At 63.9% G+C, this 54,383-nt stretch carries 60 protein-coding genes and 1 tRNA gene (2 of these 61 running past the window's edge); 41 read left to right on the top strand and 20 right to left on the bottom strand.

The genetic code is table 11. The features are described 5' to 3' along the window. Nucleotides 1–83, top strand: partial view of a hypothetical protein gene (locus NKI41_RS08215; RefSeq protein ID WP_352474772.1) — the final stretch only. The gene continues 232 nt to the left of window position 1, outside the view; 83 of the gene's 315 nt are visible here — the last part of the coding sequence; its start codon lies beyond the left edge, outside the window; its stop codon occupies nt 81–83. Nucleotides 84–189: 106 nt separating this feature from the next. Here NKI41_RS08215 and NKI41_RS08210 read toward each other — a convergent pair whose 3' ends face one another. The 5 genes from NKI41_RS08210 to NKI41_RS08190 all read right to left on the bottom strand — a co-directional run bounded on the left by NKI41_RS08210 (nt 190) and on the right by NKI41_RS08190 (nt 3,295). Beyond that, entirely contained in the window at nt 190–423 is a 234-nt protein-coding gene (locus NKI41_RS08210; RefSeq protein WP_352474765.1) for a hypothetical protein, read from the bottom strand. A 38-nt stretch (nt 424–461) separates the two neighbouring features. After that, nucleotides 462–671 carry a hypothetical protein gene (locus NKI41_RS08205; RefSeq protein WP_352474763.1) on the bottom strand — a complete coding sequence of 70 codons (210 nt, stop codon included), beginning with the start codon at nt 669–671 and terminating at the stop codon, nt 462–464. A 226-nt stretch (nt 672–897) separates the two neighbouring features. Beyond that, complete coding sequence (locus NKI41_RS08200) at nt 898–1,887, bottom strand: DUF2332 domain-containing protein (RefSeq protein WP_352682361.1); 990 nt, start codon at nt 1,885–1,887, stop codon at nt 898–900. A gap of 247 nt (nt 1,888–2,134) precedes the next feature. After that, nucleotides 2,135–2,211 (bottom strand) — tRNA-Arg (locus NKI41_RS08195). A 163-nt stretch (nt 2,212–2,374) separates the two neighbouring features. Further along, a complete protein-coding gene (locus NKI41_RS08190; RefSeq protein WP_352682358.1) occupies nt 2,375–3,295 on the bottom strand; it encodes a zinc-binding dehydrogenase in 921 nt (306 codons plus the stop codon). 198 nt (nt 3,296–3,493) lie between these two features. Here NKI41_RS08190 and NKI41_RS08185 point away from each other — a divergent pair, with 198 nt between their 5' ends. Continuing rightward, entirely contained in the window at nt 3,494–4,300 is an 807-nt protein-coding gene (locus NKI41_RS08185) for an AraC family transcriptional regulator (protein ID WP_352682355.1), read from the top strand. A 33-nt stretch (nt 4,301–4,333) separates the two neighbouring features. On the opposite strand, the gene NKI41_RS08180 is transcribed toward NKI41_RS08185, so the two are convergent. Beyond that, on the bottom strand, nt 4,334–5,224 hold the full coding sequence (locus tag NKI41_RS08180; RefSeq protein WP_352682353.1) for a D-alanyl-D-alanine carboxypeptidase family protein: 891 nt from the start codon (nt 5,222–5,224) through the stop codon (nt 4,334–4,336). 237 nt (nt 5,225–5,461) lie between these two features. Between NKI41_RS08180 and NKI41_RS08175 the strand changes: the two genes are divergently transcribed. From NKI41_RS08175 to NKI41_RS08160, 4 genes are all read left to right on the top strand, one after another. Continuing rightward, on the top strand, nt 5,462–6,568 hold the full coding sequence (locus tag NKI41_RS08175) for a hypothetical protein (RefSeq protein WP_352682351.1): 1,107 nt from the start codon (nt 5,462–5,464) through the stop codon (nt 6,566–6,568). A gap of 76 nt (nt 6,569–6,644) precedes the next feature. Next, nucleotides 6,645–7,265 carry a nucleoside triphosphate hydrolase gene (locus NKI41_RS08170; RefSeq protein WP_352682349.1) on the top strand — a complete coding sequence of 207 codons (621 nt, stop codon included), beginning with the start codon at nt 6,645–6,647 and terminating at the stop codon, nt 7,263–7,265. A 70-nt stretch (nt 7,266–7,335) separates the two neighbouring features. Continuing rightward, complete coding sequence (locus NKI41_RS08165; protein WP_352539907.1) at nt 7,336–7,596, top strand: hypothetical protein; 261 nt, start codon at nt 7,336–7,338, stop codon at nt 7,594–7,596. After that, nucleotides 7,583–7,711, top strand: coding sequence for a hypothetical protein (locus NKI41_RS08160; protein WP_302893450.1), 129 nt, complete (start codon nt 7,583–7,585; stop codon nt 7,709–7,711). Before NKI41_RS08165 ends, NKI41_RS08160 begins: the two co-directional genes overlap by 14 nt. A 21-nt stretch (nt 7,712–7,732) precedes the next feature. Here NKI41_RS08160 and NKI41_RS08155 read toward each other — a convergent pair whose 3' ends face one another. The 3 genes from NKI41_RS08155 to NKI41_RS08145 form a co-directional block, all read right to left on the bottom strand. Next, complete coding sequence (locus NKI41_RS08155) at nt 7,733–8,437, bottom strand: glutathione S-transferase family protein (RefSeq protein WP_352682347.1); 705 nt, start codon at nt 8,435–8,437, stop codon at nt 7,733–7,735. Nucleotides 8,438–8,572: 135 nt separating this feature from the next. Further along, entirely contained in the window at nt 8,573–9,781 is a 1,209-nt protein-coding gene (locus NKI41_RS08150) for a beta-ketoacyl-[acyl-carrier-protein] synthase family protein (protein WP_352682345.1), read from the bottom strand. 4 nt (nt 9,782–9,785) lie between these two features. Further along, a complete protein-coding gene (locus NKI41_RS08145) occupies nt 9,786–10,040 on the bottom strand; it encodes an acyl carrier protein (RefSeq protein ID WP_023677013.1) in 255 nt (84 codons plus the stop codon). A gap of 223 nt (nt 10,041–10,263) precedes the next feature. Here NKI41_RS08145 and NKI41_RS08140 point away from each other — a divergent pair, with 223 nt between their 5' ends. Genes NKI41_RS08140 through NKI41_RS08120 form a run of 5 tightly spaced genes read left to right on the top strand, consistent with a single transcriptional unit; the run spans nt 10,264 to nt 12,628 of the window. Further along, nucleotides 10,264–11,085 (top strand): urease accessory protein UreD, encoded by an 822-nt coding sequence (locus tag NKI41_RS08140; RefSeq protein ID WP_502901196.1) that lies wholly within the window; start codon nt 10,264–10,266, stop codon nt 11,083–11,085. A 28-nt stretch (nt 11,086–11,113) separates the two neighbouring features. Then, nucleotides 11,114–11,416 carry an urease subunit gamma gene (locus NKI41_RS08135; RefSeq protein ID WP_023677011.1) on the top strand — a complete coding sequence of 101 codons (303 nt, stop codon included), beginning with the start codon at nt 11,114–11,116 and terminating at the stop codon, nt 11,414–11,416. Nucleotides 11,417–11,435: 19 nt separating this feature from the next. Next, nucleotides 11,436–11,693, top strand: coding sequence for a DUF1272 domain-containing protein (locus NKI41_RS08130; protein WP_352539910.1), 258 nt, complete (start codon nt 11,436–11,438; stop codon nt 11,691–11,693). Nucleotides 11,694–11,721: 28 nt separating this feature from the next. Beyond that, nucleotides 11,722–12,315, top strand: coding sequence for a HupE/UreJ family protein (locus tag NKI41_RS08125; RefSeq protein WP_352682427.1), 594 nt, complete (start codon nt 11,722–11,724; stop codon nt 12,313–12,315). 7 nt (nt 12,316–12,322) lie between these two features. Next, a complete protein-coding gene (locus NKI41_RS08120; protein ID WP_023677008.1) occupies nt 12,323–12,628 on the top strand; it encodes an urease subunit beta in 306 nt (101 codons plus the stop codon). A 26-nt stretch (nt 12,629–12,654) separates the two neighbouring features. Here the strand turns inward: NKI41_RS08120 and NKI41_RS08115 are convergent, their stop codons facing one another. Both NKI41_RS08115 and NKI41_RS08110 read right to left on the bottom strand, forming a co-directional pair. Further along, a complete protein-coding gene (locus tag NKI41_RS08115) occupies nt 12,655–13,149 on the bottom strand; it encodes a hypothetical protein (RefSeq protein ID WP_023677007.1) in 495 nt (164 codons plus the stop codon). Between the two features lie 126 nt (nt 13,150–13,275). Continuing rightward, complete coding sequence (locus tag NKI41_RS08110; RefSeq protein WP_023677006.1) at nt 13,276–13,659, bottom strand: hypothetical protein; 384 nt, start codon at nt 13,657–13,659, stop codon at nt 13,276–13,278. 179 nt (nt 13,660–13,838) lie between these two features. On the opposite strand from NKI41_RS08110, the gene ureC reads away from it, so the two are divergent. The 7 genes from ureC (at nt 13,839) to NKI41_RS08075 (ending at nt 19,440) form a co-directional block, all read left to right on the top strand. Next, complete coding sequence (ureC, locus tag NKI41_RS08105) at nt 13,839–15,551, top strand: urease subunit alpha (protein WP_502900674.1); 1,713 nt, start codon at nt 13,839–13,841, stop codon at nt 15,549–15,551. A 47-nt stretch (nt 15,552–15,598) separates the two neighbouring features. Then, nucleotides 15,599–16,192, top strand: a complete 594-nt coding sequence (locus NKI41_RS08100; protein ID WP_352682343.1) for a hypothetical protein — start codon at nt 15,599–15,601, stop codon at nt 16,190–16,192. 57 nt (nt 16,193–16,249) lie between these two features. Beyond that, nucleotides 16,250–16,834: an urease accessory protein UreE gene (locus NKI41_RS08095; protein WP_352682341.1), complete on the top strand. Its 585-nt coding sequence runs from the start codon at nt 16,250–16,252 to the stop codon at nt 16,832–16,834. Further along, complete coding sequence (locus NKI41_RS08090) at nt 16,821–17,516, top strand: urease accessory protein UreF (protein ID WP_502901195.1); 696 nt, start codon at nt 16,821–16,823, stop codon at nt 17,514–17,516. Before NKI41_RS08095 ends, NKI41_RS08090 begins: the two co-directional genes overlap by 14 nt. Beyond that, nucleotides 17,513–17,953 (top strand): DUF3995 domain-containing protein, encoded by a 441-nt coding sequence (locus NKI41_RS08085; protein WP_352682336.1) that lies wholly within the window; start codon nt 17,513–17,515, stop codon nt 17,951–17,953. Before NKI41_RS08090 ends, NKI41_RS08085 begins: the two co-directional genes overlap by 4 nt. Further along, nucleotides 17,950–18,591, top strand: a complete 642-nt coding sequence (ureG, locus tag NKI41_RS08080) for an urease accessory protein UreG (RefSeq protein ID WP_352539916.1) — start codon at nt 17,950–17,952, stop codon at nt 18,589–18,591. Before NKI41_RS08085 ends, ureG begins: the two co-directional genes overlap by 4 nt. A gap of 81 nt (nt 18,592–18,672) precedes the next feature. Beyond that, nucleotides 18,673–19,440, top strand: coding sequence for a class II aldolase and adducin N-terminal domain-containing protein (locus NKI41_RS08075; protein WP_352682334.1), 768 nt, complete (start codon nt 18,673–18,675; stop codon nt 19,438–19,440). 22 nt (nt 19,441–19,462) lie between these two features. On the opposite strand, the gene NKI41_RS08070 is transcribed toward NKI41_RS08075, so the two are convergent. After that, the gene (locus NKI41_RS08070; RefSeq protein WP_352682332.1) at nt 19,463–20,095 is read right to left on the bottom strand and encodes an HAD family hydrolase; all 633 of its coding nucleotides are present in this window, start codon (nt 20,093–20,095) and stop codon (nt 19,463–19,465) included. Between the two features lie 360 nt (nt 20,096–20,455). Here NKI41_RS08070 and NKI41_RS08065 point away from each other — a divergent pair, with 360 nt between their 5' ends. After that, entirely contained in the window at nt 20,456–21,415 is a 960-nt protein-coding gene (locus tag NKI41_RS08065) for a sugar-binding transcriptional regulator (RefSeq protein WP_352682330.1), read from the top strand. A 75-nt stretch (nt 21,416–21,490) separates the two neighbouring features. On the opposite strand, the gene NKI41_RS08060 is transcribed toward NKI41_RS08065, so the two are convergent. Beyond that, nucleotides 21,491–21,676: a hypothetical protein gene (locus NKI41_RS08060; protein ID WP_023676996.1), complete on the bottom strand. Its 186-nt coding sequence runs from the start codon at nt 21,674–21,676 to the stop codon at nt 21,491–21,493. A gap of 110 nt (nt 21,677–21,786) precedes the next feature. On the opposite strand from NKI41_RS08060, the gene gcvA (NKI41_RS08055) reads away from it, so the two are divergent. The 9 genes from gcvA (NKI41_RS08055) (at nt 21,787) to NKI41_RS08015 (ending at nt 31,897) form a co-directional block, all read left to right on the top strand. Beyond that, on the top strand, nt 21,787–22,698 hold the full coding sequence (gene gcvA, locus NKI41_RS08055) for a transcriptional regulator GcvA (RefSeq protein ID WP_352682328.1): 912 nt from the start codon (nt 21,787–21,789) through the stop codon (nt 22,696–22,698). A gap of 214 nt (nt 22,699–22,912) precedes the next feature. Further along, nucleotides 22,913–24,223 (top strand): ABC transporter substrate-binding protein, encoded by a 1,311-nt coding sequence (locus NKI41_RS08050; protein ID WP_352449478.1) that lies wholly within the window; start codon nt 22,913–22,915, stop codon nt 24,221–24,223. A 114-nt stretch (nt 24,224–24,337) separates the two neighbouring features. Beyond that, entirely contained in the window at nt 24,338–25,210 is an 873-nt protein-coding gene (locus NKI41_RS08045; RefSeq protein WP_031195183.1) for a carbohydrate ABC transporter permease, read from the top strand. A gap of 208 nt (nt 25,211–25,418) precedes the next feature. Then, the gene (locus NKI41_RS08040) at nt 25,419–26,243 is read left to right on the top strand and encodes a carbohydrate ABC transporter permease (RefSeq protein WP_023676992.1); all 825 of its coding nucleotides are present in this window, start codon (nt 25,419–25,421) and stop codon (nt 26,241–26,243) included. A 51-nt stretch (nt 26,244–26,294) separates the two neighbouring features. After that, nucleotides 26,295–27,299, top strand: a complete 1,005-nt coding sequence (locus NKI41_RS08035; protein WP_023676991.1) for an ABC transporter ATP-binding protein — start codon at nt 26,295–26,297, stop codon at nt 27,297–27,299. Then, nucleotides 27,296–28,066, top strand: a complete 771-nt coding sequence (locus tag NKI41_RS08030; protein WP_352449477.1) for an L-iditol 2-dehydrogenase — start codon at nt 27,296–27,298, stop codon at nt 28,064–28,066. The genes NKI41_RS08035 and NKI41_RS08030 overlap by 4 nt, the downstream gene beginning before the upstream one ends. Before the next feature lie 70 nt (nt 28,067–28,136). Then, nucleotides 28,137–29,615, top strand: coding sequence for a mannitol dehydrogenase family protein (locus NKI41_RS08025; RefSeq protein ID WP_352682325.1), 1,479 nt, complete (start codon nt 28,137–28,139; stop codon nt 29,613–29,615). Nucleotides 29,616–29,630: 15 nt separating this feature from the next. After that, nucleotides 29,631–30,314, top strand: coding sequence for an HAD family hydrolase (locus NKI41_RS08020; RefSeq protein ID WP_352455927.1), 684 nt, complete (start codon nt 29,631–29,633; stop codon nt 30,312–30,314). Beyond that, a complete protein-coding gene (locus NKI41_RS08015) occupies nt 30,311–31,897 on the top strand; it encodes an FGGY-family carbohydrate kinase (protein WP_352682323.1) in 1,587 nt (528 codons plus the stop codon). Before NKI41_RS08020 ends, NKI41_RS08015 begins: the two co-directional genes overlap by 4 nt. Before the next feature lie 14 nt (nt 31,898–31,911). Here NKI41_RS08015 and NKI41_RS08010 read toward each other — a convergent pair whose 3' ends face one another. Continuing rightward, nucleotides 31,912–32,493 (bottom strand): histidine phosphatase family protein, encoded by a 582-nt coding sequence (locus tag NKI41_RS08010; RefSeq protein WP_352682424.1) that lies wholly within the window; start codon nt 32,491–32,493, stop codon nt 31,912–31,914. 232 nt (nt 32,494–32,725) lie between these two features. On the opposite strand from NKI41_RS08010, the gene NKI41_RS08005 reads away from it, so the two are divergent. Then, nucleotides 32,726–34,129 (top strand): MATE family efflux transporter, encoded by a 1,404-nt coding sequence (locus tag NKI41_RS08005; RefSeq protein WP_352682321.1) that lies wholly within the window; start codon nt 32,726–32,728, stop codon nt 34,127–34,129. 16 nt (nt 34,130–34,145) lie between these two features. Here the strand turns inward: NKI41_RS08005 and NKI41_RS08000 are convergent, their stop codons facing one another. The 4 genes from NKI41_RS08000 to speB all read right to left on the bottom strand — a co-directional run bounded on the left by NKI41_RS08000 (nt 34,146) and on the right by speB (nt 37,467). Then, nucleotides 34,146–34,793, bottom strand: coding sequence for an amino acid ABC transporter permease (locus tag NKI41_RS08000; protein ID WP_352539924.1), 648 nt, complete (start codon nt 34,791–34,793; stop codon nt 34,146–34,148). Then, nucleotides 34,790–35,458, bottom strand: coding sequence for an amino acid ABC transporter permease (locus NKI41_RS07995; RefSeq protein WP_292662374.1), 669 nt, complete (start codon nt 35,456–35,458; stop codon nt 34,790–34,792). The genes NKI41_RS08000 and NKI41_RS07995 overlap by 4 nt, the downstream gene beginning before the upstream one ends. A gap of 6 nt (nt 35,459–35,464) precedes the next feature. Beyond that, nucleotides 35,465–36,274 (bottom strand): transporter substrate-binding domain-containing protein, encoded by an 810-nt coding sequence (locus tag NKI41_RS07990; RefSeq protein WP_352682319.1) that lies wholly within the window; start codon nt 36,272–36,274, stop codon nt 35,465–35,467. A 131-nt stretch (nt 36,275–36,405) separates the two neighbouring features. After that, nucleotides 36,406–37,467, bottom strand: coding sequence for an agmatinase (speB, locus tag NKI41_RS07985; RefSeq protein WP_352449470.1), 1,062 nt, complete (start codon nt 37,465–37,467; stop codon nt 36,406–36,408). A 183-nt stretch (nt 37,468–37,650) separates the two neighbouring features. Here speB and gcvA (NKI41_RS07980) point away from each other — a divergent pair, with 183 nt between their 5' ends. From gcvA (NKI41_RS07980) to NKI41_RS07945, 8 genes are all read left to right on the top strand, one after another. Continuing rightward, nucleotides 37,651–38,625 (top strand): transcriptional regulator GcvA, encoded by a 975-nt coding sequence (gene gcvA / locus NKI41_RS07980; RefSeq protein ID WP_023676980.1) that lies wholly within the window; start codon nt 37,651–37,653, stop codon nt 38,623–38,625. A 192-nt stretch (nt 38,626–38,817) separates the two neighbouring features. Beyond that, nucleotides 38,818–40,122 (top strand): nicotinate phosphoribosyltransferase, encoded by a 1,305-nt coding sequence (gene pncB, locus NKI41_RS07975; protein ID WP_352472380.1) that lies wholly within the window; start codon nt 38,818–38,820, stop codon nt 40,120–40,122. A 163-nt stretch (nt 40,123–40,285) separates the two neighbouring features. Further along, nucleotides 40,286–41,725, top strand: a complete 1,440-nt coding sequence (locus NKI41_RS07970) for a hypothetical protein (RefSeq protein ID WP_352682422.1) — start codon at nt 40,286–40,288, stop codon at nt 41,723–41,725. 162 nt (nt 41,726–41,887) lie between these two features. Further along, nucleotides 41,888–43,192 (top strand): ABC transporter substrate-binding protein, encoded by a 1,305-nt coding sequence (locus NKI41_RS07965; RefSeq protein ID WP_352682317.1) that lies wholly within the window; start codon nt 41,888–41,890, stop codon nt 43,190–43,192. An 86-nt stretch (nt 43,193–43,278) separates the two neighbouring features. After that, nucleotides 43,279–44,160 (top strand): branched-chain amino acid ABC transporter permease, encoded by an 882-nt coding sequence (locus NKI41_RS07960; RefSeq protein ID WP_352682315.1) that lies wholly within the window; start codon nt 43,279–43,281, stop codon nt 44,158–44,160. Then, nucleotides 44,157–45,119 (top strand): branched-chain amino acid ABC transporter permease, encoded by a 963-nt coding sequence (locus NKI41_RS07955; protein ID WP_352682312.1) that lies wholly within the window; start codon nt 44,157–44,159, stop codon nt 45,117–45,119. Before NKI41_RS07960 ends, NKI41_RS07955 begins: the two co-directional genes overlap by 4 nt. Continuing rightward, nucleotides 45,116–45,844, top strand: coding sequence for an ABC transporter ATP-binding protein (locus NKI41_RS07950; protein ID WP_352682310.1), 729 nt, complete (start codon nt 45,116–45,118; stop codon nt 45,842–45,844). Before NKI41_RS07955 ends, NKI41_RS07950 begins: the two co-directional genes overlap by 4 nt. Beyond that, nucleotides 45,837–46,556, top strand: coding sequence for an ABC transporter ATP-binding protein (locus NKI41_RS07945; RefSeq protein ID WP_352472376.1), 720 nt, complete (start codon nt 45,837–45,839; stop codon nt 46,554–46,556). Before NKI41_RS07950 ends, NKI41_RS07945 begins: the two co-directional genes overlap by 8 nt. Here NKI41_RS07945 and NKI41_RS07940 read toward each other — a convergent pair whose 3' ends face one another. Further along, nucleotides 46,557–47,984, bottom strand: a complete 1,428-nt coding sequence (locus NKI41_RS07940; RefSeq protein WP_352539931.1) for a sodium:proton antiporter — start codon at nt 47,982–47,984, stop codon at nt 46,557–46,559. 40 nt (nt 47,985–48,024) lie between these two features. Further along, on the bottom strand, nt 48,025–48,624 hold the full coding sequence (gene pncA, locus NKI41_RS07935; RefSeq protein WP_352682308.1) for a bifunctional nicotinamidase/pyrazinamidase: 600 nt from the start codon (nt 48,622–48,624) through the stop codon (nt 48,025–48,027). A 272-nt stretch (nt 48,625–48,896) separates the two neighbouring features. Between pncA and NKI41_RS07930 the strand changes: the two genes are divergently transcribed. The 4 genes in view from NKI41_RS07930 to NKI41_RS07915 are tightly spaced (each overlapping or abutting the next) and all read left to right on the top strand, a layout consistent with a single transcriptional unit that may run on beyond the window. Then, nucleotides 48,897–49,757, top strand: a complete 861-nt coding sequence (locus tag NKI41_RS07930) for an FAD binding domain-containing protein (protein WP_352539932.1) — start codon at nt 48,897–48,899, stop codon at nt 49,755–49,757. Then, on the top strand, nt 49,757–52,510 hold the full coding sequence (locus tag NKI41_RS07925; protein ID WP_352682306.1) for a molybdopterin-dependent oxidoreductase: 2,754 nt from the start codon (nt 49,757–49,759) through the stop codon (nt 52,508–52,510). Before NKI41_RS07930 ends, NKI41_RS07925 begins: the two co-directional genes overlap by 1 nt. Continuing rightward, nucleotides 52,507–54,051 (top strand): 6-hydroxynicotinate reductase, encoded by a 1,545-nt coding sequence (locus NKI41_RS07920; protein ID WP_352682303.1) that lies wholly within the window; start codon nt 52,507–52,509, stop codon nt 54,049–54,051. The genes NKI41_RS07925 and NKI41_RS07920 overlap by 4 nt, the downstream gene beginning before the upstream one ends. Further along, nucleotides 54,048–54,383 carry the 5' end (the start) of a UPF0280 family protein gene (locus tag NKI41_RS07915; protein WP_352682301.1) on the top strand. 540 nt of this gene lie beyond the right edge of the window, so only the first 336 of its 876 coding nucleotides appear in the window; it begins with the start codon at nt 54,048–54,050; its stop codon lies off the right edge, out of view. Before NKI41_RS07920 ends, NKI41_RS07915 begins: the two co-directional genes overlap by 4 nt.

Genomic DNA, 54,383 nt, shown 5'->3' with positions numbered 1-54,383 from the left:
CAGGGTCAGGCATGATCGACGGCCGCACCTGCCCCGAATGCGGCGGAACCGGCAAGGTGATGACGCCGATAGGCGGAGGCTGAGCAATTCCAGGAAAAGTGTGAAGCGGTTTTCCGTCCGGTATTTGCGTCAAACAATAAGATAGACAGGTTCTGCGTTTCCGCGGAACGATGAACCGTCCAGCGCCGGTCAGATCGCCGGCACCCACTTCCAGAACACGCCCTCCTTGCGGTCGGGGTAATGCTTGAACTCGCATTCGAAGCGCCAGCCATAGTTCTTGGCGGTGGCAAGCGCCTCTTTGCTGACCGGGTTCATGCCGGTTCCCGGCGCAAACCAGTCCTCCAGCAAGTCGTCGGGGATATAGGCGCCGATCCTCAAAGGCAGCTTTTCGAGGACGACATCCATTTCAGGTGGTGCAGGCACGGGGGCGCTCCTTTGAAACCTACCCGCAAAGAAGCCGTTTAACGCCAAGCGGGTTCATTCTTCTGTTCATAGTCCTGGAACGCCTTCTGGAGACCGCCGATCACCTCGGCGGACGTCTCGAACATCGCCTTCAGCTGCGGCTCATCGACCTTCTCGATGTCCTCGCGAAGGTGCTGCTTCACCTCCTCCAACTTTTTCTGCATTTTCTGCGTGTGGTGGCGCGGATCGCGGTCGGCAGCGCTAGTCATGATCAATCTCCAATTTGTGGATCTCGGAGAACTCGCCCGGCTCTGAGGATCGACAGGCGGGTTTGCAGCGTAAACGGCTTGCCGATAGCTGTGGTTCCCGACTGCGGATGCGGTCTTCGCGCGCCCAACGCGCTGTTCCTGGGTTCAACCGCCCGGTAGCAAGTCCGAAGGGCGCTTGCCGCGAATTCAAGACGCAAGCAGTGGCAGACGAGCATCGACCTATAGCCTACGCCTCGTCCGCGATCCATTCGAGCGAGGCGCCATGCGGGTCAGTCCAAGCTACAGGGGAGCCGTTCGCAGATAGGAGGAAGCGGCCAGGCGGCCAGCTTGTTCCGGCGCGTGTGGCGATGGACGGGAAGACACGAGGGAACTCGTTCGATACCCAATAAGGCGCGAGACGCATCGCCTGCTCGGCGAAAGCTTCTCTGTCACCAAGGTCGGAGACATAGTCGAGGACGGCTGTGTGAAAGATGACGAGTGTAGCGTCATTTGGCGCTTCGTTGCAGAGTTGCACGAGGTCGCTCCCGCGCAGGTCGCCCTTCACCACCCGAGGCTTGACTGTGGCAGCTATCTTTAGGGCCGCCCGGAGATTGGCAAGCCGTGCTGTCTGTTCCGGCCAGACCAGTGTCTCAAGCCATGCGACTTGCGAGTCGTCCGAAGCATCTATCGGGCTCAGGTCCAATCCCGCCCGCCAGACGACTTGCGGCAAGGCCGTCGGCAATGGCGTTGTTTCGCTGGCGAGGCATCGGAAAACAGGCGGCTCCAAGGCCATCGCAGGTGCGCGGATCGCCTTGCGTCCGTAGTCATAGCCGTAGAGGTCGGGCATGAGGCAGAGCCCTGCGGAGGTCCCGACCTCGATGAGGGCCAGCGGCTGCGGCAAACGCGCCAGGACGGGGAGCAGGGTGGCGCATCTTCCCGGCTCGTTGGTTTGCGTTGAGCGCTCGAGCATGAGCGAGCGGATAGCGTCGGGATTAGCCTGAAGCGCCTGGCGAAGCTCGGTCCACCCTGTCGGCGTGCCGAACAGGTGACGCACCGCTGCAAGTAGAAGGTTCGGTTGCCGCTTTAGGTCCGGAAGAGTCGACAGGAAACCGAGCGCCTCCCGATCCCCAGCGACTGCCCGAGCCAACTCCTCGTAGAGCGGCGAGCGACCGCGAGCTTCCGTATCGGCGAAGCGAATATATCGGGCTGAGATCTCGGCCAAGCCCTCCTCGTCCATATCCGCTGATCCTCGGTCCCAACGTCTCATCACAGTACACGATCCACGGATCTGATTGGAGCCAGGCCCGGCGTTTTTACACAGGCTTGACCCCCGCGGACTTGCCGCGGTCGCCTGCTTAACCGTTGCGCTAGGAGGCTGTGCGCAATCCAAAATCTGGGGAACTGGTGTCTCGCCCAGGGGTGCGGTCCACCATGTCTCCGGTATAAACCGCAACCCATGTCTCCGGGTTGGACAATTTGAGATTTGGCGCACCCGACAGGATTCGAACCTGTGACCTCTGCCTTCGGAGGGCAGCGCTCTATCCAGCTGAGCTACGGGTGCCTTCAGGATCGGTGATCCCAAAAACGAACCAGCCGGTAAACCGGCCAGCCACGGCTTCTTAGCGGAAGCAGGCGCCGGCTTCAACGGGCAATCGCCAGCGGGCTCAAGTTGCCGTAGCAGTCCGGAGGAGACAGACATCGTCCCGTCCGGCGCCACCGCCTGCTCATTCTGTCACGGTAAGCACTGCCTTGCCGCTGATGCTGCGCTGCCGCAGCGCGTCGAGGGCTTGGCCGACGTCCCGCCACGGCACGGTCAGGACCACACGCGTTTCGAGCCGGCCGGCTGCGATCAGCGCGAGCAGCGAGGCGATGTCAGCGCCAACCTCCGGACCGGAGGCGTAGTAGGCGAAGGTCTGCAGCCGAGCGCCTTCGTGCCCCGGAACGAACTGGCGGAAGCCGATGGGCGTGAGTTCGCCGCTGCTCGAGCCGAACATGACGACTGTCCCGCCGGGCGCGATCCGTTCGATCGCGTGGGCGAGGCTATCGCCGCCCACCGATTCGGTGATCAGCGAGAACAGTCCTTCGGCCAGCTCGATCGTTTCGACGACCCGCTCGGCTCCGAGACCGCGGAGATCGTCGGCATGCCGCTCAGCGGCGACGGCCACCACCGACGCGTCCTGCTGGCGGGCGATCTGGATCTGGAAACGGCCGACCGCGCCGCTTGCGCCGGTAATCAGGACCCGCTGGCCGGCCAGGTCACCGCCGAGGCGCAGGGTCCGCAGCGCGGTCGTGCCCGCGACCGGAACAGTGGCGGCGGAGACGAAGCTGACGTCGTCCGGCAGGACGGCGAGGTGGTCGGTCGGAACGGCGACCCGTTCGGCCCACCCGGCCTCGTCGACCAGAGCCGCAACCCGGGCGCCGACGGCCGGCCCGGAGCCGTCGGCCGCGGCGCGCTCGACAATTCCGGCGACGTCCTGGCCAGGCACCCAGCCGTTCGGACGGATGTTGAGCAGGCGCAGTTCGCCGCGGTTCAGCGAGACTGCCCGGACCGAGACCAGCGCCTCATGCGGGGCGGGCTCGGGCTCACCAAGCTCGGCGAGCCGCAACCCGGTGGCGCTGTCGGAAGATGTGACCAAGGCGAGCATCGGTATCGTCCCTTCTTGCTGCGTGGCGGACGCCAGCCTGTTTTCGTGCGCCGGGCTTGTTGGTCCGACGTTCAGAACGCAAGCAGGGCATGACTGGAAGCCCGCCTGTCGGCTTCTGAGTAGCTCATCCCTAAACTATCGACTTTCCTGTGTGAGTAATTTAGATATCTTGGCAGTCGATCGCTAAAATCAGTCAATATGAGGCAGCCTCTCCGCTACCCCTGGCCTTTCGATCCGGATGATGTCCTCGCCCCGGCAATCGCCGTGCGCGTTGACGTTACCGAAACCAGGGCGGAGGTGCCGGACCACCACCACCGCAAAGGGCAACTCGTCTTCGCGCTGGGCGGTGGCGTCACATGTCGCGTCCCCAGCGGCCTGTGGATGGTGCCGCCGCATTGCGCGGTGTGGATTCCCGGCGACATGGAGCACAGCAATATCGCGACCGCCAATGCCCGGATTTTCTTCGTCTATATCGAACCGGGAGCTACCGACTTGCCGGACCGGTGCTGCACGCTTTCGATCACGCCGTTGTTGCGCGAGCTCATCATAGAGCTGACGGATCGCGTTGAGGACGATGACGCGAGGGGCGAGCTCCTGACCAGGGCTCTGCTCACCGAACTGCCGCGCATGCCTGTCCAGCAGCTGCATTTGCCGATCTCGTCCGAGCCGCGCTTGAGGCGCATCGCGGCGGCGTTGGCGCAAGATCCTGCCGATCGCAGCACCCTGGCGGAATGGGCCAGTCGCGTCGCGCTCAGCGAGAGCAGTCTCGCACGTCTCGTGGTGAAAGAGATAGGGCTGACCTTCGGGCGCTGGCGCCAGCAACTGCACCTGATCGTCGCAATGCGCGAGCTGGCCTCCGGCGCCAGCGTGCAGCAGGTTTCGGCCGATCTCGGTTACGAATCGGTCACCGCCTTCATCACCATGTTCAAGAAAGCGCTTGGCAAGCCGCCGGCAAAGTATCTCAGCAGTGTCGCGCAAAACGGCGGCTCTGCGTTTGTCGCCTGAACCCGTACGCGGTCAACACTCGGACGTCACCTCTCACTGCTCCTCGGCGTACAGCAGCCGCGTCTTTGCCTCGGAGGTCGGCAACAGGCTGCGCTGGATCAGCGCCTCGACGTGGTCGTTGCGCTGGCGCGCGCTGTCGGCGCCCATCACCACGATGATCAGCCTGTGCCCGTCTGCATTATAGGAGGTGACGATGTTGAAGCCCGAAGCCCTGATGTAGCCGGTCTTGATGCCGTCGACGCCGCGCACCCGGCCGAGCATGTCGTTGTGGCCGCGCACCAGCCTGCCGCGGAACATGAAGTCGCTTTCGGAGAAATAGTGGAAATGCTGCGGGAAGCGGGCGTGCAGCGCCATGCCGAGCACCGCCATGTCGCGCGCGCTGGTATGCTGGTCGCCGTCCGGCAGGCCCGAGGCGTTGCGGAACACGGTGCTGCTCATGCCGATCTGGCGCGCCTTGGCGGTCATCATGCCGGCGAACGCCTCTTCGCTGCCGCCGAGATATTCGGCAATTGCGACCGCCACGTCATTGGCCGATTTGACGACGACGGCGCGGATCGCCGAATCGACGTCGATGGTCTCGCCGCGCCTGAACCGCAGCTTGGTCGGCGGCTGCCGGGCGGCATTGTCCGACACCGGGATTTGTGTCTCCTTGCTGATGCGGCCAGAATCCAGCGCCTCGAACAGAAGGTAGAGCGTCATCATCTTGGTCAACGACGCCGGATAACGCGGCGCCGTCGAATTGACCTCGAACAGCGTATTGCCGGTGCCGGCATCGATGACCATGGCGGCATATTTCTGCGGTGGCGCCGGTACCGCCAGCACGCTGTCGGGCGGCGTGACAGTCGTGCAGCCGGCAGCAAACAGCAGCAGCGCCAGCACAGCGACGCATTTGTGGATGGACGAAAAGAACCGGAAGGCGGACAAGTCAATTCCGAAGGCAGGCAGTTTCTGAGACGACGCGAAGCTATCTTAACGCAAAGGCACAGTCCATTTGGTTAATATCGGTCTGGCCCTCGAACGGTGCCCTGTCCACATGCCGACGTGGCGCCGCCTGATGTGAATTGCCGGCCACCGCGCTTGCGCAACCGGCGGCGAGTGGGCTTTGCTGGCGCCGGCAGAATCGGGCAGCCGGAATCGGGCTGGCAGAATCGGTAGGTGCACATGGATACGGTCACGATCACGGCGAAGGGCATTTCGGTATCGGCCGATCTTGCCGTCGGCCATCTCGCCGACATGACAGTCGATATCGATGGCCGCCGGCTGAAGCCGCTGCATCGCGCACCCTGGGTCGGCGAGCCGCGCGAGATGCTGCCGAAAGACCTGCCTGAAGGGACGGTCCACCTGTCCGGCGATTTCCTCTGCGCGCCGTTCTCGATCAGCGACGTCGAAGCGGCACCTTTGCATGGCTGGCCGGCAAATAGTCGCTGGGACGTCGTCGACAGCGCGGCAACCGCCGACGGCTGGCGCGCCGTCTTCCGCCTGCAGCGCCCGGTCATGGGCGCAACCGTCGACAAGATCCTGACCTTGCGCGACGATCATCCCTTTCTCTATCAGGAACACGTCTTTTCCGGCGGCGCCGGCGCCATTCCCGTTGCCCACCACCCGATGACGGTGATGACGGCCGGCGGCAGGCTGGCCTTCTCGCCCAAACGCCTTGCCGCAACGCCGAGTGAGGCGCCGGAGCCCGATCCGGCCCGCGGCCGCTCGTTGCTCGCCTACCCGGCGCGAACCGCCGACCTGACGCGCTTTCCCGCCGCCAACGGCGGCACGATCGACCTGACCACCTATCGCATGGACCAGCTGCGTGAGGACTTCGTGACGCTGGTCGAGGCCGATCATGGCGGGCCGGGCTGGACCGCGCTGGCGCGCCAGGCGGAAGCCGATCTCTTGCTGGTGCTGAAGAACCCGGCCGAACTGCCGGTCACCATGCTGTGGGTCAGCAATGGCGGGCGCGATTATGCGCCCTGGAGTGGCCGCCACCGCGGCGTGCTCGGCATCGAGGACGGCCGCACGGCCGTCGGCCACGCCGCATCGCTCGGCGACAATTGGCTGAAGCGCGAAGGCGTGGCGACCGCCTTTGCCCTTTCCGAAGGGCGCCGCTTTTCGTTCCGCCATGTCATCGGCGCACTGCCATGGCCATCCGGCGAGCCGCCGCACGACGTCACGACCTCGCCGGGCGGCATGCGCATCCTGGCGGCTGACGGTGCCGTGCGCGACATCGGCTTCGACGGCGATTTCCTGCGGATCGGTCAATCCAGGCCCGATTGAAGGCTTGGCACAATCCGGCGTTTGAAATTTTCGAAAACTGCCGCCAAAATGCGCCAGAACCACCGTAAGGGGGCCAATGTCAGAAATCGCCCATATCGCTGCTGCCATTTTCAAGCGCGCCGGCAAGGCGCCGCGCTTCATCGTTGCCATTGCCGGTCCGCCCGGCGCCGGCAAGTCGACATTGTCGGCAGGCTTGCACGACCTGCTGCCGGAAGGCACGGCGGAAGTCGTGCCGATGGATGGCTTCCATTACGATGACGTCGTGCTCGATCGACGCGGCCTTCGCGCGCGAAAAGGTGCTCCGGAAACCTTTGATTTTGCCGGCTTCGAAGCGCTGCTGAAGCGCATCCGCGCCGGCGAGCCGGATATCGCCATCCCGGTCTTCGACCGCAGCATGGAGCTGTCGCGCGCCGCCGCTGCGATCATCGCCGCCGACACCAAATTCATTCTGGTCGAAGGCAATTATCTCCTGCTCGACGAGGAACCCTGGACGCGGCTGGCGCCGCTGTTCGACTTCTCGATCTTCGTCGATGTGCCGCGCGCCGAGCTCGAGCGCCGACTGCTGGCGCGATGGCACGAGCACGGCCGCTCCGACGAGGACGCGCGCGCCTGGATCGCCTCTAACGATATGCCGAACATCGACCGCGTGCTTGCCCGTCGGCGGCCCGCCGACCTGGTGGTCGGCGACCTGGCCTGACTTGCAAGGAACCGCCCGGCCGGAACCTTGACAGTTTCAGGCCGTTATCCCGGACACGGCAATTGTGCCCATGAGGGAACCGTTCGATGGAAACCATGGCAAGAAAGCCTGCGCCCGCCAAGGGCAGGGCAACACGATCAAAAGCCACTCGAGTGAAAACCAGCGCCGGCCCGGCAGCAGCGGCCCGCTCCAAGGATGCGGCAAAGCCCAGCTTTGGCAAGGCGGCGCCGAAAAAGGTGATGCCTGCCGCGGCCAAAGCCGCTGCACCCAAGCCCAAAAGATCGGCAAGCAGCAGAGGATCGATCGCAGGCAGCGCAATGCGCACTGTTAAAGCAACGGCCAATGTCGCCGCCGGTGCCGTGCTTGCCACCGCCAAAGGTGCGGCGTCGCTTGCTGCTTCCGTAGTCGGCAAGGGCGGCTCAAAGCCCCGGACCAAGGCAAAATAGCCGAGCGGAATCGACGTAAGATCAGTTTCTGGCCGGAATGGTGAGGCCCCTCTGCACCGCCGGTCGGGCGAGGCCACGCTCCAGCCATGCGCCCACGCTGGGGAAATCGTCGAAACCGACGAGTTCCCGCGCCTCGTAGAAGCCGATCAGATTGCGCACCCACCCAAGCATCGAAATATCGGCGATGGTGTAATCGTCGCCCATGATCCAGCTGCGGCCCTTGAGCCTCGTTTCGAGGACGCCGATCAGCCGTCGCGACTCGTCGCGATAACGTTCCAGCGGGCGCTTGTCGGCGATTTCGCGCCCAGCGAATTTGTGGAAGAATCCGACTTGGCCGAATATCGGCCCGATCGAAGCCATCTGGAAGAACACCCACTGGATCGTCTCATAACGCAGCGTCGCGTCTGCCGGGACCAGCTGGCCGGTCTTGTCGCTGAGGTAAAGCAGGATGGCACCGGATTCGAACAAGCCGATCGGCTTGCCGCCCGGGCCGTCCGGATCGATCATCGCCGGTATCTTGCCGTTCGGGTTCAAAGACAGGAATTCCGGGGTCCAGCTCTCGTTCTTGCCGATATCGACGGCATGCGGCTCGTAAGGCAGGCCAAGTTCCTCCAGCGCGATCGATATCTTCACCCCGTTCGGCGTCGGAAACGAATAAAGCTGGATGCGGTCGGGGTGGCTCGCCGGCCAGCGCCTAGCAATCGGAAACGCGGACAGATCGGTCATCGAAACTCCTGGTAGGGACCGCGCCGAGCGGCACGGTCATGGCGGGTCGCAGAGAGTTAGACGCGACGCCTGGCGCGATCAATATGCGCATGGAAAGTTTCGCCGGCCCCCGTGAAGGACCCGCAAGGGGTGCGGTCACACGGCCTTGACCGCCAGCACCGCATTGGTGCCGCCGAAGGCGAAGCTGTTGCTGATCGCGGTGCGCACGGTGCGTTCGCGCGCCACGTTCGGCGTGATGTCGAGATCGCAGTCGGCGTCGGCTTCCCGATAATTGGCGGTCGGCGGCACGATGCCTTCGCGGATCGCCATCACGCAGGCGATCATTTCCAGCGCGCCGGAGGCGCCGAGGCAGTGGGCGTGCATCGATTTGGTCGAGGACACCGAAAGCTTGTAGGCATGGCCGCCGAACACGCGTTTGATCGCCGCCGTCTCGATCTGATCGTTGGCCTTGGTGCCGGTGCCATGCGCGTTGAGATAGTCGACGTCCTCGGGATTGAGCCCGGCATCGACGAGGCAGAAGCGCATCGCCGCCTCAGGCCCTTCGATGGTTGGCGCGACGATATCGGAGGCGTCGGCGGAAAGGCCGACGCCGGCGATTTCGGCAAGGATGGCGGCGCCGCGCGCCATGGCATGCTCATATGTTTCCAGCACCACCATGCCGGCGCCTTCGCCGAGTACGAGCCCCTGGCGGTCGCCCGAAAACGGCCGGCAGGTGTCCGGCGACAATACCCGCAGGGCCTCCCAGCCCTTGAGGATGCCCCAGACCAGCGGCGCATCGGTGCCGCCGGCGACCATGACGTCGGCCCGGCCGAGCCTGATCTGATCGACCGCCGAGGCAATGGCGTGGTTGGATGACGAGCAGGCAGAGGTGATGCCGAACACCGGCCCGCGCAGACCAAGATTCATGCTGACATGGCCGGCTGCAGCGCCCGGCATTACTTTCGGGACGGTGAAGATGCCGGCGCGGTTCTTGCCTTCGAGCAGGATGGCGCGATAGTTCTCTTCGATTGCCTCCCAGCCGCAGACGCCGACGCCGACGATGGTGCCCATCCGGTAGGTGTTGGCCGCGTGCGGGTTCAATCCCGCCTGCTGTGCCGCCTCCCGTGCGGCGATCGTCGCCAGAAGGCTGAAGCGGTCCATCGACACGACCTGCTTGCGGTCGATGCCGTGCTCGGGAAGCGCCTTGATTTCGCAGCCGACCTTGACCTTCAGATCATGCAGCAGCGGATTGTCGATCGCGCCGATTGCCGAACGGCCGGCGCGCATTTCATTCCAGATTGCCGGTGCATTGGTGCCGAGCCCGCATAATCCGCCGATGCCCGTGATGACGACGCGCTTGTGCATTCAGTCAGGCTTTTTTCGCGATCAGCGCGCGAACCGCCTCGACCATGTCGCCGACATTCTTCAGATTGCTCCAGGCATCGACAGTGTTCATCTCGATTTCGATGCCATACTCTTCCTCGAGATCGAAGATGATCTCCGTCAGTTCCAGCGAATGGATGCCAAGGGCGGTCAGTTCGGTACTGGTCGTGATTTCCTCGCCGCCCGGCTCGGCATGAGCCTTGATCTTGGCGATGATATCGTTTGCCAGCTGGTCAGCCATTCGGTTTCTTCCCCAACTCTGTCGTTTCCCGACGCTAACTGATCAGCGCCCCTTTTGTCCTCGATTACGTCGTCATCGTCGCCTTTTACCCCCGCCAGGCGCCGGTGACCGTACCAAGGTGGCTCCCTCTATAGAAACCGAAACGCTGTCAAGCAACAAGCTATATATCGACAAAGCCGCCGCAGTGCTTAACGTTGGCGTCGTGGATACGATCGCATATAGCTTGACTTCAGTGCCGCCGGCCCAGCGTGTTGCCGGCGTCGCGCGGCTTGGCTGCGACTGGAACGGAGGCCGCACGCGTCTTCGGCGTCTGTACCAGGACGGTTCGGCCAAGATCCGCATGCCGGCGGTCTCGGCCGATCCGCTCGAAGCCGTCCTGATCAACACCGCCGGTGGGCTGACCGGTGGCGACCGTCTCGCCTGGGAGGTCGATGTCGGTGCCGGCGCCTCCGCAACCATGACAACGCAGGCCTGCGAGAAAATCTATCGCGCCGCATCCGATCGCGCCGAAGTGCGGGTGCAGCTAACTGTCGGGGAAGAAGGCCACATTGCCTGGCTGCCACAGGAAACCATCGTCTTCGACCGCTCGGCCTTTGCCCGCAGCCTTGACGTGGAGCTTGCCACCGGAGCCGAGGCGCTGATCCTGGAGGCCACCGTCTTCGGCCGCCTGGCCATGGGTGAACGGGCCACGCAAGGCCATTTCCACGACCGCTGGCGCGTCCGCCAGGACGGGGCGCTGGTCCATGCAGAGGAGTTCCGCATCGGGCCGGACATTGCGGCCGCCTTGAACCGTCCCGCAGCGGCCGGCGGTGCCGTCGCCGTGGCGACGCTGCTGATGGTGTCGCCACGGGCAGAGGCTTTGCTCGAGCCGGCCCGGGGCATAGTCGGCGGCCAGGGCGGCGTCAGTTTCTGGAGCGTGCGGAAATCTGGCAAGCTTCTTGCGAGGCTGTTCGCCGAGGACGGCTACCAGCTCCGCAAGCGGCTGGTGCCGCTTGTCGAATTGCTCAACGGGCGGGCGGGCCTGCCCAAATTATGGTCACTCTGATTTCGATTGTGCCACCGCAGGAAAAAGCATGAATCTGACGCCGAGGGAGAAAGACAAGCTGCTGATCGCCATGGCGGCGATCGTGGCCCGCAAGCGGCTCGAACGCGGCGTCAAGCTCAATCATCCGGAAGCGATCGCGCTGATCACCGATTTCGTCGTCGAGGGTGCCCGCGACGGCCGCGCGGTCGCCGAGCTGATGGAGGCCGGCGCCCATGTCGTCACCCGGGCCCAGGTGATGGAAGGCATTGCAGAAATGATCCACGATGTGCAGGTCGAGGCGACGTTTCCAGACGGCACCAAGCTGGTGACCGTGCACGAGCCGATCAGATAACACCGCCAAGGAGAGGAAAATGCTTGAGCTGCGTCCCAACTGCGAGTGCTGCGACAAGGATCTGCCGCCCGATGCGACGGATGCGGTGATCTGCACCTTCGAATGCACCTTTTGCGCCGACTGCGCACAAAACGTGCTCGGCGGCGCCTGTCCGAATTGCGGCGGCAACTTCTCGGCCCGCCCGATCCGTCCGGCAGCGCTGCTGAAGAAATATCCGGCCTCCACCAGGCGCGTCCTCAAGGCAGAGGGCTGCGCTCCGGCCCGCAAGGCGGCGTGAGAGGTACTCGAAGATGGAAGCTACGCCGATGATCCCCGCTACGATGAAACGCTCAACGCTGTCGGCGGTCCTGCTGCTGGCGGCAGCAATGCCAGCCTATGCCCATGTCGGCGTCGGCACGGTTTGGTCCTTCACCGCCGGCTTCTCCCACCCGCTCTCCGGCCTCGATCACATGACGGCGATGATTGCCGTCGGGCTATGGGCCGCGCTCAAGCGCGACAAAGCGATCTGGGCATGGCCGCTGGCCTTCGTAGGCGTCATGCTGTCCGGCGGCGTGCTCGGCATGCTGCATGTGCCGATGCCTTTCGTCGAGCCGGCAATACTGGCGTCCGTCGTGGCACTCGGGCTGCTGGTTGCGCTCGCCGTCGATCTTCCTGTCTCGGCCGGCGTCGCCGTCACCGGCCTGTTCGCGCTGTTCCACGGCTATGCCCATGGCACCGAGGTGCCTGAGAATGTCGGCGGACTCGGCTATATGGCGGGCTTTGCCGTTGCCACGGCACTGCTCCACGCCGTCGGCATCGCGGCCGGTCTCGGCCTCGGCTGGCGCTTCCGCGGGCTTGCCCGCGCCGCTGGCGCCGCTTGTGCCGCGATTGGCGCCGGCCTCGCTTTCGGCGTCGTGTGAGGCCGCGATGATCCCCGGCGAAATCATCACGGCAAGCGGCGAGATCGAACTGAACAAGGGTCTGGCGACGGTCACTTTGAAGGTAGCCAACAGCGGCGACCGGCCGATCCAGGTAGGCAGCCATTATCATTTCTTCGAGACCAATGAGGGACTGAGATTCGATCGCGACAAGGCCCGCGGCATGCGCCTCGACATCGCTGCCGGCACCGCCATGCGCTTCGAGCCCGGCCAGGAGCGCGACGTTACCCTGGTGCCGTTCGGCGGCAAGCGCGAGGTCTACGGATTTCAGCAGAAGATCATGGGCGCGCTGTGAGATCGAAGGCGTCGAGCAGTTTCGGCTCAGCCGGGCGGCTTGGCCGCCGCATAGATGACGACCTTTCCCGGATCGTCGAATTCCACCGCCAGAACGTCCTCGGTTTGCACTCGCCGCGAATCGATGGCGTTGAACAGCAATGCGTTCGCCTCGATCTCCTTGCGCAGCTCGGCGATGTCGTCCCGATGTTGCCTGACCTTGTTTTCGATCGCCGGCGGCGGGCCGCCTTCGGTGCGCGCGGCATCAGTAAGAAACACGATGTCGACCTTGTCGAGCTTGGATGTCTTGCGCACGGCGGCGATGTTTTCACGCGTGCGGTCGATCGCCGAACTGACCTTGCCGGCTTCCGCATTTGTCTGGGTCTCTTCCTGGCCGACCTCCGAGCCGACGATCCGGTTGACGGTCTCGGCGCTGTCGAGGCTCTGCGCGTTCAGCGCGGCGTGCGGAATGCTGGCTGCCAGAAACGCGGTCGCGGCAATCCCATGCAGCCATCTGGTGTCGGAGAAGGTGGTGATCGCCATCGCTCGTTCTCAGGGTCCTATTCGAGGCTCGTGTCAGGGCGACAGGACCGAAACGTAACGTCCCCCGTGAAGGTTCCCTTTGCGATGCGGCGGGCTGGCCGGGCGCCGGCCCGCCGCCTCGTCTCGTCAGCTCGCTTTCTTGGTGATCAGCGTCAGCGCGCCATTGGTGCTCATGCTGGCGGCGATCACCTGCGCCGAGGTGAGCCCCTTGGCTTCGAGTGCGGATTTGACCTGCGGTGTCGCGTCGATCGAGCCGCGCAGTTTCTGCAGGTCGGCATCGCTGCGCTTGGCGATCACCTCGTTGACCTTGGCTTGAGTGTCCGCGGGCAGATCCTTGATATCGACGACGTTGATCGCCTGGATGGTGGGCGCCTGCGGCTGCGCCCCGGGCGCGGCAGGAGCAGGCGCAGCCGGCGCCGGACTGGGCTGCTGCGCAGGCTGTTGCTGGGCGCTGGCGGCGGTTGCGAGCACCAGCGTGGCGGCGGCTGCCAGAAGGGTCGTTTTGCGCATGGATGTTCCTTTCCATCGATTGGCAAATGGTCGTTTTGGGGTGGCCCGGCCACCTCAAACGCTAAATGGGATCGGAAAGTGTCGCTCAGCGGGTCATTGCGTGACCATAGGATGGCGGCAATGTGGGGCCCGGCTTCGACAAGCGGTATTTTCGGGCTGTATTTCGGGAGCAATTGCTGATGGCTAAAATCACCCGCGCCGCCTATGCGCAGATGTACGGCCCGACCGTCGGCGACAAGGTCCGGCTCGCCGACACCGAGCTGTTCATCGAGGTCGAAAGGGATCTCACTCTTCACGGCGAGGAGGTGAAGTTCGGCGGCGGCAAGGTCATCCGCGACGGCATGGGCCAGAGCCAGGTGTCGCGCGCGCAAGGCGCGGTCGACACCGTCATCACCAATGCGTTGGTCGTCGATGCCACCGCCGGTATCGTCAAGGCAGATATCGGCCTCAGGGACGGCCGTATCGCCGCGATCGGCAAGGCCGGCAATCCGGATACCCAAGGCGGCGTCACCATCATTATCGGTCCCGGCACCGAGATCATCGCCGGCGAGGGCAAGATCCTGACCGCCGGCGGCTTCGACGCGCATATCCACTTCATCTGCCCGCAGCAGATCGAGGAAGCGCTGATGTCGGGCATCACCACCATGCTCGGCGGCGGCACCGGCCCGGCGCACGGCACGCTGGCGACCACCTGCACGCCTGGGCCGTGGCATCTGGCGCGCATGATCCAGTCTTTCGACGCCTTCCCTATGAATATCGGCCTGTCGGGCAAGGGCAACGCGTCCCTGCCTGCCGCGCTCGAGGAGATGGTGCTCGCCGGCGCCTGCTCGCTGAAGCTGCACGAGGACTGGGGCACGACGCCGGCTGCAATCGACTGCTGCCTGTCGGTCGCCGACGATTACGACGTGCAGGTGATGATCCACACCGACACGCTGAACGAGTCCGGCTTCGTCGAAAACACGGTCGCGGCGATCAAGGGCCGCACCATCCATGCCTTCCACACCGAAGGCGCCGGCGGCGGCCACGCACCTGATATCATCAAGGTCTGCGGCCTGCCCAACGTCATTCCGTCCTCGACCAATCCGACCCGCCCCTACACGGTCAACACGCTGGCCGAACACCTCGACATGCTGATGGTCTGTCACCATCTGTCGCCGTCGATCCCCGAAGACATCGCCTTTGCCGAGAGCCGCATCCGCAAGGAAACCATCGCCGCCGAAGACATTCTGCACGACATCGGCGCCTTCTCGATCATCTCGTCGGATAGCCAGGCCATGGGCCGTGTCGGCGAAGTGGCGATCCGCTGCTGGCAGACCGCCGACAAGATGAAGCGGCAGCGCGGTTCGCTGCCGCAGGAGACCGGCGACAACGACAATTTCCGCGTCCGCCGCTACATCGCCAAATACACCATCAATCCGGCCATCGCCCATGGCCTGTCGAAGGACATCGGCTCGGTGGCGGTGGGAAAACGCGCCGACCTCGTGCTGTGGAATCCGGCCTTTTTCGGCGTCAAGCCGGACATGGTGCTGATCGGCGGCATGATCGCCGCCGCCCCGATGGGCGATCCCAACGCCTCGATCCCGACGCCGCAGCCGATGCATTACCGGCCGATGTTCGGGGCCTACGGCAAGGCGATGACCAATTCGTCGGTGACCTTCGTCTCGAAGGCCGCGCTCGACGCCGGCCTGCGCGGCAGGCTCGGCGTCGACAAGCAGATGGTCGCGGTCGAAAACACCCGCGGCGGCATCGGCAAGCATTCGATGGTGCTCAATGACGCCACGCCGCATGTCGAGGTCGACCCCGAAACCTATGAGGTCCGCGCCGACGGCGAACTCCTGACCTGCGAGCCGGCTACCGTGCTGCCGATGGCGCAACGCTACTTCCTGTTCTGAACCATAGGCGTTAGAACGACCGATGTAGAACATGCCGCGCCAGGCCTATGGACCCGCAACTCCCCTACGCCCACGACATTTTCCCGCATATCCGCATCGTCCTGGGCATGGTGATCGGCCTCGGCGTCACCCGCCTGCTGTCGGGGGTCGCCCGCATCGTCCAGCATCCCGGCCAATACCGGCTCTATCCCGTGCACCTCGCCTGGGTTGCGTCGGTGCTTTTGATGCTGGTGCATTTCTGGTGGTGGGAGTTCGGTCTGTTCCAGATCGAGAATTGGACCTTCGGCAAATACCTGTTCATCATCTTCTACGCCGTCACGCTGTTTTTGCTTTGCGCGCTGCTGTTTCCGGATTCGATGCTGGACTACACCAGCTATGAGGATTTCTTCTATTCGCGCCGGGCCTGGTTCTTCGGCCTGCTGGCGGCGACCTATCTGCTCGACGTGATCGACACGCTGCTGAAAGGGCCGGAGCATTTCGCCCATTTCGGCGTCGAATATCTGATCCGCACCCCGGTTTTCGTTGCGCTTTGCGTCATTGCGATCCTGATGCGCGACCGCCGTTTCCATATCGCCTTTGTCGCCGGCGCGCTCGTCTATCAGATATCGTTCATCCTGCGGCTCTTCGACACGATCGTCTGAGCCCCATTGGGGCGGCGGATGCGATAGGCTAGGCTTTTTGGGAGAGGCAGTTTTTACATGAAGCTCGATATTCGCACCGACTTCACCAAATTCCCGCGCGCCGTCTCCGCCCTGGCCGCAGGCGAAGCCGGAACCACGACGCCATACGACAGTGCGGTGCTTGCTCATGACGAGCGGCATCTGCGCCGTCGCGCCATCGAAACGGCCCGTAGCGACAAAGTGCTGGTCGACCTGCCCGAACCGGTGACCTTGAACCATGGTGACCGGCTGGTGCTGGAGGATGGCCGCCACATCGAGATCATCGCGGCCGAGGAGCCGCTCTACGATATCCGTGCCGGCGGCCCTGTCCATCTGGCCGAACTTGCCTGGCATATCGGCAACCGTCATCTCGCGGCAAGCATCGAGGCTGACCGAATCCTCATCCTGCGCGACCATGTCATCAAGGCGATGCTGGAAGGGCTGGGCGCCACGGTGAGCGACGTCTCCGAACCGTTCAAGCCGGTGCGCGGCGCCTATTCCGGGCATGGCGGGCACGGCCATGCCCATACCGAGGTGCATGCGCACAGCCATGCCGAAGCGCATTCCCATAGCCATAGCGAATCGCATTCCCACAGCCATTCGCACGACCATGACCATGACTGACCAGCCTTCCAACGTTGCCCAGCCTTCCAATATTGCTTTGTTGCGGCTGATGGCGTGGCTGTCGCCTTCCTTCCCGGTCGGCGGCTTTTCCTACAGCCATGGTCTCGAGCAAGCCGTGCATGCCGGGCTGGTTGCCGACAGCAAAGAGCTCGCCGCGTGGCTGGAAACGCTGGTCGAGATGGGTTCGGGCTGGAATGATGCGGTGCTGTTTGCCGAAAGCTGGCGCAGGGCGCGCGAAACCGGCGATCTCGATGAAATCGTCGCCCTTGCCGAAGCTCTGGCAGGCTCGCGCGAGCGCCATGCCGAGACCATGCTGCAGGGCTCTGCTTTCCTGAAGGCGGCCTTCGCCTGGCCGTGCCAGGTGCTGGATCGCCTGCCGGCCGAATGTGCCTATTGCGTTGCCGTCGGCGCCGTTGCCGGCGATCACGGCATTGCGCTGGGGGACGCCCTGGCGGCCTTTCTGCAGGCCTTCTTCTCCAATCTCGTCCAGGCTGCGATCCGGCTTGGCATCGTTGGCCAGAGTGCCGCGATGACGCTACTGGCCGCCTTCGAACCGCTTGCCCTGGCCACGGCCGACCGCGCTGCCGGCTCGACCCTCGATGATCTCGGCGGCTGCGCTTTCATCTCCGACGTCACGGCGATGAAGCACGAGACCCAGTATTCGCGGCTGTTCCGCTCATGATCGTCCTCGCTTTCGCTCTCACGCTCGTCCTGCTGTTGATCACAGCACTGCATGTCTATTGGGGCATTGGCGGCATCTGGCCAGGCAGGGACGCCGCCTCCTGCGCTCGTGCGGTCATCGGCTTTCGCGGCGTCGACGAGATGCCGGCACCCTTCGCCAGCTTCGCCGTTGCCGCATGCCTGGGCCTGGCGACACTGTGGCCCATGGCGCTCGAAGGTGTGTTTGCCACGCCCTTTCCCAAGGCAGGGCTTGCCGCCACAGCGCTGCTCATCGCACTGGTCTTCCTGGCGCGCGGCATTGCCGGCTTCACGCCGTGGTGGCGCCGGTTGACGCCCGAACAGCCTTTCGCGCGGCTCGATCTGCGTTATTATTCGCCGCTGTGCCTGCTGATCGGGCTTGGCTTTGCCATTCTTGCCCTCACGGAGTTCCCCGCATGATATCACCCAACGGTCCTCTTCGCGTCGGCATCGGCGGTCCGGTCGGCTCGGGCAAGACGACGCTCACCGAAAAGCTTTGCAAGGCGCTGCGTGACGAGTTCTCGATCGCGGTCGTCACCAACGACATCTACACCAAGGAAGACGCCATGATGCTGGCCCGGCTGCAGGCGCTCCCTGAGGATCGCATCATCGGCGTCGAGACCGGCGGCTGCCCGCACACCGCCATTCGCGAGGACGCCTCGATCAATCTGCAGGCGATCGCCGAGATGACCAAAAAATTCCCGGATCTCGACATCGTCTTCATCGAATCGGGCGGCGACAACCTCGCCGCCACCTTCTCGCCGGACCTGGCCGACCTGACGCTTTATGTCATCTCGGTTTGCCAGGGCGAGGAGATCCCGCGCAAGGGCGGGCCGGCAATCACACGGTCGGATTTCCTGGTCATCAACAAGAGCGACCTTGCGCCCTATGTGAACGTCAATCTCGACGTGATGGAAAGCGACGCTGCCCGCATGCGCGGCAAACGGCCGTTCGGCTTCACCGACCTGTCGCGCGGCAAAGGGCTTCAGGAGGTGATAGATTTCATCGTCGAACATGGCGGGCTGAGGGTCGGCACTGCCACCAGCACGGCGGCATAACGGCGCTCGCCTGCACCAAACGAAACCGGTTGCGCGTGTTCCAGCCGCGCGGCATCCTTGCTTCTTTCACGGAGGTTTACGATGAGCATCACGCGCCTGCAGAAGGAAGTGCTGACCAACCTGGCGTTCTATGAGGAGCGCGTCGATCTCGCTTGCGCCTTCCGCTGGACGGCGCGGCTCAACATGCACGAGGCGGTGGCCAATCATTTTTCGCTGGCGGTCAACGACGATGGCTCGCAATTCCTGATGAACCCCAACCAGGTGCATTTCTCGCGCATCAAGGCGAGCGATCTGCTTTTGATCGACGCCAATGATCCCGACACGCTTATCGGCCCGAATGCGCCCGACCCGACGGCGTGGGGCCTGCATGGTGCCATCCATCGCAACGTGCGTCATGCGCGCTGCGTCATGCATGTCCACTCGATCCACGCCACCGTGCTTGCCTCGCTCGCCGACTCGACGCTGCCGCCGGTCGACCAGAACTCGGCGATCTTCTTCAACCGCCATGTCGTCGACGCTCATTATGGCGGGCTGGCCTTCGAGGAAGAGGGCGAGCGCTGCTCCCAGTTGCTTGTCGACCCGAAGGTCAAGGTGATGGTGATGGGCAACCATGGCGTGCTGGTCATCGGCGACAGCGTCGCCGACACCTTCAACCGCATGTTCTATTTCGAGCGCGCCGCCGAAACCTATATCAAGGCGCTGTGGACAGGTCGGCCGCTGCGGGTACTGTCGGATGAGATCGCGGAGAAAGCGGCAAGGGAACAGGAAGACTATCCCGGCCAGGCCGAGCGCCACCTTTCCGAACTGAAGGCGATCCTCGACGAGCAGGAGCCTGCCTACCGGAGTTGAGGGCGGTCCCGCCGGGGCTGGCTTAAAGCCCGAGTTCGGCCCGCAATTCAGCGGCGCTGTTGATGACAATCGCCCCCGGCGGCCCCTCCATGGGCACCTCTGGCCAGAAGATCGTCTTCATCCCAGCTGCCAGCCCCGCCGAGGCGCCGGTCACGCTGTCGTCGACCGCCACGGCCTCGGCGGGATCGACGTCGGCCAACCAGGCGGCGCGCAGGAAAGGTTCGGCATGCGGCTTGCCTTCACGCACGTCGTTGCGGCTGACCGTCTTCATGCCGGGATATACGAGGCCTACGGCGCGCAGATTGGCATCGACGATCAGTCTGTCCGAGTTGGACACCACCGCTTGCGGCACGCCAAGCGCGCGCAGCTCATTGAAAATCTCGATCGCGCCGGTGCGTGGCGTCAGCGTTTCGGCCATCGGCAGGTAGTGATCGTATTTGCGCACAATCCAGTCGTCGAAAGGCAGGTCGAGGCCGAATTCGTCGCGCAGCATTTCGTAGACCGGCCATGCGGCGATGCCGAGCACGCGCTCATGCAGGTCGGCCGGCGGCGCGATGCCGACGCTGTGCAGCGCCGCAATCAGCGCCGCCTCGTGCAGCGGCTCGCTGTCGACCAGCGTGCCGTCCATATCCCAGAAAACCGCTTTCGGCGTCATGCAAGGCTCCATTCTCAAAAAATTCCTTAAAGCGTTTAGCGCACGAGATAAACCGCCGCGTCCCCGCTAATCCATGTCGCGCAAAGTGTGCAGCGGTTTTGCGATGACGACATGCATAAAAAGCAACCTAAAACGTGTCGCATGAGGCCGATCGAACGCAACGCGCTTTAGAACCGGGATTGGTGCAACCTCGACAGCCTTGCTGTTGCAACGAGACTGGGTCGACTTGTCACTTCGCTCCAAACACCAAGTTTCACCACTAGGCAATTGCTCTTACAATAGGCAATTGCGCACAAGTTCATTCCCTGCGAAACTACTGCGCTCCGCCTCTTATGCTCGGCGGGGTTGGGAGGCAGGAACTTGAATTCGCGGCAGGACAGCGGCGGCAACAGGCTGGACGACGCGGCGCGTGCCGGCTGGCTCTATTATGTCGCAGGCAACACCCAGGACCAGATCGCCGCCACGCTTGGCATCTCGCGGCAGACGGCGCAGCGCCTGGTGTCGCTCGCAGTCTCTGAAGGGCTGATCAAGGTGCGCGTCGACCATCCGATCGCCAATTGCCTCGACCTTGCGGCACGGCTGAAGTCGCGCTTTGCGCTCGATCTGGTCGAGGTGGTGCCGAGCGACCCTTCTTCTTCCTCCACCGTCATCGGCGTCGCCGAGGCGGCGGCGGCCGAGATCGAACGGCGGCTGCGGTCGCGGGTGCCGATCGTCATGGCGATCGGCACCGGCCGCACGCTGAAGGCCGCGATCGAGCAACTGCCGCCGATGGAATGCCCGCAGCACAAGGTGGTATCGCTCACCGGCAACATCTCGCCGGACGGCTCGGCGGCCTTCTACAACGTCATCTTCACCATGGCCGACAGGGTCAAGGCGCGTTCGTTTCCGATGCCTTTGCCGGTCATCGCTTCCTCGCCCGAGGAGCGCGAGATGCTGCTCAGCCAGCCGATGATCCAGCCGACGCTGGCGCTTGCGGCCGAGGCCGACGTCACCTTTGTCGGCATCGGCGATCTCGGCCCGAAGGCGCCGCTTTACGAGGACGGCTTCATTTCGGAGGGTGAATTAAAGGCGCTGCAGAAGGCCGGCGGCGTCGCCGAGATCGTCGGCTGGGTATTCGATCGAGACGGCCGCATGATCGAGGGCATCACCAATGATCGGGTGTCGTCGGCACCGCTGCCGTCGCGCGAAAAGTCGCTGGTGATCGCGCTTGCCATGGGCGACCGCAAGCTGCCGGGCATCTTCGCCGCCGTCAACCGGCGGCTGGTCAATGGCCTCATCACCGATGAGCGGACCGCCGCCGCCTTGCTGGCGGGCGCATGATCTCCGAGCCGCTGGCGGTCGGAAACGATCATGGGAAATCGAAACGCCCCTGAAGCCCCGATAAAACGAGCGGCACTACTGGTGCCGGCCGCAAGGATCGTTGCCGTCGAGAAAGCCCATGTCGCGCTGCAGATGCGGCGGCAGCTCCCGGACGTCGAGATAGGCCCGTTTCCGCGCCGCGTGCCTTGCCAATCCCCGCGCCAACTGTGAAAACCAGCCATGGGCTGGAGCAAGAAGCAGCTTTTCCTGTATTGTGGTCATGATCGTCAGCCTTCGCTATCTCTAGGCGTAATTGATCTTCAATACGGAATATCGGTAGGACCGGCCGGTGCCGCCAATCAAACGTCGATCACTGCCCATAAGGAGGGCTTATGCCGGAGCTCAATTCACGACAGCTGGTTTCGCAGCTTCCTCCGCTTCAGGCGATCCGGGTGTTCGAGGCGGTGGCGCGGCATCTCTCGTTCACCAAGGCCGCCCAGGAGCTTGGCATGACGCAGGCGGCGGCAAGCTATCAGATCAAGCTTCTGGAGGAGCGCATCGGCGCGCCCCTATTCTTGCGCCAGCCAAAACAGATCGTGCTGACCGAACCCGGCCAGCGCCTGGCGCCCGCGGTCAGCGAGGCGTTCGCGCTGTTGAGCGGCGCCTATGCCGCCGCGCGCACCGGCGCCGACGGCTTGCTTTGCGTTTCGACGCTGCTGACATTTGCCTCCAACTGGCTGGCGCAGCATCTCGGTTCATTCCAGGTCGCGCATCCGTCGCTGGCGGTGCGCGTCGATACTTCGAACAGGGTTGTCGACTTTGCCAGAGAGGATATCGACATCGCCATCCGCTCCGGCGGCGGCAACTGGCCGGGCGTCGAGACCCATATGCTTTTCAGGGCCGATTTCACGCCGGTCCTTAGTCCAAAGCTCGCGGCAAGCATCGGCGGCGTCAAGGAGCCGGCCGACCTGCTGCGGCTGCCGATCCTCGACCCGGGTGACATCTGGTGGCGGGACTGGTTTGCCTCCGCCGGCCTGCCGGTCGAGGAACTGGCCAAGCGTCCCGGCACCAGCATGGGCGCGCAGGCCTACGAGGCCAATGCCGCGATTGCCGGCCACGGCGTGGCGATCGTTACCAAGGCGCTGTTCAAGACCGAACTTGCCGACGGCCGCCTGATCCAGCCCTTTGATCTGGTCGGTGACGACGGCCACGCCTATTGGCTGGTCTATCCGACGGCACGACGCAACGTGCCGAAAATCCGCGCCTTCCGCGATTGGATCCTGAGCGAGATCGCTTGCCAGTAGGCTGAATCCCAGCAAGCCCGATAGCAAAGCGCCGGGCCCAATCAGCCCGGCCGAATCCTTCGTCAGGCATGCCGCAACCGTCCCAGGCTTGCCGCTGCACGAGACCCGGCGTGCTGCGCTGCAGCAACGAATCCGACTTGACATAATTCATCGCAAGTGAGTAATTGCTCACAGCCAAGGCAAATGCTCATCTTGGTTTATGGGAGGAATTTTGATGAAACTTCGCACGTTCACCCTAGGCCTGTTCTCGGCCAGCGCCCTCGCTTTCGCCGCGCATGCCGAATCCATCACCATCGCCACGGTCAACAATGGCGACATGGTCCGCATGCAGAAGCTGACCGACGACTTTACCGCCAAAAATCCCGACATTCAGCTGCAGTGGGTTACGCTCGAAGAAAACGTTCTGCGCGAGCGCGTCACCACCGACATCGCCACCAAGGGTGGCCAGTACGACGTGATGACCATCGGCACCTATGAAGTGCCGATCTGGGCCAAGCAGAACTGGCTTTTGCCGCTCGACAAGCTCGGCGACGATTACGACGTCAAGGACATCATCCCGGCCATAGCCGGCGGCCTGTCGGTCGACGGCAAGCTCTACGCAGCCCCGTTCTACGGCGAAAGCTCCTTCGTCATGTACCGCAAGGACCTGATGGACAAGGCCGGGCTCAAGATGCCCGATGCACCGACCTGGGACTTCATCAAGCAGGCCGCCGACAAGATGACCGACCGCGCCAACGGCGTGAACGGCGTCTGCCTGCGCGGCAAGGCCGGCTGGGGCGAGAACATGGCCTTCCTGACCGCCATGTCGAACTCATTCGGCGCGCGCTGGTTCGACGAGAACTGGAAGCCGCAATTCGACCAGCCCGAATGGAAGAACACGCTGCAGTTCTATGTCGACCTGATGAAGGCCGACGGCCCCGAGGGCGCGTCGTCCAACGGCTTCAACGAAAACCTTGCGTTGTTCCAGCAGGGCAAATGCGGCATGTGGATCGACGCTACCGTCGCTGCCTCCTTCGTTTCCGACCCGAAGAACTCCACCGTCGCCGACAAGGTCGGCTATGCGCTGGCGCCGGACAATGGCCTCGGCAAGCGCGGCAACTGGCTGTGGGCATGGTCGCTAGCCATCCCCGCCGGCACGCAGAAGGCCGACGCCGCTCAAAAGTTCGTATCCTGGGCAACCAGCAAGCACTATGCCGAGCTCGTCGCCTCGAAGGAAGGCTGGGCCAACGTTCCGCCGGGAACGCGCTCGTCGCTCTATGCCAATCCCGAATACCAGAAGGCAGCACCTTTCGCCAAGATGACGCTGGACTCGATCAACTCCGCCGATCCGACGCACCCAACCGTCAAGCCGGTGCCTTATGTCGGCGTCCAGTTCGTCGCCATTCCTGAGTTCCAGGGTCTCGGCACCACCGTCGGCCAGCTCTTCTCGGCGGCACTTGCCGGCCAGTCGAGCGTCGACGATGCCTTGAAGCAGGCGCAGGACGCCGCCACCGCGACGATGACCGAGGGCGGTTACATCAAGTAAGCTCCTCCCGGTGCCGGTTGCCAATGGCGACCGGCAACGGCCGCCCGAATCCCAGTTCGGGCGGCCAGCTTTCACACCGCTGAAAAACTTGGCCGACCTCGAAGGGTGACCGTCATGGCTACTCAGCAGACCCGTTCGCTTGCCCGTTTCATGATGGCGCCATCCGTGGTGCTGCTGCTGGTCTGGATGATTGTGCCGCTGGCATTCACGCTGTGGTTTTCCTTCCAGCAATACAACCCGCTCAATCCAATGCGCGACGGCTTCGTCGGGTTTTCGAACTACGCGCTGTTCTATTCCAACCCGGCATTCCTGCAGTCGATCCTCAACACGCTCACCATCGTCGTCAGCGTGCTTTTGATCACGGTGATCGGCGGTATTCTGCTCGCCCTTCTGCTCGATCAGCCGATGTGGGGACAGGGCATCGTCCGCATCCTTGTCATCTCGCCGTTCTTCGTCATGCCACCGGTGGCAGCACTGGTCTGGAAGAACATGATCATGCATCCGCAGTACGGGGTTTTCGCCGATATTGCGCGCTTTTTCGGCGGGCAGCCGATCGATTGGTTCGGGCAGCACCCGCTCCTGGCGATCATCATCATCGTTGCCTGGCAATGGCTGCCGTTTGCTACGCTGATCCTGTTGACCGCGCTTCAGTCGCTCGACGGCGAGCAGAAGGAAGCCGCCGAAATGGACGGCGCCGGCTTCATCAGCCGCTTCATCTATTTGACGCTGCCTCATATGTCGCGCGCCATAACCGTCGTCATCCTGATCCAGACGATCTTCCTGCTGTCGGTCTATGCCGAGATCCTCGTTACCACCAATGGCGGCCCGGGTTACGCCTCCACCAACCTGCCCTTCCTCGTCTATCAGAAGGCATTGCTGGAGTTCAAAATCGGCCAGGCGTCCGCCGGCGGCATCATTGCCGTCATTCTCGCCAACATCGTTGCCTTCTTCGCCATGCGCGCCGTCGGCAAGAACCTGGATAAATAAGGGAGGATAAGATGGCACGTGCGCTGAACCACCCCCACTCCGTCCCGCTGCGCGGGACAGCTCTCCCCCTGCCCGGGGTAGAGGAAAGGCCTGCATCGAAACCGCGCTCTTCCTCTACCCCGTCGATCGGGGGGAGAGGTGGTTTGCGCAGCAAACCGGAGTGGGGGTCGACCCTTCCGCCAACATCGCCGATAGGGAGGACCTGACCATGGCACGTGCAGTCACCACCCAGCACAAGACGATTGCTACCGCGGCCGCCTGGATCGTCGCGCTGCTGATCTTCTTCCCGATCCTCTATACGATCATCACCTCGTTCAAGTCGGAGCAGGAGGCTATCCAGGGCTTCAACCTGTTCCCGTCGGGAACCACGGAGAGCTATTCCGAGGTCCAGGCGCAGAACGGCTATTTCAAATTCTTCCTGAACTCGGTGTTCCTGTCGGTCGGCTCGACCATCCTGGCTCTGCTCGTCGCCATACCGGCGGCATGGTCGATGGCGTTTTCGCCGGGCAAACGCACCAAGGACATCCTGATGTGGATGCTTTCCACCAAGATGATGCCGGCCGTCGCCGTTCTGTTTCCGATCTATCTGATCTTCCGCGATACCGGTCTGCTCGACAGCCGCATCGGCCTGATGGTCATGCTGATGCTGATCAACCTGCCGATCGTGGTCTGGATGCTTTACACCTATTTTCGCGAGATACCGGGCGAGATCCTGGAAGCGGCGCGCATGGACGGCGCATCGCTCTGGAACGAGATAATCTACGTGCTGACGCCGATGGCGGTCCCCGGCATCGCCTCGACCATGCTGCTCAACATCATTCTCGCCTGGAACGAGGCGTTCTGGACGATCCGGCTGACCACCACCGAGGCCGCGCCGCTCACCGCTTTCATCAGCTCCTTCTCCAGCCCGCAGGGGCTGTTCTGGGCCAAGCTTTCGGCCGCCTCGACGCTGGCGATCGCGCCGATCCTGATCATGGGCTGGTTCAGCCAGAAGCAGTTGGTTCGAGGCCTGACATTCGGCGCGGTAAAGTAGCGGGCATTGCCTGACGCAAAACGAAAAGATAGCCCTTCGGGGGAGGAAACCATGGGAAACATCACGCTCAAGAACGTCTCCAAATCCTTCGGGGCGACGTCCATCATCCCCGGCCTCGATCTGGTCATCGAGGACGGAGAGTTCGTCGTCTTCGTCGGCCCGTCGGGCTGCGGCAAATCCACCCTGTTGCGTCTGATCGCCGGCCTCGAGGATACCAGCGGCGGCACCATCATCATCGATGGTCGCGACGTCACCGGCGAGGCGCCGGCCAAGCGCAAGCTGGCTATGGTGTTCCAGTCCTATGCGCTCTACCCGCACATGACGGTGGCCAAGAACATCGCCTTCCCGCTGAAGATGGCGGGCGAGGACCAGGCGACCATCGACAAGAAGGTGAAGGACGCTGCGCGGATCCTGAACCTCACCAACTACCTCGACCGCCGCCCCGGCCAGCTCTCCGGCGGCCAGCGGCAGCGCGTCGCCATCGGCCGCGCCATCGTGCGCCAGCCGTCGGCCTTCCTGTTCGACGAGCCTTTGTCCAATCTCGACGCGGCGCTGCGCGGCACCATGCGGCTGGAGATCAGCGAGCTGCATCACCAGCTCAAGACCACCATGGTCTACGTCACCCACGACCAGATCGAGGCGATGACCATGGCCGACAAGATCGTCGTGCTCAATGCCGGCAATATCGAGCAGGTCGGCTCGCCGATGGAGCTCTATAAGACGCCGAAGAATCTGTTCGTCGCCGGCTTCATAGGTTCGCCGAAGATGAACCTGATCGAAGGCGCGCCGGCCGCCAAATATGGCGCCAAGACAGTCGGCATTCGCCCGGAGCATATGAACATTTCGAAGACGTCAGGCGACTGGAAGGCGACGGTCGGGGTTGCCGAGCATCTCGGCTCCGACACGTTTTTGCACGTCCAGGCGGATGGTGTCGGGCAGCTGACGGTGCGTGCCGACGGCGAGTTGGCCGCCCATCACGGCGACACGATCTACCTGACGCCGGAAAAGGCCAAGCTGCATCGTTTCGGCGCCGACGGGAAGGCGATGCTGCAATGAGGCTCCGGGGTAAATCGGCGCTGATTACCGGATCGGCGCGCGGCATCGGCAGGGCGTTTGCCGAAGCCTACATGCGCGAAGGGGCGACGGTCGCGATTGGCGACATCAATCTCGAAGCCGCCGAGAAGACGGCTTCGGAAATCGGCCGCAATGCCTACGCGGTAAAGCTCGACGTCACCGATCTCGCGTCTATCGATGAGGCCGTCAAGGCGGTCGAAGCCAGGGCCGGCGGCCTCGATATCTTGATCAACAACGCTGCTTTGTTCGACTTGGCGCCGATCGTCGAGATCACCAAGACAAGCTACGACAAATTGTTTTCGGTCAACGTCGCCGGCACGCTGTTTACGTTGCAGGCCGCCGCACGTTCTATGATTGCCCGCGGCAAGGGCGGCAAGATCATCAATATGGCAAGCCAGGCCGGGCGCCGCGGCGAGGCGGTGGTTGCCGTCTACTGCGCCACCAAGGCCGCGGTCATCTCGCTCACCCAGTCGGCAGGGCTCGACCTGATCAAACACCGCATCAATGTCAACGCGATAGCACCGGGCGTCGTCGACGGCGAGCATTGGGACCATGTCGATGCCTTGTTCGCCAAGTTCGAGAACCGGCCGAGGGGCGAGAAGAAGAGGCTGGTCGGCGAAGCCGTGCCTTATGGCCGCATGGGCACGGCGCAAGACCTCACCGGCATGGCGGTGTTCCTGGCCAGCGATGAGGCCGAGTACATCGTCGCCCAGACCTATAATGTCGATGGCGGCCAGTGGATGAGTTGAGGGGGCGAAGGCGCTCTTCCCCTCGTCTCCTCCACGGGGGGAAGAGCCGTCCCGCTAAAGGGTAAAGCAGATGACCGTGAAACTCTCTTCTTCCATCCTCGCCAAGCTGCCGCCCAAGGTCGCCGGCCCGAAATACGATCGCGCCGCGCTCAAGGCCGGCATCGTGCATTTCGGCGTCGGCAATTTCCATCGCTCGCACCAGGCCGTCTATCTCGACGACCTGTTCAATTCGGGTGTCGGCCACGACTGGGCCATTGTCGGCGCCGGCGTCTTCGAAGGCGAGAAGGTCGGCCGCGGCAAGTTGCAGGAGCAGGACTGGCTGACCACCGTGGTCGAGCAGGACAGCGGCCATATGAGCGCGCGCGTCACCGGCGTCATGATCGACTTCCTGGTGCCGGGCGATGCGGCCGCAATCGTCGAGCGGCTTGCCGATCCGGCGATCAAGATCGTCTCCCTGACCATAACCGAGGGCGGCTATTTCATCGATCCGGCATCCGGCGTCTTCAATCCGACACATCCCGACATCGTTGCCGACGCTGAGCCGGGGGCGACGCCGAAGACCGTCTTCGGCCTGGTCCTCGCCGGGCTGCTGCGCCGCCGCGCCGACGGTATCGTGCCCTTCACAATCATGTCCTGCGACAACATCCCCCATAACGGCCACGTCACCTCAGATGGCGTCATCGGCCTTGCGCGGCTGATCGACGAAGGTTTGGCAAACTGGGTGAACGAGAACGTTGCGTTTCCCAATGGCATGGTCGACCGCATCACGCCGGCCACCACCGACCGCGAGCGCGGCATTCTCTCCAGTGAGTTCGGCCTCGACGACAATTGGCCGGTGTTTTGCGAACCGTTCAAGCAATGGGTGCTGGAGGACCGTTTCACCGACGGCCGCCCGCCGCTGGAAAAGGTCGGCGTGCAGTTCGTCAGCGACGTCGCGCCCTATGAGCTGATGAAGATCCGCATCCTCAATGGCGGCCATGCGACCATCGCCTATCCGGCCGGGCTGATGGACATCCATTTCGTCCATGAGGCGATGCAGGAGCCGCTGGTACGCGGCTTCCTCGACAAGCTCGAGCATGACGAAATCATCCCGACCGTGCCGCCGGTTCCGGACACCGACCTCGAAGATTACTACCAGCTCATCGAGCACCGCTTCTCCAATCCGAAGATCGGCGACACCATACGCCGGCTTTGCCTCGACGGCTCCAACCGCCAGCCGAAATTCATCATCCCGACCATCACCGACCGGCTGAAGGCTGGCAAAAGTGTCACCGGCCTTGCGCTGGAATCGGCGCTCTGGTGTCGCTACTGCTTCGGCACGACGGATTCCGGTGCCGTCACCGAGCCCAACGACCCGAACTGGGGCCGGTTGCAGGCGACGGCCAAGGCGGCCAGGGACATGCCTGCCGCCTGGCTTGCCATGGAGGACATCTATGGCGATGTCGGCCGCTCGCCGCCGTTCGCTGAAGCCTTCGGCCAAGCGCTGAGACTGCTGTGGGCGGACGGCGCGCGCGCGACACTGACGCGCTATCTCGCCGGCGACTTCTGAAGCCGATCCAGCGCGATGACGCCTGAACTGGTCATTTTCGACTGTGACGGCGTGCTGGTGGACAGTGAGATGCTGTCCGTCTCGGCATTGCTGGAGATGATCGCGCTTGCCGGCGGCAACGTCAGCGAGGACATTGCCTACGAGCACTTCCTCGGCAAGAGCATGAAGAGCGTCCGCGAAATCCTCGCAAGCGACTTCGGGCTCGATCTCACCGACCAGCATCTGACCGAGATGCGCTCCGAACTGATGCGCAGATTCCGCGAGGAGCTGAAACCGATGCCAGGTATCGCACAGGTCCTGCCAAGGCTCGGCGTACCGTGCTGCGTCGCCTCCTCCGGCACCCTGGAACGCATCCGCTATGCGCTCGACGTCACCGGGTTGCTTGGGCTGCTGGAGCCGCATTTGTTCAGCGCCGCCATGGTGGCGCGGGGCAAACCGGCGCCCGATCTCTTTCTCCATGCAGCAGATAAAATGAGAGCGGCCCCGCGAAACTGCCTCGTCGTCGAGGACAGCCCGGCCGGCATCGAAGCGGCGCGGGCGGCCGGCATGCGCGTCCTTGCCTTCACCGGCGGCTCGCACACCGGCAACCCGGCATTGAAAGCGCGGCTTGCGTCGAGTGAGCCGGACTTTATATTCGCTGACATGCTGCAATTGCCCGATCTGATTGCAGGCCTGGGAGCGAGAGCAAGAACACCTTGACGAACAGTTTCGTTTGCGCGGTCGATGTCGGCACCGGAAGCGCCCGTGCCGGCATTCTCGACACCGGTGGCGCCTTGCTCGGCCGCGCCGAGCACCCGATCGCCATGCAACAGCCGAAGGCCGACCATGCCGAGCACGATTCGCAGGATATATGGTCGGCGGTGTGCATGGCCGTCCGCGCTGCCCGCGAAAAGGCGGGCGTGCGGGCCGAGGATATCGTCGGCATCTCCTTTGATGCCACCTGCTCGCTGGTGGTGCGAGACCGGCATGGCGGCCAGCTCAGCGTGTCCGTCACTGGTGAAAGGCGCTGGGACACCATTGTCTGGCTCGACCATCGCGCAATTGCCGAGGCCGACGAATGCACTGAAAGCGGCCACGCTGTGCTCGACTATATCGGCGGCGTCATGTCGCCGGAAATGGAGACGCCGAAGCTGATGTGGCTGAAGCGCAACCTGCCCGGAATATGGAACGAAGCCGGCTATCTATTCGACCTCACCGACTTCCTCACCTGGAAGGCAAGCGGCTCGCTCTCCCGTTCACAATGCACGCTGACCGCCAAATGGACCTATCTAGCCCATGAAGCGACCGGCTGGCGGCGCGACTTCTTCGAAGCCGTCGGGCTCGGCGATATCTTTGAGCACGGCAACCTGCCGGAAAAGGCAAGCCCGGTCGGTGCCGATATCGGCCCGCTCGGCGCGCAAGCCGCGACGGAGCTTGGCCTCACCGAAAAATGCCGGGTCGGCGCCGGCGTCATCGATGCCTATGCCGGCGCACTTGGCGTGCTCGGCGGTTTCGCCGGTGACGCGACGAACATCGGCCGCCATCTGGCCCTGATTGCCGGTACGTCGAGTTGCGTCATGGCGATGTCGCCCGATCCGCAGCCTTTCGCCGGTGTCTGGGGCCCATATTATGGCGCAGCCCTTCCCGGCCTGTGGCTGTCGGAAGGTGGCCAGTCGGCCACCGGCGCGCTGCTCGACCACATCATCCGCTGGCATGGCGCCGGCGGCGAGCCGGATGCCGCCATGCATGCCAGGATTGCCCACCGCGTCGCCGAGCTGCGCGCCGCCGAGGGCGACAACCTCGCCGCAAGGCTGCACGTACTGCCCGATTTTCACGGCAACCGCTCGCCGCTCGCCGACCCGCATGCCGTCGGCGTCATCAGCGGGCTGACGCTGGATGCCTCCTTCGACAGTCTGTGCAAACTCTACTGGCGCACCGCCGTCAGCATCGCGCTTGGCGTCCGTCATGTGCTGGAAGCGCTGAACGAGAACGGCTATCTCATCGACACGCTGCACGTCACCGGCGGCCACACCAAGAACCCGCTGTTGATGGAGCTCTATGCCGATGCCACCGGCTGCACGGTGGTCGAGCCGCTGGCGGACGAGGCGGTGCTGCTCGGCACCGGCATGATTGCCGCCACCGCGGCCAGGCTTTTTCCCGATTTGAACGCTGCCTGCGTCGCCATGCAACAGGGCGGCAGGACGCGAGAGCCCAATCCGGCTGCCGCCGGCCGGTTCGATCGCGACTACCGCGTGTTTCTCGAAATGCACAGGCAAAGGCAGGCGCTGGACACGATCCGATAAATCGGGATCGGTTGCTATCTCTGGTTCCAGCGCCGGATGACCGGCTCGTCAAGGTCGTGCTCATAACCGAGCACGCTTATGCTGGCGGTATCCAGCACGAAAAACGCGCCGGCTTGCGGCGGCAGGCCGAGCCAGCGTGCGGCCAGCACTCTAAGGAAATGCGAGCTTGAGAAGACCAGGACATTGCTGCCGACCTCGCGCAACCGGCTGACGATCCGGTCCGCCCTCGAGCCGACATCCGTGGCGGACTCGCCGCTCGGGCAGCCGTCGCGAAAAAGACGCCAGCCGGGGCGCTCGGCGAGGATTTGCTTGGTGGTCAATCCCTCATAGGCACCATAATCCCACTCCGCCAGATCGTCCTTCTTCACGCCTGACGAGCCGAAGCCGGCCAGCGCACAGGTGTTGAAGGCGCGCTGCGACGGGCTCGACCACACCGCCGAGACGGAGAGGCCCTTGAGCCGCTCAGCGATCCGCCTTGCCGCTTCCTCGCCGGCCGGCGTCAGCGGTATGTCGGTTCGGCCGGTATGTTTTCCGGACGCACTCCATTCCGTCTCGCCATGCCGAACCAGATAGATTTCGGGAAACGTGCTCATCAGGCTGCCTTTCAAATGGATCTGCCGCGACCATAGCGGCTTCCATAGCCTCTCCAACAGCCTGCATGGAGCTGACTGGCTTAACCCTTCCGCAAGTCAGCCTCTTGCCACCGGTGCCTATTTCATAGACAAACTCGCCGTAATGCGGAATCCGGCCGATCATGGCCGTTTCCGCGCTGAGACGCGGCTTCCGGCTCTTGCCGACGTGCCGCAATCGGATAGGCGGAAAACTAGAATGTCTGCGATCGAAGCCGACGCTCGCGCGCCGGAAAACCTTTGGCGTCGGGAAATCAGGGCGATGCTGGCGCTCGCCTGGCCGATGGTGCTGACCAATCTCGGCCAGACCGCGATGACCGCTACCGACGTCATGATGATGGGACGGCTGGGGCCGGACACGCTGGCCAGTGGTGCGCTTGGTGCCAACCTCTACTTCATGCCGCTCATCTTCGGGCTCGGCCTGATGCTGGCGACCTCGCCGATGATGGCGACCGAGCTCGGCCGCCGTCGGCACTCGGTGCGCGACCTGCGCCGCACCGTGCGCCAGGGTCTGTGGCTGGCGATCCTCATTTGCATTCCGATATGGGCCCTTCTCTGGCACGGCGAGAGCGTGTTGCTGGCCATGGGTCAGGAACCGGCGTTGGCGCACCAGGCCGGCATCTATCTGCGCTGGCTCGAATGGGCGGTGCTGCCCTTTTTCGGCTACATCGTCCTGCGCTCGTTCATTTCGGCGCTGGAGCTGCCGGGCTGGGCACTGATCATCGTTTTCGTTGCCGTCGCCTGCAATGCCTTCTTCAACTGGCTGTTCATGTTCGGCAATCTCGGCATCCCTTCGATGGGCATCGCCGGCTCCGGCCTTGCCACCACTCTGTCCAGCACGCTGATGTTCGCCGGCATGGCGATGGTGGTGATGCTTGAGAAGAAGTTCCGGCGCTATCGTCTGTTCGGACGCTTCTGGCGCGCCGACTGGCCGCGCTTCAAGGGCCTGCTGCGGCTCGGCCTGCCGATCGCCGGCCTGCTGGCGTTCGAGGTGACGATCTTCAACGCGGCCGCCTTTCTCATGGGCCTGATCGATGCGGCTTCGCTTGCCGCCCATGCGATCGCCATCCAGATCGCCTCGATCACCTTCATGGTGCCGCTCGGCCTCAACCAGGCGGTGACGGTGCGCGTCGGACTTGCCCACGGCGCCGGCAATCCGGAAGGTGTCAGCCGGGCTGGCTGGACCGCCTATGTCGTCGGTGTCTCCTTCATGGCGCTGATGGGGCTAGTGATGATCCTGTGGCCGCATCTCTTGATCGGCGCCTTCATCGATCTGGGCAATCCGGCTAATGCCGAGGTGGTGGCGCTTGCCGTCTCGTTCCTCGCCTTTGCTGCGCTGTTCCAGGTTTTTGACGGTGCGCAGGCGGTCGCCAGCGGCATGCTGCGCGGCCTGCACGACACCAAGGTGCCGATGATCTATGCCGCGATCGGCTATTGGGGCATCGGGCTGCCGCTCGGCGTGCTGCTGGCCTTTCGTTTCGGCTTCAACGGCGTCGGCATCTGGATCGGCCTGTCGTCGGGACTGGCGGTGGTTGCGGCACTCCTGCTGGTGCGCTGGCTGCGGCGTGACAGGATCGCGCCGCCGCTGGTATTCGGGCGTTGAATTGCTGGTCGCCCGCTCAGCGGGCCGCCGCCCGCTGCTCGAGCGAACGTGCGTATTGCGTCAGCGGAAAGCACATGACGAAGAAGATCAACGCTACCAGCCCATAGACTTTGAACGGTTCGAAGGTCGCATTGTTGATCGCGTTGGATGTCCTCACCAGCTCCTCGAAACCGATGATCGAGGTCAGCGCGGTCGACTTGATCAGCTGCACCAGGAAGCCGACGGTCGGTGCGCGGGTGATCGAAAACGCCTGCGGCAGGATGATCAGCCGGAGTTCATGCAGATAGTGCAGGCCGAGGCTGGCGCCGGCGTCCCACTGGCCGCGCGGCAGCGCATCGACGCCGCCGCGCCAGATCTCGGCGAGATAGGCGCTGGCGAAGAAGGTCAGGCCAAGCACCGCCGCGGTCCACGGCTCGATGCGCAGGCCCAGCATCGGCAAGCCGAAGAACATCAGGAAGAGCTGCATCAGCAGCGGCGTGCCCTGGAAAAGCGCGATGTAGCCGGAGGCAAACCGGCGCGCCCATTTATTCTTGGCGATCCGGAAGAACAGCACGATCATGCCGACCACGGCCCCGCCGACAAACGCGGCCAGCGACAAGAGCACCGTCCAGCGCGCCGCCAGCAGCAGGTTGCGCAGAATGTCCCAGAAGGTGAATTCGATCATGACACGCCGGCTCCGAGAAGCCGGCGCCCGCCGCCGACCAGCAGCCGGCGCAGCCCAATCGACAGGATGAGATAGACCATCGTCACGACGAAATAGGTCTCGAAAGCCCGGAACGTGCGCGCCTGCAGCATGTCGGCTTCATAGGTCAGCTCGCGAACGGCGATCTGCGATACCACGGCGGATTCCAGCATCATGATGACGATCTGGCTGGTCAGCGCCGGATAGATCACCTTGAGCGCCTGCGGCAGCACGATCTTGATGAAGACCTGGCGCGGCCTGAGCCCAAGCGCCAGTGCCGCTTCCGTCTGCCCGGGCGGCACCGCGTCGAGCCCGGCGCCAACGATCTCGATCGTATAGGCGGCCATGTTGAGCGTCATCGCCAACATGGCTGCCAACACCGGATCGAGCCTGACGCCGATGCTGGGCAGCCCGAAGAAGATGAAGAACAGCTGCACCAGGAACGGCGTGTTGCGGATCACCTCGACATAGACGCCGATCGCCCGCTTGAGCAGCAGCGGACCGTTCCGCCGCCCTGCCGCGCCGAGGATGCTGAGCAACGTTCCCGCCAGCGTGGTCACGGCGATCAACAGGATCGTCGTGGCCGCGCCGCGCGCGATCGCCCCTGTCGCCCCGGCAAGCCAGCCGAAGTCGAGGCTATACGTCACCGGCGATCAATCCTTGAGATTGGCGGGATCGAGCGGTGTCTTCAGCCAGGCCTTCGAGCTTTCGTCCAGTTTGCCGTCGGCCAGCATCTTGGCGACCGCATCGTTGACCGCTTGCTTGAGGCGGTCTTCCTTCTTGTTGAGGCCGATATGCGAGGGCGAGGTAAGAAGCTGGAATTTCTGCTCCGGCTTCAGTTCCTCCTGCCGGGCGAGCACCTGGGCGCCGACATCGTTGCCGACCACCATCAGTTGGGTCTGGCCCGAGATGAACGCCTGGATGACGGAATTATAGTTGTCGAAACGGCGGATGTCGGCCGAGGCGGGTGCCGCCTCGGTCAGCGAGGTGTCCTCCAGCGTGCCGCGATTGACGGCGATCGACTTGTTGGCAAGGTCTTCCTTGCCTTTGACCGAGAGTGCTGCCGGGCCGATGACGGCGATGTAGTAGGGTGCGTAGGCGGCGGCGAAATCGATCACCTGCTCTCGCTCCTTGGAGTAGCCGACGCTCATCAGCAGGTCGACGCGCTTGTCGGTCAGGTACGGAATGCGGTTCTGGCCGGTCACGCTGACCAGATTGAGCTTGACCTTGAGCTGGTCGGCGATGGATTGCGCCACGTCGATGTCGTAGCCCTTGATGCTCATGTCGGCGCTGGCCGAGGAAAAGGGCGGGAAGTCGGAAAAGATGCCGACATTGATGGCGCCGGCCTTGGCTATGTCATCGATCGCGTCGGCATTGGCGGCCTGGATGGTGAAAGCAAGACCCGTCGCGCCGAGCATCAGCACGGCGGCGATGGACGATTTGAGTTTCATGTGAAGTGTCATTGTCATTCCCCTGCTGGAAGCTTGTTTGTTTGAGTGCAACCGCCGGCTCCAGCGCGGCGGTCGCCCTTGGATTCTCTACCATGATCTTCTCCGAAAACCGGTTCCCACTTTCGGGATCATGGTCGAGCGTGTCAGCCCGCCTTGCCGGTGATTGCCGGGCTGAAGACCATCAGGCTGAGGATCTCGAACAGCACCTGCGCGCCGGCGTGCGCCGTGTTGGTGGTCGCGTCGTACTGCGGTGCCACCTCGACCACGTCGCCGCCGACGATGTTGAGTCCCTTCAGGCCGCGCAGCAGCTCGAGCACTTCGCGCGTCGTCAGCCCGCCGACTTCCGGTGTGCCGGTGCCCGGCGCGAAGGCCGGATCGATGCTGTCAATGTCGAAGGAGACATAGGTCGGGCCGTCGCCGACTATCCTGCGCGCCTTCTCGATAATGGCGGGAATGCCGAGGCCGGTCACCTCTTCGGCATGCACGACGGTCATGCCGGACTCATAGGTGAACTCCCACAGATATTCGGCCGAGCCGCGAATGCCGATCTGGATGGTGCGGCTCGGGTCGAGCACGCCGTCCAGCACCGCGTTGCGGAACGGCCCGCCATGGTGGAACTTGGTCATGTCGAACAGGCCGCTGGTATCGCAATGAGCGTCGATATGGATCATGCCCACCGGCGCCTTCTTGCCGACCGCCTTCAGGATCGGGTGGCTGATCGAATGGTCGCCGCCGACAGACAAGGGCAGGACGCCGGCGTCGACGATCTGGTTGGTGCGGCGTTCGATGTCGTCATGGCTGGTCTCCAGCCGGTAGCGGCTCTGGAACGGCACGTCGCCGATGTCGGCGACCTTCAGCTCATGCGTCGGTGCGCATTCCAAAACATGATTGTAGGGGCCGATGCGCTCGATGGCGCGCAACGCCCTTGGCCCGAAACGGGCGCCCGGCCGGTTGGTGACGCCCAGATCCATCGGCACACCGATCATCGCCACCTGCAGATCGCCGAAATCCGGATTGTCGGCGGCGATTTCACGATAGGGCGCCGCGAGGAAGGTCGGGATGCCGGAATAGGGCGCCAGTCGCGTGCCGGTCTTGGAGAAGATCTTGTCGGCGACACGCTGGAATTTCGGGTCGAACATTTCGCCGCCATGGCTCTCGCCGTATTTGCGGCGCAACGCTTCGAGCTTGCCGCGGTCGTAACCCATGTCGGTCCTCCATGGCTGGTGCGGCGCGCGGGCGGCGGCCTCGATAGCCGCAGCCGCCGGCTGCCTGCAGATTTCACGTCTTGATGCAATGCCTGGGCAAAGTGTCCCGTAGCTGCATTGAAAAATCAATTGATATTGTTAGCGTGTTATCTGTGAGAAAATCTCACAGAGCCTAGGGTCCAAATGGCCAAGCGTTTGCCACCGCTCAACCCGCTGCGCGCCTTCGAGGCGACGGCGCGCCACGCCTCGCTGAGCAAGGCGGCGGCTGAGCTCAACGTCACCCACGGCGCCATCAGCCATCAGATCAAGGCGCTCGAGCAATCGTTGGGTGTCAAGCTGTTCGAGCGTGCCGGTCAGCGGGTGAAGCTGACGCCGCACGGCGCCGAGTTGCTGCCGGCGGTGTCGACCGCCTTCGACGGCATTGCCGCCGCCACGCAGCGCATGACGAGACCGGCCAGCACCGGCGTTCTCTCTGTATCCTGCGTGCCGGCGCTACTGTTGCTGTGGATGATCCCGCGGCTGGGCAGCTTCACCTCGCAATATCCGGATATCAGGCTGACGCTGATCCCATCCAATGATGCCAAGGACGTCCGCGCACCGCACATCGATGTCTGCGTGCACTATGGTGACGGCAGCTGGACCGACTGCTGGATGCGCAAATGGTCGGGCCTCGAACTGTTCCCGGTGGTCAGCCCGACGCTGATCAACAACCGCCCGATCCGCACCGTCCGCGACCTCGCCGATCACGTCTTCCTGCATGGCGACGACGGCCGCGAATGGCATACCTGGCTGGCCGCCGCCGACGCGCTGGACCTCGAGCGCGGCCGTCGCCATCATCTCGGCGATGCGCGGATGGCGACCGAGGCCGCGGTTCACGGCCATGGCGTGGCGCTCGGCGATACGGTGACGGCAAGCGGACTGCTCGCCAGGGGCCTGCTTGTCGCCCCGTTCAGTCTTTCCGTGCCGGCCGTCGACGATTTCTACGTCGTCTGCCGCAACGAGATGCGGTCGGCGCCGATCGTGCAATTGTTCATCGACTGGCTGTTTGCCGAGAAAGAACAGGCCGACCGCCGCGCTGACGCACCGGTGGCAGGCCGCATCGGCATTCGCCGCAAGCGTCCGGCGCTCAAGGTGGTCGGCGCCAAGACCGCATCCTGAGGCCGAAACTGCCGTAGGCGCCGCTTGCAGCAGGGGCTTCTTTTTGTCGGGCCAGCCCGCAAAGCGGGAGGCGCGTTCAAAAATTCGATGCTAAGAGGCATTTGGAGCAATTCCAGGAAAAGTGCGCAGCGGTTTTCCGTCCGGAATTGCGCTAGACAAAAGCTAGAGCGAGCAACGAAGGCGCATTAAGCGATGGCAAAGACCGATATAGCGCGGCGCGTCTACAATCACACCTGGAAGCTCGACCCGATCGTCCGCAGCTTGCTCGACACCGATTTCTACAAGCTTCTGATGCTGCAGATGATCTGGGGCATGTATCCCAAGGTCGACGCCACCTTCTCGCTGATCAACCGCACCACCTCGGTCCGCCTTGCCGAGGAGATCGATGAGACGGAGCTGCGCGAGCAGCTCGACCATGCCCGCACCTTGCGCTTCTCTAAGAAAGAGATGATCTGGCTCGGCGGCAACACCTTCTATGGCCGCAAGCAGATATTCGAACCGGAATTCCTCGCCTGGCTGGAAAATTTCCGGCTGCCCGAATACGAGCTTTCCAAGCGCGACGGCCAATACGAACTCGCCTTCAGCGGTCCGTGGATGTACACGACGCTGTGGGAGATCCCGGCGCTGGCAATTATCAATGAACTTCGATCTCGCGCGGCCATGCGGGCGTTCGGGCCGTTCGCGCTCGACGTGCTCTATGCCCGCGCCAAGGCCAAGATGTGGGCCAAGACCGAGCGGCTGAAGGCGCTGCCCGGCATCCGCATCTCGGATTTCGGCACCCGCCGCCGTCATTCTTTCCTGTGGCAGCGCTGGTGCGTCGAAGCGTTGAAGGAGGGCATCGGCGAGGCCTTCACTGGCACCTCCAACGTGCTGCTCGCCATGGACAACGATCTCGAGGCGCTCGGCACCAACGCGCATGAGCTGCCGATGGTGTTCGCCGCGCTCACCAATTCGGAAAAGGAATTGAAACGGTCGCCCTACAACGTGCTGCAGGACTGGCAGCGCTACTACGGCGGCAACCTGCTGATCGTACTGCCGGACACCTTCGGCACCGCGGCGTTCCTGCGCGATGCACCGGACTGGGTCGCCGACTGGACCGGCTTCCGCCCCGACAGCGCGCCGCCGATCGAAGGCGGCGAGAAAATCATTTCCTGGTGGCGCGAAAAGGGCAAGGACCCCAAGCAGAAGCTGCTCATCTTCTCGGATGGGCTGGAGGTCGAGACCATCGAGGAAACCTATCGCCATTTCCGCGGCAAGGTGCGCATGTCCTTCGGCTGGGGCACCAACCTGACCAACGATTTCGAGGGCTGCGCGCCGACCGAGACCAACCGGCTAGACGCCATCTCGCTGGTCTGCAAGGTCACCGAAGCCAACGGCAGGCCGGCGGTCAAGCTTTCCGACAATCCGGCCAAGTCGACAGGCGACGAGAAAGAGATCGAGCGCTATTTGCGCATCTTCGGCCAGAAGGACCGCGTGGAGCAGTTGGTGAAGGTGTGAAGTAGGGGAACTCTTGCGTAGTATGAGTTCCTTCGCGCCCCCCTCTGTCCTGCCGGACATCTCCCCCGCGAGGGGGGAGATTGCGCCCTCATTGCTGCTTTCGCCAATTGCTGAAGTTGCAGAAGGAGAGCCGACGGCGGAACCGCCGATCTCCCCGCTTGAGATGTCCGGCAGGACAGAGGGGGGCGCTGTAGAGCGCTGCATTTCGGCAATCAGGCCCTTTCCCGGCCTCGTCGCTTCCTTGGCATTCCCATCCACGCCCGCCTTCGCCCACGCCTCCGACCGCGGCCATGTCCTGCTGCTTCCCACCGGCTACTACGTCGTCGGTGGCGCGCTCGCGGTTGCCGCCAGCTTCCTTGTTCTGGCTCTACTGCCGCCGGACTCCCTCGACCGCTTCTGGCGCAAACGCCTGCCGCTCTTTACCTTCGGCGACGGCGCGCGGACTGCCGTCAGCCTGGTATCCTTTGCCGGCTTTGCAATTCTGATTGCCGCCGGCCTATTCGGCAGCCGCGATCCGCTTTCCAATCCGCTGCCGCTGACCGTGTGGACGCTGCTCTGGGTTGGCCTGGCTCTGTTGCAGGGGCTCGCCGGCGATCTCTGGTCGTGGCTCAACCCCTGGTACGGGCCAGGCCGCGTCGCCTCGCGCCTGTCCGGCAGAACGCAGCCGAATCTGCTCCCCCAACGGCTCGGCTATTGGCCGGCTTTCCTGCTGTTCTTCGCCTTCGCCTGGTTCGAGCTGATCGACCCTGCGCCAGACGATCCGGCGCGGCTGGCCTGGGCCGCCGGCGCCTATTGGCTGCTGACCTTTGCCGCTATGCAGGTCGTCGGATACCGCGACTGGAGCCTGCGCGGTGAGTTCCTGACGGTGTTCTTTTCCATGGTAGCGCACTTCGCCATCATCGAGCGCAACGAAGACGGCCGGCTCAAACTCTGCTGGCCGGGTGCCAAGCTGCTCGGTGGCGCGCCGCTACCGCTCAGCGGCGTCGCTTTCCTGCTGCTTGCGCTGTCGTCTGTGTCCTTCGACGGCCTGTCGAAAACCTTCTTCTGGCTAGGCTGGTTCGGCATCAATCCGCTGGAGTTTCCTGGACGCACCGCTTTGATCGGCATCGGCAGTTTCGGTCTTGTGCTGAGCTTTGCCGTGCTTGCGGCCGTGTTCGCGCTAGCCGTCTTTCTTGGCCAGCACCTTGCCGGCAGCAACCATTCGCTCGGTCACGCCGCCGGGCTTTTGGCCTGGTCGATCGTACCGATCGCGCTCGCCTACCACTTCGCGCATTATCTGACGGCGCTGCTGGTCGACGGCCAATATGCAATTGCCGCTCTCTCCGACCCGTTTGCGTTTGGCTGGAACCTGTTCGGTACCGCAGGCATGTCAATTGAAGCCGGCGTTGTCGCCGGCGCCGGCTCGGCGTGGTGGCTGTGGAACCTCCAGGCCGGCGTCATCATTGGCGGCCACATGCTTGCTGTGCTTGTCGCCCATGGCTTGGCCTGGCGGCTGCACGCCATTCCGGCTCGCGCCGCGCTCAGCCAGTTCCCGCTCACCGTGCTGATGATCGCCTACACCGTCCTCGGCTTATGGCTGCTTGCGACGCCGAGCGCCGGATGAACGAGGTGTGCGATGGCCGTCAATCGAACCTTGGGGAAAGCTCGCTTGCCACGTCAGAGCTTTGGTGATTTAGTTTGTACACATGCAATTTTCGCCCCTCTTAACAAGAGTGGCCTGCCTGCTACAGCCATTGGTCAAAGCTCAAAAACAAGGGGAACTGCCGTGACTGACAAGAATGGGTTTTTCGATCTCTCCAGATCCGCTCTCACCCGCCGCACGGCGCTGAAGGGCCTTGCCGCCGGCGCCGGTCTTGCCGTCGCGCCGGGTTTCGTGCGTTACAGCCAGGCGCAGAGCTCGGCGCCGATCAAGATCGGCTTCCAGTCGCACCGCACCGGCATCGGCGCCGCCTATGGCCGCTGGTACGAGAAGACCACAGCGGCTGCCGTCAAGGCGATCAACGATGCCGGCGGCATCAACGGCCGACCCGTCGAGGTGATCATCGAGGATGACGGCACCGATCCCGGCCGGGGCGCCGAAGTCGTCGGCAAGTTCGCCTCTCAGCACAAGACCGATATCGTCTACGGCACGCTGTTTTCGCATGTCGTCATCGGCTCGGCGCCGGCCGCCGGCGAGGCCAAGATGCCCTATTTCGTTGTCAGCGAAGGCCACCACGTCGCCTCGACCAAATTGAACCGCTACGTCTTCCAGCCCGGCATCACCGATGTGAAGAGCCAGATCCAGTCGATGGCGCCGTGGATTGCCGCCAATGCCGGCAAGAAGGTGACGCAGATATTCCCCGATTTCGCCTTCGGCTACGACCATCGCGACTACTTGCCGCCGGCGCTGAAGGCGCAAGGCGCCGAGGTTATCGCCCAGATCGCGATACCGCCGACGGAATCCTCTTTCACCAAATATCTTCCGCAGATCCCCGCGGAGACCGAGGTGATCTACCACGTCATGGTCGGCCCGGCGGTGCTCACCTTCGTCAAGGAGCTCGGCGAGTTCTACGGCTCCAATCGGCCGCAATTGTTCGGCTTCATCGATTCGCTCGAAGCTACCGACATCAACAGCCCCGGCCTCGAATTCCTCGACGGCAGCCATTTCTGGGAAGGCTCGCCGCGCTACGCGCAGCCCGACGATTCCCCTGCACAGAAGGCCTACCGCGCCGCCGTCGGCATCGACGACAATGGTGCCGCCGTCGGCGATCCCAAGGACGTCTCCACCGCCGCGCACATGTTCGGCTGCTGGGAAACGCTCTACGTCGTCAAGAAGGCGATGGAGGATGCCGGCTATAAGGGCCCGGAAGACCGCGCCAAGCTGGTCGAGGCGACCGAGGCGTTGACCGAGTTCGCCGAGGGGCCGGAGCACCCGCAGGGGCCGAAAACCTTCAACGGCAAGATCCACCAGTGCTTTGGCATCCAGAACATCTCCAAGGTCGAAGGCGGCCGGCTGAATGTCGTCCACAAGACCAAGATCGAGGACGGCCTCTACGAGCCTGAGGGGGATTACACGACGCAGACGCTGTGAGCTTGGCTGCTGCAGCAAGCGTGAGCGCCAAGATACCCCCCTCTGGCCAGAGGGGGGTGCTTCGCGCATCCGCCGGTGCTTAGGCGATGCACTTCGGACCTCACCTGCTCCTCGCCGCCCTCGAAGGCCTCGTCACCTCCGCCGTGCTGGCGCTGACGGCGCTTGGGCTGTCGCTGGTGTTCGGCGTCATGCGCGTCGTCAATGTCGCGCATGGCGAGTTCTTCATGCTGGGCGCGGTGCTTGCCTGGGCGATCTCAACGGCGATATCCGGCCATCCGGCGCTCGGCTTCCTGGCCGCCCTGGTGCTGGCGCCGCTGATCGTCGGCCTGATCGCGCTGCTCGCCGAACGGCTGGTGCTGCGCCGGCTCAACTACAATCCGGAAGCCACCATCGTCGCCACCATCGGCATGCTCTACATCATCCAGCAACTGGCACTGACCTTCTACGGCCCGGAGGCGCGGCCGGTGGAGCCGCCGTTCAGCTACCGCATCCTCCTGCCGTGGTTCGGCTATTCCGGCTACAAGCTGTCGATCATCGCCGCGTCGGCGCTGCTGCTGGTCGCGACCTGGCTGGTGCTGACGCGCACGAAAATCGGCCTCGTCATGCGCGCCACGCAATATGACAGCGAGACGGCGCAGGCCTTCGGCATTCCGGTGACCAGAGTCTATGCCAGTGTTTTCGCGCTCGGCGCCATGCTGGCTGCTGTCGCCGCGGTGCTGATCGTGCCGATCAGCCAGGCCCACTATCTGATGGGACAGGACCCGCTGTTGCTGTCGTTCATCGTCGTCATCATCGGCGGCCTCGGCTCGCTGCGCGGCACGGTCGTCGCCGCGGTGCTGATCGGCCTTTCCGACGGCATCATCTCGGTGTTCTTCTCACCGACGCTGGCCAAGATCATCGCCACCTTGCTCGTCGCCATGGTGCTGGTGTTCCGGCCGCAGGGCCTATTCGGGACGACATCGCGATGAAGGATGCTTCGCCGGCAAAGCCATATGCGCTGCACCTCGGCGTCATCGCCCTGCTTTTCGGGCTTAGCTTCGTCCTGCCGGAATACCATCACGGCCTGCTCGCCCGCATCATGGTGCTGGCGGTCTTCGCCATGGGCTACAATCTGCTGTTCGGCTATGTCGGGCTGCTCAGCCTCGGCCATGCCATGTTCTTTTCAGCCGGGCTCTATGGCGCCGGCCTTGCCGTCATCCATCTCGGCTGGAGCGTACCGGCCGCCTTCGCAGCCGGGCTTGCCTACGGCGCGCTTCTCGCGCTGGTGATCGGGCTGCTGGCGCTGCGCACCTCCGGCGTCGCCTTCATGATCGTCACCATGATGTTCGCTCAGGTATTTTATCTCGTCATTCTTTATTTCGCTGCCTGGACCGGTGGCGACCAGGGCATGGTCGTGCCGCAGCCGATGCGTGTCCTTGTCCTGGGCAGCACGTCACTCGACCTCACCAACCCGACCGTGCGCTATATGAGCGCGCTGGCACTGTTCTCGATCGTGCTGCTCATAAGCCTGGCGATAGTCCGCTCCGGCTACGGTCGCGTGCTGGTCGCCATCCGCGAGAACGAGGAGCGGACCAAGATGCTTGGCTACGACACGTTCTCCAGCAAGCTCGCCGCCGTCGTCATCTCCGGCAGCATCTGCGCGGCTTCCGGCGCGGCCTATGCGCTGCTGTTCGGCTATGTCGGCTCGAGCTTCGCCTCGGTGCAATACTCCATCCTGCCGCTGCTCTGGGGGCTGCTGGGCGGTGCCGCCACCACGCTCGGTCCGCTGATCGGCACGCTGTTCATGTATTATGTCATCGACGTCGCCAGCGGCTACACCTCGGCCTATCTGCTGGTCGTCGGCATAGCGCTCATCCTGCTGGTGCTGTTCTTCCCGAGAGGCATTCTCGGCAGCATCCGCCAGCGCTGGCTCGGGTGGTTGCCATGATGCCGCTGCTCACCACCAAAGGCCTGTCGCGCAGTTTCGGCGGCTTGCGTGCCGTCGACGGCGTCGACTTCGCGCTGATACCGGGCGAGATTCGCGCCATTATCGGCCCCAACGGTGCCGGCAAGACCACCTTCGTCAGCCTGGTCAGCGGCCGCATCCAGTCCTCGTCGGGCATGATCGTCTTCGACGGCGCCGACATCACCAGCCTGCCTGCCTACGCCCGGGTTCGCCTCGGCATCGCCTATACGTTCCAGATCACCAGCGTCTTTGCCAATCTCAGCGCCTACGACAATGTTGCCCTGCCGGTGCAGCGCACGCTGACCGACGGCCGCTCGAAGGGCGCGGTTCACACCGGCGTCATGGCGGCTCTCGAGCGCACCGGCCTTGCCGACCGGGCGCAAATGCCTGCCGGGCAATTGTCCTACGGTCACCAGCGGTTGCTGGAAGTGGCAATGGGACTGGCACTGAAGCCGCGGCTGCTGATCCTCGACGAACCGACGCAAGGGCTTGCCGACAGCGAGATCGACAATTTCATCGAGCTGGTGCGCGAGATCGCCGATAGCGCCACCGTGCTTTTGATCGAGCACAACATGCCGGTGGTCATGCGGCTCGCCGACCGCATCACCGTCTTCAACGCCGGCAGGATCTTGGCTGAAGGCACGCCCGAGCAGATCCGCGCCAATGCCGCGGTGCAGGACGCCTATCTGGGGACGACCCATGGCTGAGGCCCAGTCCAAGGCACTGACGATCTCCGGGGTCGACTGCTTCTATGGCGAGGTCCAGGTGCTCTATGGTCTCGATCTTGTCTTGAACGAGGGCGAAGTGCTCTGCCTGTTCGGCCGCAACGGCGCCGGCAAGACGACGACGCTGAAGGCAATCATGGGCCTGGTGCCGGTAAGCTCCGGGTCGATTCGGCTCGAAGGGCGGGAATTGAGCGGCTTGCCGGCGCACGAGGTGCCCAAGGCCGGCGTCGCCTACGTGCCGCAGGGCCGGCGGCTGTTCGCCGAGATGACGGTGGCGGAAAACATCGAGATCGGCCTGATGGCCCGCAACAAGGGCAAGGCGACGCGCGAGAACGTGCTCGATCTCTTCCCGCTGTTGCGCCAGCGCCTCAGGCAGCGTTCGGGCACGCTATCCGGCGGCGAGCAGCAGATGCTGGCCATGGCCCGCGCCCTGTGTCTGGAACCGCAGGTGCTCCTGCTCGACGAGCCGACCGAAGGGCTGATGCCGTCGATGATCGCCAAGATCCGCGAAACCGTGTCGAAGCTGCGTGCGCTTGGCGTGTCGACAATTCTTGTCGAGCAGCGCGTCGATGCCGTGCTGTCGGTCGCAGACCGCGTTTGTTTCATCGAAAACGGCCGCAACCGCGAGACGGTCGATGTCGAGGAACTGCGTTCCGATCCCTCCGCGGTCCGTCGCTATGTCGGCGTCGGATGATCAGGCAAAGAACAGCAAGCCGGCAAGCAGGAATGTCGGGATCAGCACCGCGCCCGACCATGCCATATAGCCAAAGAAGCTCGGCATCTTGATGCCGCGATGCCTGGCAATGGCATAGACCATGAAATTCGGCGCATTGCCGACATAGGTGTTGGCGCCCATGAACACCGCGCCTGCCGAGATCGCCGCCAGCGTCGAGGCGAGCTCGGTCATCAGATGCTGCGCATCGCCGCCAGCCAGCTCGAAGAACACCAGATACGTCGGCGCATTGTCGAGGAAGGACGACAGCGCTCCGGTCAGCCAGAAATAGGCAAGGTTGTCCGGCGCGCCGGTCGGCGAACTGACCAGCAGTACCAACGGCGCCAGCGCGCCATCGAGCCCGGCCCGCAATATGGCGACGACCGGCACGATGCAGATGAAGATGCTGGCGAACAGCTTCGCCACCTCGGCAATCGGCCCCCAGTTGAAGGCGTTTGCGCCGCGAAACTCCTTCGGCGAGACGACAAGCGAAGTGAAGGCCAGTATCAGGATGGCGGCGTCCCGCACCAGATTCTGCAGCTCGAGGCTGACACCCTGAAATGAGAAACTCACTCCCGGCTTCCAGGCAGCGGAAATCAGGATCGCGGCGATTACGCCGGCCAGCAGCGGGATGTTGGCCAGGCCGCGAATGCGCACCTTGCTGTCGGGCGTCGGATCCTTGATCTTCGGCGCGCCTTCCTCCCGGCGATGCATGATGATGTCGATCGCCAGGAAAACAGCCAGCACCACGCCGGCGACGAACAGCGTCTCGGGCAGCAGGTGAACTGTCGTCCAGAAGAAATCGACGCCGCGCAGAAAGCCGACGAACAGCGGCGGATCGCCCAGCGGCGTTAGCGACCCGCCGATGTTGGACACCAGGAAGATGAAAAAGATGACGACATGGGCGTTGAAGCGCCGGTTGTCGTTGGCGCGGATGAGCGGCCGGATCAGGATCATCGAGGCGCCGGTTGTGCCAATGATCGAGGCAAGCAGCGCCCCTCCCAGCAACAGCCCGGCATTGACCAGCGGCGTGCCGTGTATGTTGCCGGCAACGAAGATACCGCCCGAAATGGTGAACAGCGCAAACAGCAGGATGATGAACGACATGTATTCGGTGAGCAGCGCATGCAGCACTGCCTGCGTGGCGGACGGGATGCCGAAGGCGATGGCCAGCGGCCCGATCACCAACGCTGCCCAGAAGGCAGCGATCTTGCCGTAATGGTGCTCCCAAGCATGATGGAACAGCAGCGGGCCGGTCGCGATGCAAAGCAATAGCCCGGCAAACGGCAGCACCCACCAAAGCGACATGGCGGCGCCCGGCAATTCGTGCGCTTCGGCCGCGAGAACCGCATTCGGAGAAAAGATTGCTGCAATAAGTGCAGCACTTGCCGTCAACGCCGCAAACCGCATGAAGCCCCTCACAAGTCTGTCAGGTTCGGCTGGATGACGTTCAAATCAGTGTCACGCCGGCATCGCGCATCCGGCCCAGCATCCTCTCCACGGAGCCGTTGAGATCGATGCCGCGGCAGGCGTCGAGCCGCACGGACGTCTCAAAACCGAGCTTGACCGCGTCGAGCGCCGAAAAGGCGACGCAGAAATCCGTCGCCAGGCCGACCAGGGTCAGCGTCTCGATGTTCCGATCCCGGAGATAGCCGGCAAGGCCGGTCGGCGTCGTCCGGTCGTTCTCGAAGAATGCGGAATAGCTGTCGATCGCAGGACGGAACCCCTTGCGGATCACCAACTCGGCCTTGCTCCAGGCGAGGCCCGAATGGAAATCCGATCCCAGGCTGCCGTGGATGCAGTGATCCGGCCACAGCGTCTGGTGGCCATAAGGCACGTCGATCGTTTCGAACGGGTGCTTGCCGGGGTGGCTGGAGGCAAAGCTCGAATGGCCGGCAGGGTGCCAGTCCTGCGTCAGCAGGACGTGCTCGGTCCGCCGGATTAGGTCATTGACCAACGGCACGATTTCGTCGCCACCGGCCACTTCAAGGGCGCCACCCGGGCAGAAATCGTTCTGCAGGTCGATAACGACAAGCGCTTCGTCGGCCATGGAGCCTCCTTATTTTCTTGGTCTTGAGCTTAGGCTCCAATGAAAACGCGACCGGACGCAGAAACTTGACCAGATGGCCGGCTGCGTCAACCTCTCATGGCATAACAAATGCGTTCCGGGTGCACCGGGGCCAACAGCCGTGCAAACTCTGGCTTTGACAATTCCTGCCGGCTTGATATCATTTGCATACGAATGAATTTCCTGCCTTGAATGCTCGGGAAAATCTTTCGGCAGGATCCCCTCTCGGGAAGCCCATTCTGGGAAGGCAAAGCGTGATCCGTTACGCAAAACCCACCACGGTCGACGACGCCCTCGCTTTGCTGGGCGAAGGGCAATGGCGCATCCTCGCCGGCGGCACCGACTTCTATCCGGCACAGGGCAGCAAGCCTTTCCGCGACAATGTCCTCGATATCAATGGCCTGGTGGCATTGCGCGGCATTGCCGAAGCCGAAAACCATTGGCTCGTCGGCGCGCGCACCACCTGGACCGATCTCGTCCGCCATCCTCTTCCGGCGGCTTTCGACGCGCTGAAGCAGGCGGCGCGGGAAGTCGGCTCGGTGCAGATCCAGAACGTTGCCTCGATTGCCGGCAATCTCTGCAACGCCTCGCCGGCCGCCGACGGCGTGCCGGCGCTGCTGGTGCTCGATGCCGAAGTCGAACTGCGTTCCGCTGTGGCGACCCGGCATCTGCCCCTTGCAGAATTCATCCTCGGCAACCGTCGCACCGCACTGCAGCCCGGCGAAATGGTCACGGCAATCCGCATTCCCAAACCCGCGACCGCCGGCAGCTCCGCCTTCGTGAAACTCGGCGCGCGGCGTTATCTCGTCATCTCCATCGCCATGGCCGCCGCACGCCTGGCCGTCGAAGATGGTATGGTCAGGAACGCGGCCGTCGCCGTCGGTTCCTGCTCGGTTGTCGCCAGGCGCCTGGCGGGTGTCGAGGCGGCGCTACGCGGCCGGCCCGTCGGCCACGCGCTGGCCACTGCGATCCAATCCGCACCGATGGACGAGCTGTCGCCGATCGGCGACGTGCGCGGCAGCGCCGAATATCGGCTGGACGCTGCGCGCGAGATCGTCGCCCGCGCCGTGCTTGGTGCGATGGGCGCTGTTCCCGACGAAAGGGCGGCGGCCTGATGGGCATGGAGCGCGCCGACATCGCCTTCGAAGTCAACGGCGCCGCCGTCAGCGTTTGTGTGCCGCCGGTGCGGCGGCTGTCCGCGGTGCTGCGCGACGAGTTGCGGCTGACCGGCACCAAGATCGGCTGTGATGCCGGCGATTGCGGCGCCTGCACGGTGCTGGTCGACGGCGAGCCGGTCTGCGCCTGCTTGATGCCCGCGGCTTCCGCCTCCGGCACCGTGGTGACGACAGTCGAAGGCCTCGCCAATGGCCGGTTGTCGGCGCTGCAGGCTTCGTTCCTCAGCCATGGCGCAGCGCAATGCGGCGCCTGCACGCCCGGCCTGCTGGTCGCGGCAACGGCACTCCTGGACAGGACGCCTTGCCCGAGCGAGGCCGAAACGCAGGATGCACTGGGCGGCGTGCTCTGCCGCTGTACCGGCTACCGCAAGATCGTCGCCGCGGTGATGGATGCTTGGCGCCACGCCGACGGCCCCGATCAGCGCATGCCATCCTCTGGCCATGCCGTCGGCTCCTCGCCGATCCGCCTCGATGGCCTACCGAAAGTCACTGGCGGCGAAAAATTCGGCGGCGATTCCTTCCCCGCCGATGCGCTGTCGGTGCTGGTGGTCCGCTCACCGCACTATCATGCCGCCTTCAGCTTCGGCGATCTCGGCAGCTGGGTGAAATCCCGTCCCGGCATTGCCGGCGTCTTCACCGCCGCCGACATTCCGGGAAAGAATTGTTTCGGCGTCATCGCGCCCTTCGCCGACCAGCCGGCGCTGGCCGAAGGGGTTTCGCGCTTTCGCGGTGAGGCGGTGGCGCTGGTTGCCGGCGAACGCGAGGCTATCCTCGATCTCGACCTTGCCGATTTTCCTGTCAGTTGGACAGAGTTGCCGCATTTTCTGGAAACTGGCGAAGCGCAGGCCGGCGGTGCGCAACTGGTCCATGAAAACCGGCCCTCGAACCTGCTCACCTCCGGCTTCGTCGAGCGTGGCGACCCGGAAGCCGCGCTTGCCGGTGCGGCTTTCGTCGTTTCCGGCGCCATCGACACCTCCTATGTCGAGCACGCCTATATCGAACCGGAAGCCGGCTATGCCTTCATGGACGGCGACACGCTGGTCGTCGTCGCCTGCACGCAGGCGCCCTACATGGACCGCGACGACACGGCAAAAGTGCTCGGCCTTGCCCCGGAAAAGGTGCGCATCGTGCCGACCGCCACCGGCGGCGGCTTCGGCTCCAAACTCGACGTCTCGCTGCAACCGCTCATCGGCCTCGTCGCCATGAAAACCGGCCGGCCGGCGGCGCTCGCCTACAGCCGCACCGAATCGATGATCTCGACCACCAAGCGCCATCCGGCTCTGATGAGAGCGAGCATCGGCGCCGATGCCGACGGCCGCGTCACCGGCATGGTCTTCGCCGGCGATTTCAACACCGGCGCCTATGCCAGCTGGGGGCCGACGGTCGCCAACCGCGTGCCGGTGCACGCCTCCGGCCCCTATGCGACGCCGAACTATCGTGCCGAAGGCCGCGCCATCCACACCAATGGCCCGATTGCCGGCGCCTTTCGCGGTTTCGGCGTGCCGCAGGCGACGATCATGCAGGAGACCCTCTATGACGACCTGGCCGACAAGCTCGGCATGGATCGGCTCGACTTTCGCCTGAAGAACTGCCTTCGGAACGGATCCGAAACAGTCACCGGGCAGCGGCTCGAGTCGGGCGTCGGCATCGCCGACTGCCTCGAGCCCCTCCGTTCACATTGGCAGCGTGCCGTTCGCGATGCCGAAGCGTTCAATGCCGGTAGCAGCATCAAAAAACGCGGCGTCGGCATCGCTTCTTGCTGGTACGGCTGCGGCAACACCTCGCTGCCCAATCCGTCGACCATCAAGGTCGGCATCTCGGCATCGGGCGCAGTCGTCCTGCATCAGGGTGCGGTCGATATCGGGCAAGGCTCGAACACCGTCATCGCGCAGATCTGCGCCGATGCGTTGGGTCTTCCGCTTGAAAAATTCATGCTGAAAGGCGCCGACACGGCGATCACCCCCGACGCCGGCAAGACCTCGGCCTCGCGCCAGACCTTCGTCACCGGCAAGGCCGCCGAAAAGGCCGGCCGCGCCTTGCGCGAGGAGATCTTGCGTTTCGCCAATGTCTCGGAAAAGGCGGCGATTGCGCTGGACGGCACAAGCCTGAGCATCAGGGAAGGCGAAGCGACCCGCCGCGTCGATCTTTCCTCGCTGAAGGCAGACCCCGAAGGCTTTGTCTTTCGCGCCGAGGAAAGCTACGACCCGCCGACGCTGCCGCTCGATGCCAAGGGCCAGGGCAAGCCTTATGCCGTCTATGGCTATGGCGCGCAGATCGCCGAACTGGAGGTCGACCTCAGGCTCGGCACCGTGAAGCTTATAAAAATCACCGCCGCTCACGATGTCGGCAAGGCCATCAACCCTTTACTGGCAGAGGGCCAGATCGAGGGTGGCATCGCCCAGGGCATCGGCATGGCGCTGATGGAGGAATTCATCCCCGGCCGCACCGAAAACCTGCACGACTATCTGATCCCGACGATCGGCGACGTGCCACCGATCGAGACCATCCTGATAGAAGTTCCGGATCCGGAAGGACCCTTCGGCGCCAAGGGTTTGGGCGAGCATGTGCTGATCCCGACGGCGCCGGCGATCCTCAACGCCATCCGCCACGCCACCGGTGTGCTGGTCACCAAAATTCCGGCGACGCCGACCCGCATCCGCGCCGCCATCCTCGACAAGGAGGCGCGCCGATGAGCGAGCTTGCCGAACGCTTCGAGACCCACGATCCCGGCGAGAAGCTGGTGGCCGAGAAGATCCGCTGCGATGCCTGTCCAGTCATGTGCTACATCGCCGATGGCCGCACCGGCGCCTGCGATCGCTACGGCAATGTTGGCGGCAGGATCGTGCGGATGGATCCACTGACCATCCTCGACCACGCGGCCGAGACCGGCGCCGCAATCGTACCCTTTGCCGAAGAAGGCGAGGCATGGGACGGCGAACTGGTCAACACCGGCCGCCGCTTCGTCACCGCCATCGGCGCCGGCACCACCTATCCCGATTACAAGCCGGCGCCCTTCATCGTCAGCCAGGAGGTCGAGGGCGTCGATCTGGTCACCGTCGTCACCGAGGGCATCTTCTCCTATTGCGGCGTCAAGGTGAAGATCGACACCGACCGTCATATCGGCCCCGAAACGGCTACGGTCCGTGCTCAAGGCGAGGCGATCGGCCATGTCACGACCGGCGAATACGGCTCGCAGATGCTGTCGCTGGGCGGCGTACATCATCTGACCGGCGGCTCGAAGGCTGAAGGGCGCGCCACCTGCGACGCCATGCTCGCCCTGTGCAACCGCAAACCGGTTGAACTCGTCATCGACGGCGGCGCCACCGTCATCGTCGAAGCCGGCAAGCCGCCGGTCATCGACGGCAAGCTTGAGCAGCGCATGCGCGTCGGCTGCGGTTCGGCTACCATAGGCATGTTCGCGACCCAATGGCGCGGCCTTGTCGACGAGGTGGTGGTGGTCGATGACCACATCACCGGCGTCGTCTCCGAGCATCAGGCCGGCAAGGTGCTTGGCTGGCAGGATACCGGCATCAAGATCATCGGCCGCCGTTCGACGCCGGGCCGTTATTTCAAGGTGTCGGAGCCCGGGCTCGGCTGGGGCGGCACCAGCATTTCCGACCCGCTGTCGATCCTTGGTGAATGGAACGCCAAAAAGGGTGCGCGCCCCGGCATGTCGCTGCTGATGGTCTCGACCACCGGTGAGCAATTCGCCTATTACGAGCTCGACGACGAATTGAAGCCGGTCCAGAAACCGTTCCCGGAGCGGCTGCGGAAGTCGGTCGAACTGATCGAGGACAATTGCGAGCCGGCGCTCTGCACCGTGCTTTTCGTCGGCGGCGCCGGCGGCTCGCTGCGCGCCGGCGTCACCGAGAACCCGGTCAATCTGACCCGCTCGGTGCAGGGCTTGACGACCTACGTGACGGTCGGCGGCGCGCCGGTCTATGTCTGGCCGGGCGGCGGCATCACGCTGATGGTCGACGTCACCCGCGTCCCGGAAGGCGCCTTCGGCTATGTGCCGACGCCGGCGCTGGTGGCGCCGATCGAGTTCACCATGCGCCGCGACGATTATGTCAGACTTGGCGGCTACGAAGCCGAAATCCGCAGCGTCGACGATATCCTGGCCAAGGGCGGCGAATATCTCAATCCGCGCCGCGGCACGGCCGCACCCCGTGACAATCCCTGGCCGCCGCTGGCGCAGTTGCGTCGCGCGACCGCAAACGGGGCCGGGCGATGAACGGCCCGCAGGCGCATTGGCTCGAGGACGGCCGGAGGCTTCACCTCAATCATGGGCCGATCGACCTGATCGTCGAGGCATTCGGCGAGGCGAGTGAATGCAGCGCCGCACATCGCCAGGCAGTGGCGCGCTTCCAGACAATCCTGCCCGAACTGGTCGAAGAGTTGCCCGAACTGCGGCGCCCGGCCGCCTCGCGGCCACGTGCTTTCGCTGGCCCGACGGCGCGCCGCATGGAAGCGGCGGTCGTTCCGCTAGCGAAACAATTCATCACACCGATGGCGGCTGTCGCCGGCTCGGTAGCCGACGAAGTGCTTGGCGCGCTGCTTGCCGGC

This window comes from Mesorhizobium sp. M0601, from assembly GCF_040320845.1.
GTDB lineage: Bacteria > Pseudomonadota > Alphaproteobacteria > Rhizobiales > Rhizobiaceae > Mesorhizobium.
Note: the sequence above shows the minus strand (reverse complement) of the source record. Positions and strands in the feature narration are given on the sequence as shown.

Bases quoted from the DNA above. Each gene is read 5' to 3' on its own strand.
- NKI41_RS08040 (WP_023676992.1), top strand. From the start codon at position 25,419: ATGGCACGTGCAGTCACCACCCAGCACAAGACGATTGCTACCGCGGCC.
- NKI41_RS08090 (WP_502901195.1), top strand. From the start codon at position 16,821: ATGACCATGACTGACCAGCCTTCCAACGTTGCCCAGCCTTCCAATATT.
- NKI41_RS08070 (WP_352682332.1), bottom strand. From the start codon at position 20,095: ATGACGCCGAAAGCGGTTTTCTGGGATATGGACGGCACGCTGGTCGAC.
- NKI41_RS08050 (WP_352449478.1), top strand. From the start codon at position 22,913: ATGAAACTTCGCACGTTCACCCTAGGCCTGTTCTCGGCCAGCGCCCTC.
- pncB (WP_352472380.1), top strand. From the start codon at position 38,818: ATGGCAAAGACCGATATAGCGCGGCGCGTCTACAATCACACCTGGAAG.
- NKI41_RS08190 (WP_352682358.1), bottom strand. From the start codon at position 3,295: ATGCTCGCCTTGGTCACATCTTCCGACAGCGCCACCGGGTTGCGGCTC.
- ureG (WP_352539916.1), top strand. From the start codon at position 17,950: ATGATATCACCCAACGGTCCTCTTCGCGTCGGCATCGGCGGTCCGGTC.
- NKI41_RS07945 (WP_352472376.1), top strand. From the start codon at position 45,837: ATGGCTGAGGCCCAGTCCAAGGCACTGACGATCTCCGGGGTCGACTGC.
- NKI41_RS08075 (WP_352682334.1), top strand. From the start codon at position 18,673: ATGAGCATCACGCGCCTGCAGAAGGAAGTGCTGACCAACCTGGCGTTC.
- NKI41_RS08030 (WP_352449477.1), top strand. From the start codon at position 27,296: ATGAGGCTCCGGGGTAAATCGGCGCTGATTACCGGATCGGCGCGCGGC.
- NKI41_RS07940 (WP_352539931.1), bottom strand. From the start codon at position 47,984: ATGCGGTTTGCGGCGTTGACGGCAAGTGCTGCACTTATTGCAGCAATC.
- NKI41_RS07955 (WP_352682312.1), top strand. From the start codon at position 44,157: ATGAAGGATGCTTCGCCGGCAAAGCCATATGCGCTGCACCTCGGCGTC.
- NKI41_RS07990 (WP_352682319.1), bottom strand. From the start codon at position 36,274: ATGACACTTCACATGAAACTCAAATCGTCCATCGCCGCCGTGCTGATG.
- gcvA (WP_023676980.1), top strand. From the start codon at position 37,651: ATGGCCAAGCGTTTGCCACCGCTCAACCCGCTGCGCGCCTTCGAGGCG.
- NKI41_RS08130 (WP_352539910.1), top strand. From the start codon at position 11,436: ATGCTTGAGCTGCGTCCCAACTGCGAGTGCTGCGACAAGGATCTGCCG.
- NKI41_RS08125 (WP_352682427.1), top strand. From the start codon at position 11,722: ATGATCCCCGCTACGATGAAACGCTCAACGCTGTCGGCGGTCCTGCTG.
- NKI41_RS08095 (WP_352682341.1), top strand. From the start codon at position 16,250: ATGAAGCTCGATATTCGCACCGACTTCACCAAATTCCCGCGCGCCGTC.
- NKI41_RS08155 (WP_352682347.1), bottom strand. From the start codon at position 8,437: ATGACCGATCTGTCCGCGTTTCCGATTGCTAGGCGCTGGCCGGCGAGC.
- pncA (WP_352682308.1), bottom strand. From the start codon at position 48,624: ATGGCCGACGAAGCGCTTGTCGTTATCGACCTGCAGAACGATTTCTGC.
- NKI41_RS08145 (WP_023677013.1), bottom strand. From the start codon at position 10,040: ATGGCTGACCAGCTGGCAAACGATATCATCGCCAAGATCAAGGCTCAT.
- NKI41_RS07960 (WP_352682315.1), top strand. From the start codon at position 43,279: ATGCACTTCGGACCTCACCTGCTCCTCGCCGCCCTCGAAGGCCTCGTC.
- NKI41_RS08060 (WP_023676996.1), bottom strand. From the start codon at position 21,676: ATGACCACAATACAGGAAAAGCTGCTTCTTGCTCCAGCCCATGGCTGG.
- NKI41_RS08120 (WP_023677008.1), top strand. From the start codon at position 12,323: ATGATCCCCGGCGAAATCATCACGGCAAGCGGCGAGATCGAACTGAAC.
- NKI41_RS08085 (WP_352682336.1), top strand. From the start codon at position 17,513: ATGATCGTCCTCGCTTTCGCTCTCACGCTCGTCCTGCTGTTGATCACA.
- NKI41_RS08185 (WP_352682355.1), top strand. From the start codon at position 3,494: ATGAGGCAGCCTCTCCGCTACCCCTGGCCTTTCGATCCGGATGATGTC.
- NKI41_RS07920 (WP_352682303.1), top strand. From the start codon at position 52,507: ATGAGCGAGCTTGCCGAACGCTTCGAGACCCACGATCCCGGCGAGAAG.
- ureC (WP_502900674.1), top strand. From the start codon at position 13,839: ATGGCTAAAATCACCCGCGCCGCCTATGCGCAGATGTACGGCCCGACC.
- NKI41_RS08000 (WP_352539924.1), bottom strand. From the start codon at position 34,793: ATGATCGAATTCACCTTCTGGGACATTCTGCGCAACCTGCTGCTGGCG.
- NKI41_RS08035 (WP_023676991.1), top strand. From the start codon at position 26,295: ATGGGAAACATCACGCTCAAGAACGTCTCCAAATCCTTCGGGGCGACG.
- NKI41_RS08025 (WP_352682325.1), top strand. From the start codon at position 28,137: ATGACCGTGAAACTCTCTTCTTCCATCCTCGCCAAGCTGCCGCCCAAG.
- NKI41_RS08205 (WP_352474763.1), bottom strand. From the start codon at position 671: ATGACTAGCGCTGCCGACCGCGATCCGCGCCACCACACGCAGAAAATG.
- NKI41_RS08045 (WP_031195183.1), top strand. From the start codon at position 24,338: ATGGCTACTCAGCAGACCCGTTCGCTTGCCCGTTTCATGATGGCGCCA.
- NKI41_RS08135 (WP_023677011.1), top strand. From the start codon at position 11,114: ATGAATCTGACGCCGAGGGAGAAAGACAAGCTGCTGATCGCCATGGCG.
- NKI41_RS08005 (WP_352682321.1), top strand. From the start codon at position 32,726: ATGTCTGCGATCGAAGCCGACGCTCGCGCGCCGGAAAACCTTTGGCGT.
- NKI41_RS07970 (WP_352682422.1), top strand. From the start codon at position 40,286: ATGTCCGGCAGGACAGAGGGGGGCGCTGTAGAGCGCTGCATTTCGGCA.
- NKI41_RS08165 (WP_352539907.1), top strand. From the start codon at position 7,336: ATGAGGGAACCGTTCGATGGAAACCATGGCAAGAAAGCCTGCGCCCGC.
- NKI41_RS08150 (WP_352682345.1), bottom strand. From the start codon at position 9,781: ATGCACAAGCGCGTCGTCATCACGGGCATCGGCGGATTATGCGGGCTC.
- NKI41_RS08200 (WP_352682361.1), bottom strand. From the start codon at position 1,887: ATGGACGAGGAGGGCTTGGCCGAGATCTCAGCCCGATATATTCGCTTC.
- NKI41_RS08170 (WP_352682349.1), top strand. From the start codon at position 6,645: ATGTCAGAAATCGCCCATATCGCTGCTGCCATTTTCAAGCGCGCCGGC.
- NKI41_RS07925 (WP_352682306.1), top strand. From the start codon at position 49,757: ATGGGCATGGAGCGCGCCGACATCGCCTTCGAAGTCAACGGCGCCGCC.
- NKI41_RS08100 (WP_352682343.1), top strand. From the start codon at position 15,599: ATGGACCCGCAACTCCCCTACGCCCACGACATTTTCCCGCATATCCGC.
- NKI41_RS08160 (WP_302893450.1), top strand. From the start codon at position 7,583: ATGCGCACTGTTAAAGCAACGGCCAATGTCGCCGCCGGTGCCGTGCTT.
- NKI41_RS07950 (WP_352682310.1), top strand. From the start codon at position 45,116: ATGATGCCGCTGCTCACCACCAAAGGCCTGTCGCGCAGTTTCGGCGGC.
- NKI41_RS08020 (WP_352455927.1), top strand. From the start codon at position 29,631: ATGACGCCTGAACTGGTCATTTTCGACTGTGACGGCGTGCTGGTGGAC.
- NKI41_RS08110 (WP_023677006.1), bottom strand. From the start codon at position 13,659: ATGCGCAAAACGACCCTTCTGGCAGCCGCCGCCACGCTGGTGCTCGCA.
- gcvA (WP_352682328.1), top strand. From the start codon at position 21,787: ATGCCGGAGCTCAATTCACGACAGCTGGTTTCGCAGCTTCCTCCGCTT.
- NKI41_RS08115 (WP_023677007.1), bottom strand. From the start codon at position 13,149: ATGGCGATCACCACCTTCTCCGACACCAGATGGCTGCATGGGATTGCC.
- speB (WP_352449470.1), bottom strand. From the start codon at position 37,467: ATGGGTTACGACCGCGGCAAGCTCGAAGCGTTGCGCCGCAAATACGGC.
- NKI41_RS08175 (WP_352682351.1), top strand. From the start codon at position 5,462: ATGGATACGGTCACGATCACGGCGAAGGGCATTTCGGTATCGGCCGAT.